At 75.3% G+C, this 55439-nt stretch carries 57 protein-coding genes, 1 tRNA gene and 1 pseudogene (1 of these 59 cut by a window edge); 41 read left to right on the forward strand and 18 right to left on the reverse strand.

All coding sequences use genetic code 11. From position 1 onward, the window contains the following. Both IE170_RS32360 and IE170_RS01600 read right to left on the reverse strand, forming a co-directional pair. Window positions 1–304: pseudogene (locus tag IE170_RS32360) on the reverse strand (histidine kinase); the annotation flags it as partial. A gap of 126 nt (window positions 305–430) precedes the next feature. Further along, window positions 431–868 carry a DnaJ family domain-containing protein gene (locus tag IE170_RS01600; protein WP_189807460.1) on the reverse strand — a complete coding sequence of 146 codons (438 nt, stop codon included), beginning with the start codon at window positions 866–868 and terminating at the stop codon, window positions 431–433. 597 nt (window positions 869–1465) lie between these two features. Here IE170_RS01600 and IE170_RS01605 point away from each other — a divergent pair. Then, on the forward strand, window positions 1466–2803 hold the full coding sequence (locus tag IE170_RS01605; protein WP_189807461.1) for an MFS transporter: 1338 nt from the start codon (window positions 1466–1468) through the stop codon (window positions 2801–2803). A 264-nt stretch (window positions 2804–3067) separates the two neighbouring features. Then, window positions 3068–3562: an ATP-binding protein gene (locus IE170_RS01610; RefSeq protein ID WP_189807462.1), complete on the forward strand. Its 495-nt coding sequence runs from the start codon at window positions 3068–3070 to the stop codon at window positions 3560–3562. A gap of 59 nt (window positions 3563–3621) precedes the next feature. Here IE170_RS01610 and IE170_RS01615 read toward each other — a convergent pair whose 3' ends face one another. After that, on the reverse strand, window positions 3622–4449 hold the full coding sequence (locus tag IE170_RS01615) for a SigB/SigF/SigG family RNA polymerase sigma factor (protein ID WP_189807463.1): 828 nt from the start codon (window positions 4447–4449) through the stop codon (window positions 3622–3624). Between the two features lie 137 nt (window positions 4450–4586). After that, window positions 4587–5633, reverse strand: a complete 1047-nt coding sequence (locus IE170_RS01620; RefSeq protein ID WP_229884548.1) for an AI-2E family transporter — start codon at window positions 5631–5633, stop codon at window positions 4587–4589. Between the two features lie 321 nt (window positions 5634–5954). Here IE170_RS01620 and IE170_RS01625 point away from each other — a divergent pair, with 321 nt between their 5' ends. The 4 genes from IE170_RS01625 to IE170_RS01640 all read left to right on the forward strand — a co-directional run bounded on the left by IE170_RS01625 (window position 5955) and on the right by IE170_RS01640 (window position 9540). Beyond that, complete coding sequence (locus tag IE170_RS01625) at window positions 5955–6539, forward strand: type 1 glutamine amidotransferase domain-containing protein (RefSeq protein WP_189807464.1); 585 nt, start codon at window positions 5955–5957, stop codon at window positions 6537–6539. Continuing rightward, complete coding sequence (locus IE170_RS01630; protein ID WP_189807465.1) at window positions 6520–7614, forward strand: carboxylate-amine ligase; 1095 nt, start codon at window positions 6520–6522, stop codon at window positions 7612–7614. The genes IE170_RS01625 and IE170_RS01630 overlap by 20 nt, the downstream gene beginning before the upstream one ends. A gap of 158 nt (window positions 7615–7772) precedes the next feature. Beyond that, the gene (locus IE170_RS01635) at window positions 7773–8516 is read left to right on the forward strand and encodes a VOC family protein (RefSeq protein WP_189807600.1); all 744 of its coding nucleotides are present in this window, start codon (window positions 7773–7775) and stop codon (window positions 8514–8516) included. 79 nt (window positions 8517–8595) lie between these two features. Next, complete coding sequence (locus tag IE170_RS01640) at window positions 8596–9540, forward strand: tellurite resistance/C4-dicarboxylate transporter family protein (protein ID WP_373298934.1); 945 nt, start codon at window positions 8596–8598, stop codon at window positions 9538–9540. Window positions 9541–9552: 12 nt separating this feature from the next. Here the strand turns inward: IE170_RS01640 and IE170_RS01645 are convergent, their stop codons facing one another. Beyond that, a complete protein-coding gene (locus tag IE170_RS01645; protein ID WP_189807466.1) occupies window positions 9553–10218 on the reverse strand; it encodes a YoaK family protein in 666 nt (221 codons plus the stop codon). A gap of 66 nt (window positions 10219–10284) precedes the next feature. Between IE170_RS01645 and IE170_RS01650 the strand changes: the two genes are divergently transcribed. The 4 genes from IE170_RS01650 (at window position 10285) to IE170_RS01665 (ending at window position 13402) form a co-directional block, all read left to right on the forward strand. After that, on the forward strand, window positions 10285–10719 hold the full coding sequence (locus IE170_RS01650; protein ID WP_189807467.1) for a VOC family protein: 435 nt from the start codon (window positions 10285–10287) through the stop codon (window positions 10717–10719). 109 nt (window positions 10720–10828) lie between these two features. After that, window positions 10829–12043, forward strand: coding sequence for an RNA ligase (locus tag IE170_RS01655; RefSeq protein ID WP_189807468.1), 1215 nt, complete (start codon window positions 10829–10831; stop codon window positions 12041–12043). 3 nt (window positions 12044–12046) lie between these two features. Further along, complete coding sequence (locus IE170_RS01660; protein ID WP_229884549.1) at window positions 12047–12988, forward strand: phosphatase domain-containing protein; 942 nt, start codon at window positions 12047–12049, stop codon at window positions 12986–12988. A gap of 60 nt (window positions 12989–13048) precedes the next feature. Continuing rightward, window positions 13049–13402: an NYN domain-containing protein gene (locus IE170_RS01665; RefSeq protein ID WP_189807469.1), complete on the forward strand. Its 354-nt coding sequence runs from the start codon at window positions 13049–13051 to the stop codon at window positions 13400–13402. Window positions 13403–13409: 7 nt separating this feature from the next. Here IE170_RS01665 and IE170_RS01670 read toward each other — a convergent pair whose 3' ends face one another. Next, complete coding sequence (locus IE170_RS01670) at window positions 13410–14075, reverse strand: SH3 domain-containing protein (protein ID WP_189807470.1); 666 nt, start codon at window positions 14073–14075, stop codon at window positions 13410–13412. A gap of 220 nt (window positions 14076–14295) precedes the next feature. Here IE170_RS01670 and IE170_RS01675 point away from each other — a divergent pair, with 220 nt between their 5' ends. The 5 genes from IE170_RS01675 to IE170_RS01695 all read left to right on the forward strand — a co-directional run bounded on the left by IE170_RS01675 (window position 14296) and on the right by IE170_RS01695 (window position 18269). Further along, window positions 14296–14670: a YbjQ family protein gene (locus IE170_RS01675; RefSeq protein ID WP_189807471.1), complete on the forward strand. Its 375-nt coding sequence runs from the start codon at window positions 14296–14298 to the stop codon at window positions 14668–14670. Window positions 14671–14739: 69 nt separating this feature from the next. Continuing rightward, window positions 14740–16326, forward strand: coding sequence for a glycosyltransferase family 2 protein (locus tag IE170_RS01680; protein ID WP_189807472.1), 1587 nt, complete (start codon window positions 14740–14742; stop codon window positions 16324–16326). A gap of 178 nt (window positions 16327–16504) precedes the next feature. Beyond that, window positions 16505–16984 carry an LAETG motif-containing sortase-dependent surface protein gene (locus IE170_RS01685; protein WP_189807473.1) on the forward strand — a complete coding sequence of 160 codons (480 nt, stop codon included), beginning with the start codon at window positions 16505–16507 and terminating at the stop codon, window positions 16982–16984. Window positions 16985–16992: 8 nt separating this feature from the next. Continuing rightward, on the forward strand, window positions 16993–17694 hold the full coding sequence (locus IE170_RS01690; RefSeq protein WP_229884550.1) for an RNA polymerase sigma factor: 702 nt from the start codon (window positions 16993–16995) through the stop codon (window positions 17692–17694). Then, on the forward strand, window positions 17691–18269 hold the full coding sequence (locus IE170_RS01695; protein ID WP_189807474.1) for a hypothetical protein: 579 nt from the start codon (window positions 17691–17693) through the stop codon (window positions 18267–18269). The genes IE170_RS01690 and IE170_RS01695 overlap by 4 nt, the downstream gene beginning before the upstream one ends. Window positions 18270–18350: 81 nt before the next feature. Here the strand turns inward: IE170_RS01695 and IE170_RS01700 are convergent, their stop codons facing one another. After that, the gene (locus IE170_RS01700) at window positions 18351–19076 is read right to left on the reverse strand and encodes a ribonuclease H family protein (protein WP_189807475.1); all 726 of its coding nucleotides are present in this window, start codon (window positions 19074–19076) and stop codon (window positions 18351–18353) included. A gap of 57 nt (window positions 19077–19133) precedes the next feature. Further along, window positions 19134–19607: a MarR family winged helix-turn-helix transcriptional regulator gene (locus IE170_RS01705; RefSeq protein ID WP_189807476.1), complete on the reverse strand. Its 474-nt coding sequence runs from the start codon at window positions 19605–19607 to the stop codon at window positions 19134–19136. 168 nt (window positions 19608–19775) lie between these two features. Here IE170_RS01705 and IE170_RS01710 point away from each other — a divergent pair, with 168 nt between their 5' ends. The 3 genes from IE170_RS01710 (at window position 19776) to IE170_RS01720 (ending at window position 23298) form a co-directional block, all read left to right on the forward strand. Next, window positions 19776–21005, forward strand: coding sequence for an MFS transporter (locus tag IE170_RS01710; RefSeq protein ID WP_189807477.1), 1230 nt, complete (start codon window positions 19776–19778; stop codon window positions 21003–21005). A gap of 145 nt (window positions 21006–21150) precedes the next feature. Continuing rightward, entirely contained in the window at window positions 21151–21582 is a 432-nt protein-coding gene (locus tag IE170_RS01715; protein ID WP_189807478.1) for a GlcG/HbpS family heme-binding protein, read from the forward strand. Between the two features lie 69 nt (window positions 21583–21651). Further along, complete coding sequence (locus tag IE170_RS01720) at window positions 21652–23298, forward strand: beta-N-acetylhexosaminidase (RefSeq protein ID WP_223855770.1); 1647 nt, start codon at window positions 21652–21654, stop codon at window positions 23296–23298. A gap of 27 nt (window positions 23299–23325) precedes the next feature. Here IE170_RS01720 and IE170_RS01725 read toward each other — a convergent pair whose 3' ends face one another. The 3 genes from IE170_RS01725 to IE170_RS01735 all read right to left on the reverse strand — a co-directional run bounded on the left by IE170_RS01725 (window position 23326) and on the right by IE170_RS01735 (window position 25636). Next, a complete protein-coding gene (locus IE170_RS01725; protein ID WP_189807479.1) occupies window positions 23326–23637 on the reverse strand; it encodes a DUF3040 domain-containing protein in 312 nt (103 codons plus the stop codon). A 143-nt stretch (window positions 23638–23780) separates the two neighbouring features. Then, window positions 23781–24581, reverse strand: coding sequence for an endonuclease I family protein (locus IE170_RS01730; protein ID WP_373298935.1), 801 nt, complete (start codon window positions 24579–24581; stop codon window positions 23781–23783). Window positions 24582–24820: 239 nt separating this feature from the next. Then, a complete protein-coding gene (locus tag IE170_RS01735; protein WP_189807481.1) occupies window positions 24821–25636 on the reverse strand; it encodes a glutamate ABC transporter substrate-binding protein in 816 nt (271 codons plus the stop codon). 355 nt (window positions 25637–25991) lie between these two features. Here IE170_RS01735 and IE170_RS01740 point away from each other — a divergent pair. The 6 genes from IE170_RS01740 to IE170_RS01765 all read left to right on the forward strand — a co-directional run bounded on the left by IE170_RS01740 (window position 25992) and on the right by IE170_RS01765 (window position 32211). After that, window positions 25992–26064, forward strand: a tRNA-Arg gene (locus IE170_RS01740). A gap of 55 nt (window positions 26065–26119) precedes the next feature. Next, on the forward strand, window positions 26120–27259 hold the full coding sequence (locus IE170_RS01745) for a leucine-rich repeat domain-containing protein (protein ID WP_189807482.1): 1140 nt from the start codon (window positions 26120–26122) through the stop codon (window positions 27257–27259). Continuing rightward, complete coding sequence (locus IE170_RS01750; RefSeq protein WP_189807483.1) at window positions 27256–29100, forward strand: ankyrin repeat domain-containing protein; 1845 nt, start codon at window positions 27256–27258, stop codon at window positions 29098–29100. The genes IE170_RS01745 and IE170_RS01750 overlap by 4 nt, the downstream gene beginning before the upstream one ends. After that, window positions 29097–30287 (forward strand): AAA family ATPase, encoded by a 1191-nt coding sequence (locus tag IE170_RS01755; RefSeq protein ID WP_189807484.1) that lies wholly within the window; start codon window positions 29097–29099, stop codon window positions 30285–30287. Before IE170_RS01750 ends, IE170_RS01755 begins: the two co-directional genes overlap by 4 nt. Window positions 30288–30292: 5 nt before the next feature. Further along, window positions 30293–31525, forward strand: coding sequence for a vWA domain-containing protein (locus tag IE170_RS01760; protein ID WP_189807485.1), 1233 nt, complete (start codon window positions 30293–30295; stop codon window positions 31523–31525). A 95-nt stretch (window positions 31526–31620) separates the two neighbouring features. Next, window positions 31621–32211, forward strand: a complete 591-nt coding sequence (locus IE170_RS01765) for a TerD family protein (RefSeq protein WP_189807486.1) — start codon at window positions 31621–31623, stop codon at window positions 32209–32211. Window positions 32212–32371: 160 nt separating this feature from the next. On the opposite strand, the gene IE170_RS01770 is transcribed toward IE170_RS01765, so the two are convergent. After that, window positions 32372–32977 (reverse strand): TetR/AcrR family transcriptional regulator, encoded by a 606-nt coding sequence (locus IE170_RS01770; RefSeq protein WP_189807487.1) that lies wholly within the window; start codon window positions 32975–32977, stop codon window positions 32372–32374. Window positions 32978–33187: 210 nt separating this feature from the next. Between IE170_RS01770 and IE170_RS01775 the strand changes: the two genes are divergently transcribed. The 7 genes from IE170_RS01775 (at window position 33188) to IE170_RS01805 (ending at window position 40198) form a co-directional block, all read left to right on the forward strand. Next, window positions 33188–34012 carry a phosphatase PAP2 family protein gene (locus IE170_RS01775; RefSeq protein WP_189807488.1) on the forward strand — a complete coding sequence of 275 codons (825 nt, stop codon included), beginning with the start codon at window positions 33188–33190 and terminating at the stop codon, window positions 34010–34012. Beyond that, a complete protein-coding gene (locus IE170_RS01780; protein WP_189807489.1) occupies window positions 34009–34920 on the forward strand; it encodes a hypothetical protein in 912 nt (303 codons plus the stop codon). Before IE170_RS01775 ends, IE170_RS01780 begins: the two co-directional genes overlap by 4 nt. A gap of 5 nt (window positions 34921–34925) precedes the next feature. Further along, on the forward strand, window positions 34926–35333 hold the full coding sequence (locus IE170_RS01785) for a hypothetical protein (RefSeq protein WP_189807490.1): 408 nt from the start codon (window positions 34926–34928) through the stop codon (window positions 35331–35333). 61 nt (window positions 35334–35394) lie between these two features. Further along, window positions 35395–35661, forward strand: a complete 267-nt coding sequence (locus tag IE170_RS01790; protein WP_189807491.1) for a GlsB/YeaQ/YmgE family stress response membrane protein — start codon at window positions 35395–35397, stop codon at window positions 35659–35661. A gap of 100 nt (window positions 35662–35761) precedes the next feature. Continuing rightward, on the forward strand, window positions 35762–37423 hold the full coding sequence (locus tag IE170_RS01795; RefSeq protein WP_223855769.1) for a peptide-N4-asparagine amidase: 1662 nt from the start codon (window positions 35762–35764) through the stop codon (window positions 37421–37423). Window positions 37424–37450: 27 nt separating this feature from the next. After that, on the forward strand, window positions 37451–39178 hold the full coding sequence (locus IE170_RS01800; protein ID WP_308428349.1) for a serine/threonine-protein kinase: 1728 nt from the start codon (window positions 37451–37453) through the stop codon (window positions 39176–39178). A 78-nt stretch (window positions 39179–39256) separates the two neighbouring features. After that, entirely contained in the window at window positions 39257–40198 is a 942-nt protein-coding gene (locus IE170_RS01805; protein WP_189807492.1) for a squalene/phytoene synthase family protein, read from the forward strand. Here the strand turns inward: IE170_RS01805 and IE170_RS01810 are convergent. After that, window positions 40182–40922, reverse strand: coding sequence for a LysM peptidoglycan-binding domain-containing protein (locus tag IE170_RS01810; RefSeq protein ID WP_189807493.1), 741 nt, complete (start codon window positions 40920–40922; stop codon window positions 40182–40184). The genes IE170_RS01805 and IE170_RS01810 overlap by 17 nt on opposite strands. A gap of 403 nt (window positions 40923–41325) precedes the next feature. After that, window positions 41326–42291, reverse strand: coding sequence for a dihydrodipicolinate synthase family protein (locus IE170_RS01815; protein WP_189807494.1), 966 nt, complete (start codon window positions 42289–42291; stop codon window positions 41326–41328). Window positions 42292–42362: 71 nt separating this feature from the next. On the opposite strand from IE170_RS01815, the gene IE170_RS01820 reads away from it, so the two are divergent. Further along, a complete protein-coding gene (locus IE170_RS01820; RefSeq protein ID WP_189807495.1) occupies window positions 42363–43346 on the forward strand; it encodes a LysR family transcriptional regulator in 984 nt (327 codons plus the stop codon). A gap of 73 nt (window positions 43347–43419) precedes the next feature. After that, window positions 43420–44505: an S-(hydroxymethyl)mycothiol dehydrogenase gene (locus IE170_RS01825; protein WP_189807496.1), complete on the forward strand. Its 1086-nt coding sequence runs from the start codon at window positions 43420–43422 to the stop codon at window positions 44503–44505. A gap of 81 nt (window positions 44506–44586) precedes the next feature. Here the strand turns inward: IE170_RS01825 and IE170_RS01830 are convergent, their stop codons facing one another. Further along, complete coding sequence (locus tag IE170_RS01830) at window positions 44587–45672, reverse strand: S1C family serine protease (RefSeq protein ID WP_189807497.1); 1086 nt, start codon at window positions 45670–45672, stop codon at window positions 44587–44589. Window positions 45673–45831: 159 nt separating this feature from the next. Here IE170_RS01830 and IE170_RS01835 point away from each other — a divergent pair, with 159 nt between their 5' ends. From IE170_RS01835 to IE170_RS01865, 7 genes are all read left to right on the forward strand, one after another. Further along, window positions 45832–46593, forward strand: a complete 762-nt coding sequence (locus tag IE170_RS01835; protein ID WP_189807498.1) for a PIG-L deacetylase family protein — start codon at window positions 45832–45834, stop codon at window positions 46591–46593. 134 nt (window positions 46594–46727) lie between these two features. After that, window positions 46728–47705, forward strand: coding sequence for an NADPH:quinone oxidoreductase family protein (locus IE170_RS01840; RefSeq protein ID WP_189807499.1), 978 nt, complete (start codon window positions 46728–46730; stop codon window positions 47703–47705). Next, the gene (locus IE170_RS01845) at window positions 47702–48889 is read left to right on the forward strand and encodes an acyl-CoA dehydrogenase family protein (protein WP_189807500.1); all 1188 of its coding nucleotides are present in this window, start codon (window positions 47702–47704) and stop codon (window positions 48887–48889) included. The genes IE170_RS01840 and IE170_RS01845 overlap by 4 nt, the downstream gene beginning before the upstream one ends. Continuing rightward, entirely contained in the window at window positions 48886–50001 is a 1116-nt protein-coding gene (locus tag IE170_RS01850) for an acyl-CoA dehydrogenase family protein (protein WP_189807501.1), read from the forward strand. The genes IE170_RS01845 and IE170_RS01850 overlap by 4 nt, the downstream gene beginning before the upstream one ends. Before the next feature lie 76 nt (window positions 50002–50077). After that, entirely contained in the window at window positions 50078–50617 is a 540-nt protein-coding gene (locus tag IE170_RS01855; RefSeq protein ID WP_189807502.1) for a GNAT family N-acetyltransferase, read from the forward strand. A gap of 60 nt (window positions 50618–50677) precedes the next feature. Beyond that, the gene (locus IE170_RS01860; RefSeq protein WP_189807503.1) at window positions 50678–51043 is read left to right on the forward strand and encodes a tyrosinase family oxidase copper chaperone; all 366 of its coding nucleotides are present in this window, start codon (window positions 50678–50680) and stop codon (window positions 51041–51043) included. A gap of 24 nt (window positions 51044–51067) precedes the next feature. Further along, window positions 51068–51931, forward strand: coding sequence for a tyrosinase family protein (locus IE170_RS01865; protein WP_189807504.1), 864 nt, complete (start codon window positions 51068–51070; stop codon window positions 51929–51931). Between the two features lie 77 nt (window positions 51932–52008). Here the strand turns inward: IE170_RS01865 and IE170_RS01870 are convergent, their stop codons facing one another. Beyond that, window positions 52009–52284 carry a chaplin gene (locus IE170_RS01870; RefSeq protein WP_189807505.1) on the reverse strand — a complete coding sequence of 92 codons (276 nt, stop codon included), beginning with the start codon at window positions 52282–52284 and terminating at the stop codon, window positions 52009–52011. Window positions 52285–52364: 80 nt separating this feature from the next. Beyond that, the gene (locus IE170_RS01875; RefSeq protein WP_189807506.1) at window positions 52365–52742 is read right to left on the reverse strand and encodes a hypothetical protein; all 378 of its coding nucleotides are present in this window, start codon (window positions 52740–52742) and stop codon (window positions 52365–52367) included. 152 nt (window positions 52743–52894) lie between these two features. Between IE170_RS01875 and IE170_RS01880 the strand changes: the two genes are divergently transcribed. Beyond that, complete coding sequence (locus IE170_RS01880; RefSeq protein WP_189807507.1) at window positions 52895–54349, forward strand: carboxylesterase/lipase family protein; 1455 nt, start codon at window positions 52895–52897, stop codon at window positions 54347–54349. Here the strand turns inward: IE170_RS01880 and IE170_RS01885 are convergent. Then, on the reverse strand, window positions 54327–55439 hold the 3' portion of the coding sequence (locus IE170_RS01885; protein ID WP_223855768.1) for an alpha/beta hydrolase. The gene runs 6 nt beyond the window's last position; 1113 of the gene's 1119 nt are visible here — the last part of the coding sequence; its start codon lies off the right edge, out of view; the stop codon is at window positions 54327–54329. The two genes, IE170_RS01880 and IE170_RS01885, sit on opposite strands and share 23 nt — an antisense overlap.

Genomic DNA, 55439 nt, shown 5'->3' on the forward strand with positions numbered 1-55439 from the left:
CCATCACGACGATGAAGTCGACGCCCGCCGCCTTGCGGGTCTCCTCCGTGAGCGGCTGCAGGATCGCCGACGGGTTCGGGGACTGCAGGGCTTCGTGCAGCCCGAGCGAGTGCGCAAAGGTTTCGGCGACGGACACCGACCGGTTGCGGGCCTCGCGCTCGACGTCACTGCGGGACTGCAGCACCAGCGCCAGCACGGCCCCGGCGGCGAGCAGCACCACGATCGCCACCTGGAGGACGAATACCTGTGTGGCGACGCTCCGCGGGCGCTTCCCGCTCAGTGACCGCACCGATGTCCCCGGCACGGGTTGCAAGGCTGGGTCACGAGACCATTTGTAGCACTGTCGCCGGGTGTGGGCCGGGAGCGGCGGACGGGCACGTCGGGCGGTGACGTTTCCACGGCGGCAGCCGGGGGGCGCGCGGCGGTGCGCTCAAAGGGCGTTCGGGCCCGTGTCGGCGCTGTCGCTGCCGCCGCCGCGAGCGGCGCGCCAGGTCGCGACGACCTCGTCGACGTCGAACGGGGCGAGCCGGAGGGGCGGGCCGGGCGGAGGCATCCGCAGGGCAGCGGCGATCTTGTCGTTGACCGCGGTGAGGATCTCCCTGACGCGGCGCTCCGAGCGGGCCTCGCGGACCTCCTCCATCGCGTCCTCCGCCTCCTTGCGCAGGGCGAGGGACGGGGGGAGGGCCGCGAAGCCCTCGCGGTGCACCTTCTGGCGGATCCACCACGTTTCGTCGTACGGGGCGTCCAGGGAGGGCAGCGGTTTGCCGAAGCCTTCCAGGTGGGCGAAATCGCCGCGGGCTGTGGCTTCGCGGATCTGGCGGTCCACCCATGACTCGAAGTCGACGCCCGGGGGCTTGCGCTCGGTCATGGTTCCTCCTGCGAGGGGTGTATGGGGCCCTGCGGGGCGTACGGGGTCCAGGGTAGCGCCGGTGGGTTGCCCCGGGTTGCCGGGTTGCCGGGCCGCGGGGTTTGACGCTGTCGCGGGCTGCCGGGCCGTCGGGGTGGCGTGTGTGTGCCGCTGCGCGGGGCCGTTCCCCTCCCCGCCCCTTCCCGAAACCGGGCTCCGCCCGGGCCCGTTGCGGGGGCTCCGCCCCCGTACCCCCGCGCCTCAAACGCCGGCGGGGCTGGATCGGCGCCTCAGGCGCCGACGGGCTGGGTTCGTCAGGCGCCAGCGGGGCTGGGTTGGTGTTTCAGGCACCGGCAGGGCTGGACTGGCGTCTCAAACGCTGGCGGGGCTGGATGGGCGCCTCAGGCGCCGACAGGGCTGGACTGGCGTTCTCAAGCGTCGGCGGGGCGGAATGGGCTCCTCAAGTGTCGGCTGGATTTCCGGCCCGTCCGGAGGTTGCGCTTCGGGGCCCTGGGGGCCTCAGCCCGAAAGTATCTTGACGTCGAGATTAATGCGCGGCAGGCTGTCGCGAAGTATCTCGATGTCGAGATAGTTTTTTTGGGGGAGCGGAGGCTTGGCATGCAGGGTCGGGGGCGTTCGGGTGGGTTGATGGCGCAGGTGCGGCGGCCGCCCGGGGGGCGCGACGCGCGGATCATGCTGCTTGCGCAGCTGCTCGACCGGGTCGGGACCGGGGTGTGGGCCGCCTCGTCCGTTCTCTACTTCACGTTCGTCATCGGGCTCGACGCGGGGCGGCTGGGGCTCATGGTCGGGGCGGGCGCCGTGGCAGGGATCGCCGGGTCGCCGCTCGCCGGGCACCTCGCCGACCGGTTCGCCGTCCGCCCCATGCTCATCGCCTGTCACGTCGTGCGGCTGCTCGCGCTGTGTGCGTTGCTCGCGACCACCCGGTACGAGGTCCTGCTGCTGCTCGTCGCCCTCACCCAGCTGGGCGACCGTGCGGCCAAGACCCTGGAGATGCTCTTCGCCACCCGCGTCGCCGGCGAGCGGCGCGGCACCTACCTGGCGCTGTCGCGCAGCGCCGCCAACGCCGGATACGCCATCGGTGCCGGCATCGCCGCCCTCGGGCTGGCCGTGGGCACCCGCGGCGCGTACGAGGTGCTCATCCTCGGCAACGCCCTGTCCTTCCTCGTCGCGGCGCTGCTCGTCGGGCGCACGCGCGAGCCCCGCGGGCACGGGCGTCTCGTCGCCCCGGCGGGGGAGGAGGCTCCCCCGGCCGGTGCGGCCGCGGACCGGGTCGGCGGAAGTCCGTGGCGGGACAGGGGCTACCTGCGGTTCGTGGTGTTGGACATTCCCATGAACCTCGACGACTCCCTCCTCAACGTCGGGCTGCCGCTGTGGCTGATCCACCACACCGACGCGCCTCACGCGCTCGTGCCGGCCGTCCTCGCGGTCAACACCGTCCTCACCGTGCTGCTCCAGCTGGCCGTCTCCGCCCGGGTCCACCAGCCGGAGCAGGCCGCGCGGGCCGCCGGCTGGTACGGGCTCGCCGTGCTCGGCGCCTGCGTCCTGCTCGCCCTCACGCCGGCCCGCGGTGCCTGGGCCGCCTCGGCGGCCCTCATGGCGGCGGCCGTGCTCGTCACCGCCGCCGAGCTGGTGCGCTCGGTGACCTCGTGGGAGCTCGCAGTATCCCTCGCGCCCCGGGAGGCGCGCGCCTCGTACCTGGGCGTCGCGGGGATCTCCCCGTCGGTCCAGAAGGCCGTCGGCCCGCTGCTGCTGACCGGGGCGGTCATGGCCGCGGGGCCCGCCGGCTGGCTCGGGCTGGGGGCCGCCGTCGCCGGCCTGTCCCTCGTACAGCGGCGTGCGGCCCTGCGGCGCCTGGCCGCCCTGTGCCCCCGGCCGGCCGCAGGAGGCGCGGACGGGGTGGCGAGGGAAGGGGGCGGCCCGGTCCGGGCCGGATGAGTCCCGGCGCGGAGCCGCGTCGGGGGTCACAATGGCGTCGGGACGCGCAGGTCGGCGCGGTGGCAGCCCCGCGCGGGGTGTTCAGGCGGGTTCGGACGGGGAGCCCCGGATGTCGTTGACCCGGTGAATTTTCTCCCCCGGGCCGGGTATGCGGGCTTGGGCAGCCCCGAGGGCAGGCAGGAGACAGAGCACGATGGTGCGGCGGTTCTCGTTCGATGCGACCGCGGCGGATGCGGTAGCCGCCGGCGCGGCAGGGGAGGGCCCATGAGCGAGGACGTCCGCAGGCTGTCCCTCGGCGCAGGCACCGCGGGAATCGTCGCCCGGTGCCGCGACTTCACCCGGCAGGCGCTCGCCGACTGGCACTGGCTGATCCCGCCCGCCGCCCCCGTGACGGCTCCGGGCGCCGCAGGGCACCACCTGAACGGCGTAAGTCCCGCAGCGGCCCCGGACGACTGGGTGGCGGCCGTCGAGGACGTGCTGCTCATGGTGTCCGAGCTGGTCGGCAACGCCTGCCTGCACGCGGGCGGCCCCCAGGACTTCGTCCTGCGCCACTCGGACGGCCTGCTGCGCGTGGAGGTCGGCGACGGGAGCCCCGAGCACCCCCGCCGCCGATCGAACACCAACCCCGCGCTCCCCGGCGGCCACGGCCTGCTGGTCGTCGACCGCCTGGCCCGCAGCTGGGGCTGGGAGGCCTACCCCGACGGACGCGTCGGAAAGACCGTGTGGGCCGAGGTGGCGGCCCCCTCGCCCCCGGCGTGACGAGCCGCACCGTGACGAGCCGCGCCACGGGGCCCGGGTGGTCCGCCGGCACAGTCCGGTTACGAGTCCTCTTCCAGGAGCCCGGCCCGCAGCTTGGCCAGGGTGCGGCTCAGCAGCCGCGAGACGTGCATCTGCGACAGGCCCAGCCGCTCGCCGATCTCCGACTGGGTCAGCTCGTCCCCGAAGCGCAGCGACAGCAGCGTCCGCTCGCGCGGGGGCAGCGTCTCAAGGATCGGCTTGAGCGACTCCAGGCACTCGATCCGGTCGTACGCGGCCTCGTCCTCGCCGATCGCGGCCCGGTGTCCGACGTGGGCACGGCGCTCGCCCTCCTCACGCTCCGGCACGTCCAGGGAGCGCGCCGAGTAGGCGTGCGAGGCCTTCAGGCCCTCCGCGAACTCCTCTTCCGAAACGTGCAGGTGCTCGGCGATCTCCGCGTCCGTGGGCTCGCGGCCCAGCTCCTGCTCCAGCGCGTCGTGCGCCTTCGCGGTGTCGATCCGCAGCTCCTGGAGCCGGCGGGGCACCCGGACGGCCCAGCTCGTGTCGCGGAAGAACCGCTTCATCTCGCCGGTGATCGTGGGCAGCGCGAACGTCGTGAACTCGACCCCGCGCTCCGGGTCGAACCGGTTGATCGCCTTGATCAGGCCGATCGTGCCGACCTGGACGATGTCCTCCATCGGCTCGCTGCGCCCGCGGAAGCGGCGGGCGGCGTACTTCACCAGGCTCAGGTTGAGTTCGACGAGCGTGTTGCGCACGTACGAATACGCGGCGCTCCCCTCGTCGAGCGCCCGCAGCCTGCGGAACAGGGTCTCCGACAGGGTACGGGCCTCGCCGGTACTGACGCCCAGCGTGTCCTGCGGGATGCCTTCGGTGACCTCGGTGCTGTGCATTCTCGCTCCTCCGACGGGCGGTCGCGCCGCAACGGGCGATGCGGGTAGGCCGTCTCGTGAGCTGTCCCGGGATATATACCCCGAGCACACCGGCCCGAAGCGGAATGCACTCTCGCAAACCACCCACCGCGCACCGGTCAGCGTCCCGCGGAAGGCGAGCGCAGCGCCTGGCGGGCGGCCCAGACGACCGACACCAGGGGCACCGCCACCACGGCCCCCACGACGCCCGCCGCGATGGCCCCCGCTACCACCGAGACGGCCACGACCAGCGGGTGCAGCCGCACCGCCCAGCTCATCAGCAGCGGATGCAGCACATGCCCCTCCAGTTGCCCGATGACCACGATCAGCACCACCACCAGCCCCGCAACCAGCGGACCCTTCGAGGCCAGTGCCACGACCACGGCCACGGCGAGGGCGAGTGGGGAGCCGATCAGCGGTACGAACGCGGCGGCGAACTCCAGCAGCGCGAGCGGAACCGCCAGCGGTACGCCGAGCGCGTACAGCGCGACGCCCACCAGCACCGCGTTCGTCGCGGCCACCAGCACGATCCCGTGCGTGTACCCGGTGAAGGTGCGCCACGCCGCCCGGCCCGCGACCGCCACGCGCTCGGCGGCGCGCGGCGGGAACTGCTCGCACAGCCAGCGCCAGTGGCGGTCGCCGGAGGCGATGAAGAAGATCGCGCAGAACAGGCCGAGCGCTGCGACGGCCAGCACCTGCACCAGCCGCCCGGCGCCGCTCAGCGCCGTGGCGAGCAGCGCCTCGCGGTGGCCGGAGAGGTACGCGCCGATCCGCTCCCGCAAGCCGGTCAGCGCCTCGGGGTCCAGGTTCAGCGGAGGCCGCTGGAGGTACGGCAGCAGCCGGTCCACGCCGTCGCGGAACTCGGCGACCAGGGAGGACCACCCCGCGGCGACGGTCTCGCCGACGAACGCGAGCACGCCCAGCAGGACCGCCGCACTTCCGACGAGCGCGCAGGCCACGGCCGCGGGGCGCGGCATCCACCGGTTCAGCCGGTCGGCGGCGGGCCGCAGCAGGGCGGTTCCGACCAGCCCGAGGAACACGGCCACCGCAACCTCGTGGAACCTGCCCAGCACCGTGAACGCGGCGTAGACCGCCGCGCCCACCACCAGCAGCCGCCAGGCGTACTCCGACGCGGTGCGCAGCGCGGGCGACACGCGCGGCGGCACGCCCTTCCCGCCGGTCCGTCGTGCGTCCGGCCGGCGCGCACCCGCCCGGACGCGCGTCCGCGTCCCGGATCGCCTCTCCACCTGAGCGCACCCCCTCTGCCCACGGCCGCCGGGGCCGCCTGCCCTACGAGGTCCCACGCCGGGCCGTGCCCCCCACGCGCCCGCGGCCGGATTCGCCCGAACGAAGCCCCGACCTGCCGGAAGGTTCAATTCCGGATGCTGCCGTTCCTGCCATGCTTGAGACAGGTGCGCCAGGGCAGACGCACGGCGCCCGCCGAGGAGGCACAGGCCTCCCGGGCACGGACCGAAGGAGTGAGCCTGGTGCGCATCGCGTTTCTGACCGCGCCCGAAGGGGTCGAGGAGATCGAACTCACCCAGCCCTGGAAGGCGGTGCTCGAGGCCGGGTGGATCCCGCGGCTGGTCTCGACGGAGCCGGGGGACGTGCGCGCGTACCGGCACCTCGACAAGGCGGGCCGCCACAGCGTCGACGACGTCGTCGGCGAGGCCGAAGGCGGCGACGGCGACAGCAGCCCGGCCGCCCTCGCCGCCGGCTTCGACGCCCTCGTCCTGCCCGGCGGCGTCGCCAATCCGGACGCCCTCCGCATGCACGGGGGAGCCGTCGAGTTCGTCCGCCACTTCGTCGACGCCGGCAAGCCCGTCGCCGCGATCTGCCACGCCCCCTGGACGCTCGTGGAGGCGGGCGCCGTGAGCGGGCGTATCCTGACCTCCTGGCCGAGTCTGGCCACCGACATCCGCAACGCGGGCGGCACCTGGGTGGACGAGGAGGTCCACGTCTGCCGGGCGGCGCCCTCCCCCCTGGTCACCAGCCGCAAGCCGGCCGACCTGGACGCCTTCTGTGCCGCGCTCGTCGAGGAGTTCGGGGGACATGGCAACCGTCGGGGTTGAGGAAGAGTACGTCCTGCTCGATCCGCTCACGCGCCTTCCCGTGGCGCGGGCCGAGGACGTCCGCGTCGGAGCGGGCCTCGCGTCGATGGTCGACGAGGGCGAGGTGCAGCACGAGCTGCTCCAGGCGCAGGTCGAGGTCGCCACCCCCGTGTGCAGCGACCTGGAAGAGGTGGGCGGCCACCTGCTGCGGCTGCGGCATGCGGTGGGTTCCGCGGCCGAGGAGCTCGGCTGCCGGCTCGCCACCTCCGCCACCGCGCCGCTGCGCGACGGCGTACCGCCCGCCATCACCCAGGAGGCGCGCTACCTCAAGATGCGCGAGGAGGCCCGGCGCCTGGTCGACGAGCAGCTGATCAACGGCATGCACGTCCACGTCGGCGTCCCCGACCGGGAGACCGGGCTCGCCGTCATCAACCGGCTGCGGGGCTGGCTGCCCACGCTGCTGGCCATGTCGGCGAACTCCCCCATCTGGGACGGCCGCGACACGGGCTTCGCCAGCTGGCGCACCCTCGTCTTCGGCCGCTGGCCGGTGGCGGGGCCGCCGCCCTACTTCCCCACCCTCGCCGACTACGAGCAGCGCGTCGACGCACTCCAGGAAGCCGGCGTCATCGCCGACCGGGGACAGCTGTACTGGCACGCCAGGCTGTCCGAGCGCTACCCCACCGTGGAGGTGAGGTGCCTGGACGTGCAGATCGACGCGGTCGACGCGGTCCTCCTCGCCGGCATCGTCCGGGCCCTGGTCACCACCGCGATCGCGGAGGAGAAGGCCGGTGCCCCGCAGCCCCAGTGCGCGCAGGAGCTGCTCCAGGCGTCCATGTGGCACGCCGCCCGGCACGGCCTCGGCGGCACCCTGATGGACCCGGACGGGCGGCGGCACAGCGCCGGCGACGTCCTGTGCATGATGCTGCAGCACATCACCCCCGCCCTGGAGGACGCCGGCGACCTGCGCGAGGTCAGCGGCCTGCTGCACCGGCTGCTCCAGCAGGGCACCCCGGCGGACCGCCAGCGCCGGGCCCTCGCCGAAGGCGGCATGCCGGCGCTGCTCGACCTCATCACCGCCCACGGCCCCGCCGCCTGAGGCGCCGGTCGGAGCCCGGGCGCCCGTACGGCCGCCCGGGCCCGGCCCGAGGTGCGGGCCACCGGCCCCGAGGTGAGGATGAGCGGGACAAGGACGGAGCGTGAACCGTGGAGATTTCTACGAGGGAGGTCTTCGGCGCCCCGTGCTGGGTGAGCCTCATGGCCCGCGACCTCCAGCAGGCGCAGGAGTTCTACGGCACCGTGCTCGGCTGGAAGTTCCGGACCGCCCGCCTCGGCGACACGTTCACCGTCGCCGAGGCGGACGGGGTGCCGGTCGCCGGGATCGGGGCGATGGGCGGCGACGTCGTCGTCGCCCCCGCCTGGACGCCCTACTTCGCCGTCGAGGACGCCGACGTGGCCACGGACCGCATCCGCGAGCGCAGCGGCACCATCGCGGTGGGACCGGTGTCCTTCGCCAACGGCGGCCGCGGCGCGCTGGCCGCCGACCGGGAGGGCGCAGTCTTCGGCATCTGGCAGGGCGGGGTCCGCGCCGACTGGCGCGTGGGCCGGGGCCCCGCCCCCGCCTGGCTGGAACTCCGCACCCGCGACGCCTTCGAGGCGGCCATGTTCTACGGCGAGGTCCTGGAATGGGCCACGGGCCGCGCCGGCTGCTGCGAGGTCGCCTACGAGGACGACCAGGTCGTCCTGCGCCAGACGGGCGAGCCCGTCGCCCGCCTCAACGGCGGCATCACCGACGCGACGGCCCACGTCCCGGAGTCCCGGCCCCGCTGGCACGTCTACTTCCGGGTCCGCGACCTGGACGAGGCCATCGACTCCGTCGGCGCCGCCGGCGGCACCACCCTCTCCACGATCGTCTCCGGCCCCGACGCACGGTGGGTCACCGTCCGCGACCCCGAAGGGGCGATGCTGACCCTCACCGCCGCGCGGGCCCCGGAGGGCTGACATCAGCGGCGCGGGCGGGACGCGCTCGCGCCGGGGGCGGCCGTGGCCGGCCGAGCTGCCTCCGGCGGCCGGCGCCGCCGTGCTGGCCCCGGCCGTCATCTCCGCGGGCCTGGCACTCCTCGGCCGCGAACCGCTCTCCCTCGCCTTCTTCGCCGTCGCCGCCGCCCTGTACCTGGTCCTCGCGTACGACTTCGCGGTCCGGCTCGTCCGCGACCGCGGCCGGTTCCGCGCCGAGGCCTACACCCCCGCCGCGCTGACGGCCGTGGCCGCCACCACCGTGCTCGGCTGCCGGCTCTCGCTCATGGGGCGGCAGGCCGCCGCGGCCGCACTCCTCGCGCTCGCGGCGCTGCTGTGGCCCGGCCTGCTCCTCGCCGTCGAACGGCACTGGAAGCGCCGCATGCCGGGCGGCGCCTTCCTCGTCTGCGTCGCCACGCAGGGCCTCGCCGTGCTGTCGGCGATGCTCGCGGACGCCTGGCGCCTCGACTGGCTCGCATGGACGGCACTGGCCGCCTTCTGCCTCGGACTGCTCCTCTACGCGCAGGCCCTCGCCCGCTTCGACCTGCGCGAGGTGTTCCGCGGGGCCGGGGACCACTGGGTCGCCGGCGGGGCGCTCGCCATCTCCGCCCTCGCGGGCTCGCGGCTGACCGCGTCCCCCGCCTGGACCGGCGGCCCCCACGCCGCCCTGCGCTGGACCACGCTCGTCCTCCTCGCCCTGTCGCTCGCCTGGTACGCGGTCCTCCTCGGCGCCGAGCTCCGCGCGTGGCGGCCGCGGTACGACATCCGTCGCTGGGCCACCGTGTTCCCGCTCGGCATGACCGCCGCCGCCTGCCTCTCGGCGGCCGGCGCGACCGGCGTGGCCGGGCTCCGGCCCCTCGGCGCGGTGCTGCTGTGGATCGCCGTCGCGGCCTGGCTGCTGACCTGTGCCGCCCTCGCCGCCACCGGCCTCCGCCGCCGGCCGGCCGGCCCCGCCTCGGGACGCCCCGCCTCCGGACGTCCGGGACCCGACCGGCCGGCCCGGCACTGACACCCCACCGCCCTACCGGCCGGCGCGCCCCGCCCCCGCCGGCCGGGCCGCGAGGAAGCCCCCCGCCGCGACACACAGCAGCACACCGACGGCTGCCGCCAGCGCCGGCCCCGGACCCCTGTGCAGCGTCGCAGCCGCCCCGGCCAGCGCCCCGCCGAACAGCACCGCCACCGATCCCAGCCGCCGCAGCGACCCGCGCCCCCACGGATCGGCGGCCAGCCCGGCCAGGGCCCTGGTGACGACCGTGGTCGGCAGGTCGGGCACGGCCGCCCGGTGCACCACGGCGTTCTGCACGCCCATCGCCAGCCCCAGCAGCACCACGGGCACCGCCCGTGGCCCGTCCGCCGCCCACACCGCCAGGGCGGCGGCCACCAGCAGCGCCTGCACCGACACCAGAGGCCCGAAGACGCGTAGGGCGGGCCGGCCCCGGCGGAGCGCCCCGCCGGCCACGGCCCCGCCCGCGAAGGCGCCGAGCGCCAGCAGCGACGCCACCGCCGACAACCCGTCCGCACCCGCCAGGGCGAACGCCAGGAACGCCGTGTTGCCGGTCATGTTGGCGACGAACACCCGCTCCAGGCCCAGGAAGACGGCCGCGTCGACCAGCCCGCTCACGAACGTCAGCCCGAGCAGCAGCGGCGGCGGCACGACGGGCTCCGCCGGCCGGCCGTCCCCGTCCATGCGCCACCCCTTCCCGCCCGCGCGTTCGGACGACGGATTGTCAGCGCCCGTCAGTAGGGTCCCTGCATGACCTACACGTTCCAGGTGACCATCGACAGCAACGACCCGCACGTGCTCGCCGACTGGTGGGCCGACGCCCTCGGCTGGGAGGTCGAGCCGACCGACGAGGCGTTCATCCGCCGCATGGTGGAGGCCGGGCAGGCGAGCGAGGACGACACCACCACGCACCGCGGCGCCCTGGTCTGGAAGGCCGGCGCCGCGATCCGCCACCCGGAGGGAGCGGACCGGGCGCCCCGCGTGCTGTTCCAGCTCGTCCCGGAGCCCAAGACCGTGAAGAACCGCGTCCACCTCGACATCCGCACCGGCCCCGACGACCCGCAGGCCGTCGTCGAGAGGCTGATCGCCAAGGGCGCCGTGCGCCTGCACGAGGGCCGCCAGGGCCCCTTCACCTGGACCACCCTCGCCGACCCCCAGGGCAACGAACTCTGCGTCACCGGATAGCGTGCACGGGGTCGCCGCCGGCTGCGGCGACCCCTCCACCAGCACAAATTCGGTACCGGGCGGTCCCTCCCGCACCCGAGAATGAGGCATCTCGAAACGGGAGGAACCCATGGGCCACACGCAGGCCTACCTGACCCTGCACGACCTGCTGCCGCAGCAGGACCTGGCGGCCGCCGTCGAATCCGGCCTCGTCAGCCGCAAGCGGCACCCCGAACTGCCGCTGTCCATCTACACCTACACCCGGACGGCCCAGTACGAGCAGGCCTGGAACGACGTGACCGTGCGCTGCCGGGGACTCGTCGCCGACGACGCCACCGGCGCCGTCGTCGCCCTGCCGCTGCCGAAGTTCTTCAACGTCGGCGAGCACGAGGCCGGCAGGCCGTACGCCCCGGCCCTGCCGGACGAGCCGTTCGAGGTGTACGAGAAGGTGGACGGCAGCCTGGCGGTGGTCTTCCACTACGCGGGCGCCTGGCGGGTCGCCTCCAAGGGGTCCTTCATCAGCGAGCAGGCCCGATGGGCGCAGCGCCGCCTCGACGGCCGCGACACCTCCGGCCTGGTGCCCGGGGTGACGTACCTCGCGGAGATCCTGTACCCGCAGAACCGTATCGTCGTCGACTACGGCGACCGCCGCGACCTCGTCCTCCTCGCCGCGTACGGCGCCGACGGCACCGAGGTGCCGCTCGCCGAGGCCGCCGGCCACTGGGAGGGCGTGGGATCCGTCGTCCGCCTGTGGCCCGCCATGCCGCTCGACGAACTGGTGGCGCTCACCGGCGCGAGCCGGATGCCCGGCGGCGACACCGCCACCGGCACCGACGCGGAGGGCTTCGTCCTGCGGTTCGCCTCGGGGGTGCGCGCCAAGGCAAAGCTGTCCGAGTACGTACGCCTGCACAAGGTCCTCACCGGGGTCACCGAGCGGGACATCTGGCGTGCCCACGGCGTGCAGCGGTTCGCCGGCCTGCCCGCCAAGCAGCTCACCCAGACGCTGGGGCTCACCGCGGCCGACTTCGAAGCCCACGGCGGCAAGCCGCTCGACGCGCTGCTGGAGCACGTGCCGGACGAGTTCGACGCATGGGTGCGGGGCGTCATCGACCGCCTCGAAGAGGAGGCCGCGCGCCGCGAGAGGGCCGTCGACGAGGCGTTCCGCGAGCTGGCCCACCTCGCCTCCGACCGGGGCGCGTTCGCGCGCGCCGCGAAGGCGCTGCCGGACGGCGGGATCCGCGCGGCCCTGTTCCTGCGTCTGGACGACCGTCCGACCGGACTCCTCATATGGCGGCAGATCCGGCCGCAGGCGTCCGACCCGTTCAAGCACGACGAGGAGAACTGACCAGTGTCCGCACGACCCGACGAGCCCGGCCGCCCCGTGGTCCACGTCATGACGGGGCTCCCCGCCTCCGGTAAGACGACGGCGGCCCGCGCCCTCCAGGCCGAGGCCGCAGGGCGGATGCGCCGCGTCAACCTCGACGACCTGCGCGCCATGCTCGACCTGCCCGACCCGGAGCGGGGGCGCTCGTACCGCCACGAGCAGACGGTGCTGGCCGTCCAGGACGCGGCGGTCCGCGCCGCCGTCGACGACGGCTTCGACGTCGTCGTCGACAACACCCACCTGACGTCCCGGGTACCGAAGCGGCTCAAGGCGGCGGTCGCGGGCCGCGCCGAGTTCGTGGTGCACGACTTCACGCACGTGCCCGTCGAGGAGTGCCTGCGCCGTGACGCCGGGCGGGAGCGGCCCGTCGGCGAGGAGGTCATCCGCGGCCTCGCCCTGAAGCTGGCCAGCGGCCGCAAGGGCGGCTGGCGGCTGACCGCGGAGTGGCTGAACGACGAGCCGGCCGTCACCCCGTACACGGCCGATCCGGCACTGCCGCCCGCGGTGATGTGCGACATCGACGGCACGCTCGCCCTCACCGGCGACCGCAGCCCGTACGACTTCACGCGCTGTGAGGTGGACCTGCTCAACGAGCCGGTGCGCTACGCGCTGGAGGCGTTCCGGCGCGGGGAGGGCGACACGATCGTGCTGCTGTCCGGCCGGGGTGAGGAGCACCGCCCGCAGACGGAGGCGTGGCTCGCGACGCACGGGGTGCCGTACGACGAGCTGTGGATGCGGCCGCGCGGTGACACGCGGCGCGACGACGTCGTGAAGGCCGAGCTGTTCGACGCCCACGTCCGGCACCGGTACGCGGTGCGCGTGTCGCTGGACGACCGCGACCGCGTCGTGGCGCTGTGGCGGCGGATGGGCCTGCCCACCTGGCAGGTCAACTACGGCGACTTCTAGGCCGGCTCCCGGCCGTCGGCAGTCGGCCGTGCGGGCGGCTCGCGAGGCCATACTGGGACCGTGAGCGTGCTGATCGTGGACGGGGCCAATGTCGTCGGATCCGTGCCGGACGGCTGGTGGCGCGACAGGAGGGGCGCGGCCGAGCGGCTGCGCGACCTCCTGGCGCGCCGCGCGCCCTCCGCGGACGAGGAGGTCATCCTCGTCGTGGAGGGCGCGGCCAAGGGCGTCGAGTCGGTGCCCGGGGTACGGGTGGACGCGGCGCCCGGGAGCGGCGACGACCGGATCGTGGAGCTGGCCGCCGCGTACGCGGGGCGCGACTGCATCGTCGTCACGTCGGACCGGGAGCTGCGCGCCCGGGTCCGGGCGTACGGGGCGCAGTGCGTGGGGCCGCGCGCCGTACGCCCGGGGAGCTGACCGGCGGTCAGTTGCCGCACCACTCCACGCGGTCGAGGTTCTTGACGTAGCGGGCCGCGACCCAGGCCTTCTTGTGGTCGCCGGCGGCCTTGGCGGCCTTGCCGTCCCGGGTGCGGTCGCCGGGCCGGGTGGCGCGCTCGTCGGCGTCCTCGTCGTCCGCCTCGTCGTTGTCCGCCTCCTCGTCTTCGGCGTCCTCGTCCGCTTCGCCCGAGTCCTCGTCGCCGGTGTCCTCGTCGTCCTGGTCCTCGCGGTCCTGGTCTTCCTCGTCCTCGTCGCGGTCGTCGGACTCGTCGCGCTCGTCGCGGTCCTCGTCCTCGCGGCCGTTGCCGTGCTCGTCGTCGTCCTCGAGGTGCAGGCGGTACCAGAGGTCGTTGCCGTCGACCTTCTCGCCGCGGGCCTTGCACTCGATCGCGACCCTGTGGTCGGCCTTGACGTGGCCGACGACGTCCGAGTGCGTGGACGGCTTGCTGCGGACCTTCAGCGAGCCGCGGGCCACGACCTTGCCGACAACGTAGTGCTTGTCGTGCTCCTTGCCGGACTTGTCGCCCTTCGGCTCCAGGAGGACGACCTGACGGGCCGGCTCGTCGGCGGCGACGGCGGCGCCCGCGCCGGAGAAGCCGAGCACCAGGCTTCCGGCGGCGAGAGCGAGGACGGCCCTGGTGGGCTTCTGCATGTGCGGGCTCCTCATGCGAAGACGTCCACCCGGTCGCGAACGCGTCGCCGGCCGGGGGCGGCGACCGGACGGTCGCCAGGGACGACTATGGCGGCGGCAGAACGCGCCGCCCCGGTGGCTCACCGGCTTTTAGCCCGAAATGCTCAATAGGGGAAGAACGCCCCCACAGCGGGGCCTACCGGGGATGCGGGGGAGGGGCGGGCCGTCCACAGTGGTGGGCATGGGCATCAACGACTACACCGGCGGCCCCGGCGCCGACCAGACCGGCGTGCTGGTCGTCACGACCAACGACGTCCCCGGCTACCGTGTCGAGCGCGTGATCGGCGAGGTGTTCGGCCTCACCGTCCGCTCCCGCCACCTCGGCAGCCAGATCGGCGCAGGACTGAAGTCCATGATCGGCGGCGAGCTGAGGGGCCTGACGAAGACGCTGGTCGAGACCCGCAACCAGGCGATGGAGCGGCTCATCGAGGCCGCCAAGGCCCGCGGCGGGAACGCCGTGCTGATGATGCGCTTCGACGTCACCGAGGCCGCCGACGTGGGCACCGAGGTCTGCGCGTACGGCACGGCCGTGGTCCTCGTGCCCGCCGGCGCGTAGGCGGTCCATTCCCCTCCCGGTCCCGGACCCGCCCCGCGGACGGCGGGGCGGCGAACCTATGCTCGGGGCATGTACCGCCAGTCCGTGCCCGACGTAACCGTGATCATCGCCGTCTACAACGCGATGCCGTACCTGAGCGAATGCCTCGAATCGGTCATGGGTCAGACGATCGGAGCCGAACGCCTGGAGGTCATCGCCGTCGACGACGGCTCCACGGACGGCAGCGGCGCCGAACTCGACCGCTACGCCGCCCGCCACCCGCAGTTCCGGGCGGTGCACCAGCCCAACTCCGGCGGCCCCGGCGGCCCCCGCAACCGGGCCCTCGACCTCGCCCGCGGCCGGTACGTCTTCTTCGCCGACGCCGACGACTACCTCGGGCCGGAAGCCCTGCAGCGCCTGGTCGACATGGCCGAGGCCCAGGGCAGCGACGTCGTCCTCGCCAAACAGGTGGGCCTGGGCAGGACCGTCTCCGACAAGGCCCACCGGCACGCCGCCGAGGCGGACCTGTACACCTCCGAGGTCTACCGCTCCCTGCACTCGGCCAAGCTGATGCGCCGGCGGGTCATCGAGAACGAGCGCCTGCGCTACCCCGAGGACCTCTGGTACGGCGAGGACCAGATCTTCGTCACCTCCGTCTTCCTGGCCGCCGCCCGCATATCCGTCGTCGGCGACTACGACTGCTACTACCTGCGCCGCCGCGACGACGGGCAGAACCTGACCTCCCGGACGCGCACCGCCCACGAGACCGTCGCGCACATCGAGCGCGTCATGGCGCTCGTCGCCGACCGGGTCACCGACCCGGTCGGGCGCCGCCGGATGCTCGGCCGCCACTTCCGCAGCCTGCTGCGCACCGCCCTGGCGCCGGCCGCCGCGGCACGCCGCGACGACCCGGCGTACACGCGGGAGGTCTACGTACGGGCGCGGGCGCTGGTCGAGGCGTACTGGACCCCGGACATGGGCGGCGAACTCGCGCGGATCGACTGGATCCGGCTGTACGCGTTCGTGTGCAGCCCGCTGCCCGTCTTCGAGCAGCTCATGGACCACGACCCGGCCGAGGAGCCGCCGCCCCGCGACCTCGTCGAGAACGGCCGGGTGTACCGCTGCCTCCCCCTCTTCCGCGACCCCGCGGCCGGGCTGCCCGACGTGCTCTACGACGTCACCGACCAGGTCAAGGCGCAGCACGAGCTGTCCTCGCTGGCCTGGCAGGGGCGCCGCCTCAGGATCGCCGGCCACGCCGGCATCCCGTCGCTCGGCGCTGCCGGCACGGAGACCGAAATCATCCTGCGGGAGCGGGAGACCGGCCGCGAGTTCACCGTCCCCGCGGAGCCCCGGCCGGTGCCCGAGGCCGCCGAGGAGGCGCCGCAGCGCGACGGTGCCGGGTTCCTCGCCGAGGTGGACCTGGCCCGCATCGCCGCCGGCGAGCCGATCCCGCCGGGCACCTGGGACTGCTTCCTCAACGTCCGCGCCGCCGGGGTCACCCGCACCGTCCGGCTGGGCCGCCGGCACGCTCCCGACCTGGACCGGACGGCCCGCCGGGCCAAGGTCGTGGCCCGCGACCCGGGCGGGGCGACCGAGCTCGCGGCAGCGCCCTTCTACACGGCGTACGGGAACCTGAGCTTCGAGGTGGTCCGCCGGATACCGCTGCCCACGGGATGAGTCCGCGCCGGGCGGCCGCAGCCGCCCGCTGCCGGCCTGCCTGCCCGGCCGCCCGCCGACTCCGTGGCCGCTTCCGAAAACTTTTCCGGATGCGGCGGCAACCTCCGGCGGGGTCGCGCGTCGTGCGGGGGTGAAGGGGCGTCATCCCGCCCTCGACGACCGACCGTGGAGAACCACCGTGAGCCATGCCAAGCACCCTTCCGCGCCCGTCCGCCGGGCGGCCGCCGCCGCCGTTGCCGCTGCCGCGGCCGCCGGTGCGGCCCTCGCCCTCGCCGGGCCCGCCTCCGCGGCGCCCGCGGCGTCGGCGACGCCGTCGCCCGCGCCCACTACGGCGGCCCCCGCGCCGGAGAGCGCCACCCCGAGCCCGGCCCCCAGCGCCACTCCGAGTCGGCCGTCCACCTCCGGCCCCCGGCCCAGCGCCTCGGTCAGCCACCCGCCGACCGCCGAGCCCAGCGCCGCCCCGAGTGCCGCGCCCGGTACGCCCGACGGGGCCGACGGGGGCGAGGGCGGGCCCGCCGCGGCGCCGTCGCCGGCCGGCAGCCAGCTCGCCGAGACCGGATCCTCGACGGCCACGGCAGCCGTCGGTGCGGGGGCGGCCGTCCTGCTCGCCGCCGGGGGCGGCACCCTCTACGCCCTGCGGCGCCGGGCAAACGGCTGAGGACGCCCGTGCTCCACCTCGCACCGCCCGCACCGCTCGCACGCCCCGCCGTCCCCGGCCTCCGCCGGGCATGGCGGGGCCTGCGGGCGCTGCTGATGCTCCGCGAACCGTCCCCGCCCCAGGCCGCCGCCCGGCTTGGCACGGCCCCGTACGCGCCCGCGCCCGGCCGGGGGTACGGGCCCGCAGGCGTCGACGGGGAGCCGGGGCCGGGCGACAACGCGCCCCGGCCCACGGTGTCCGAGCTCTACCACGCGCACCGGCTGGGCATGGTCCGCCTGGCCGTGCTGCTCGTCGACGACCTGGCCACCGCCGAGGACGTCGTCCAGGACGCCTTCACCGCCCTGTACCGCCGCCACGGCGAGGACATCGCCGAGGTCGACAACGCCCTGGGCTACCTGCGCACCGCCGTCGTCAACACCTCCCGGTCCGTGCTGCGCCGCCGGCGCACCGCCCGTGCATGGACACCGCCGGCCCCGGCGGACGTACCGTCCGCGGAGGAGCACGTCGTCCTCGACGAAGCCCACCGGGAGGTCCTCGCCGCGCTCGCCCGGCTCACCCCGCGGCGCCGGCAGGTCCTCGTCCTGCGCTACTGGGCGGAGCTGAGCGAGGCGGAGATCGCCGCGACCCTCGGCATCAGCCGGGGCGCCGTGAAGTCGAACGCGAGCCGCGCCCTGGACGCGCTGGAACGGATCCTGGAGGGTCGGACATGACGTACGGCGAACGCCCGGCCGAACGCCCGGCCGAACGCCCGGCCGAACGCCCGGCCGAACGCCCGGTCGAGCGGAGGCTGCGCCGGGCGCTCGGAGCCCGGGCGGCGTCGGTCACCGTACGGGACCTGCGCCCCGCTGACCCGCCGGGTCCGCCTGTGGGCCGCGGGGCCGATGTGCGGCTGTGGCTGTCGCAGCACCGGGGGCGGTTCGCCCTGCCGGCGGCGGCCGGGCTGGCGGCGGCCGCCGCTGCCGCGGCCTACCTGCTGTCCGGGCAGGGGCCGGGGCCGGTGAGGCCGCAGCCGCCCGCCGTGCCGCCCGCGTTCATGACGCCCGGGCCGGTGACCGGCACGCCCGGCCCCGATGCGTCGTCGGCGGTGCCGTCCCCGGAGCCGTCCTCGCCCGGCGCGACCCGGGCCACACCGGCCCCCGGCCCCTCGCCGACGCCACAGGGGCAGCGGCCGCCCGCCTCCCCCTCGGCGTCCGCTTCGAGGCCCGCGCCGCCGGTGTCCTCGCCGGCGCCGCAGGGGACCGTGGAGGCATCCCCGTCGGCGCGGCCGAGCCGCAGCGGCGGGTGAGCCTCCGGGAGCCGCGCGGCCGACTTCGGCCGCCGGCTCCCCGCCGCGGGGCCGGGCGGCCGCCGGGTGCGGGGCGGTCGGCTACGGGGCGGCCGGGTCCGGGGAGGCGGCTCCGGCGCAGGCCAGGTGGCCCCAGCGGGCGCCGACCTTGGCGATCGCCTCCCCGGAGGCGTACGGCTTGCCGCACGGGCAGCTGCCGGGGAACTTCGCCTTGACCGAGGCGCGTCCGCCGCGCCCGGAGGACTTCCCGCCCGGGGAGGACGCCCGCTTGGCCGGCGCCGCGGAGGGGCGCCGGGCAGGGGCGCTGCGCGCAGGGTCGGGCACGGGGATCCCGGCGGCGCCGAGCGCGGTCCCGGCGGCTTCCTGCGTGGTGGCGGCGTCGCTGGCGGCCTGGTCGGCGATGGCGTTCAGGCGGTCGCCGTCCGTGCGGTGGGCGGGCACGTAGCGGAACTCCACGTCCCGCCCGGTGAGGAGCGCGTCGATGCGCTCGACGAGCTCGCGGTTGGCGACCGGCTTGCCGGCGGCGGTCTTCCAGCCGTTGCGCTTCCAGCCGGGCAGCCACTGGGTCACGGCCTTCATGGCGTACTGGGAGTCCATCCGCACCTCGACGGCCGCCCCCGGTTCGAGGGCCTCCAACAGCCTTGCCAGGGCGGTGAGTTCCCCCACGTTGTTGGTGGCCCGGCCCAGCGGGCCGGCCTCCCAGCGCTCCGGGCTGCCCGCCGCGTCGGCGATGACCCACGCCCAGCCGGCCGGTCCCGGGTTGCCCTTCGCCGCTCCGTCGCAGGCGGCAATGATCCGATCAGACATCCCTCGATCATGCCGTACGGCGGGCACTGCCCGCGCCGCGCGGCGGTCGGTGGGCGCTCAGGCCCGGGGCGCCGCGGATCCCGGCCGTATGTTCTCCACGGCGTCGACGAGGGGGGCGAGCTCCGGGTTGCGGGCGGCCTCGTCGAGCGCCTCGCGCAGCGCGGCGTCGTTGGTCGGGCGGGCGGCCGCGAGCAGCTCCAGGCCGGTCTCGCTCACATCGGTGTAGATGCCGCGCCGGTCGGTGTCGCAGAGGTAGCGGCTGAGCAGGCCGCGGTCCTCCAGGCGGCTGACGAGGCGGGTGGTGGCGCTCTGGCTCAGGACCACCGAGTCGGCGACCTGGTTCATGCGCAGGTGCCCGCCGGGGCCGTCGTGCTGCCGGCTGAGGACGTCGAGGAGGGAGTACTCGCGGACGCTCAGGCCGTGGTGCGCCTGGAGCGCGCGCTCGATGTGCGCCTCTATGCGGCTGTGCAGCAGGGACAGGGCGCACCAGCCCTGGGAGAGGGCGGTGAGCGCGCCGTCGGTGGCCGTCATGGGGCTCCTCCTTCCGGGCCGGGTGCCCGCGTGACTCCAGGATAGGACACGGACGCAATATCCCGCGCTTGCAAATATCCCGCGTCTGCAATTAATGTGGACGCAAGTAAGCGGCGGCTGCAAGGGTCGCGGCGGTACCTCTGTCTCCTCCCTGAAGGGCACTCCCCCATGCCTCTCGCACTTCTGGCCCTCGCCATCGGGGCCTTCGGGATCGGCACCACCGAATTCGTGATCATGGGCCTGTTGCCCGAGGTCGCGGCCGACTACGGCGTCTCGATCCCGACCGCCGGCTTCCTCGTCACCGGTTACGCGCTCGGCGTCGTCCTCGGCGCCCCCGTCATGACCGTCCTGGGCACCCGTATACCGCGCAAGCGGATGCTGATGCTGCTGATGGGGCTGTTCATCGCGGGGAACCTGCTCTCCGCGCTGGCACCCGCCTTCGGCGTCATGCTCGCCGGGCGCGTCGTCGCCTCGCTGGCGCACGGGGCCTTCTTCGGCATCGGCGCGGTCGTGGCCGCCGAGCTCGTCGCCCCCGAGAAGAAGGCCGGGGCCATCGCGATGATGTTCACCGGCCTGACCGTCGCCAACGTCGTGGGCGTTCCCCTGGGCACCCTCGTCGGCCAGACCCTCGGCTGGCGCACCACGTTCCTGATCGTCGCCGCCCTCGGCGTCGCCGGCCTCCTCGGGATAGCCCGGCTCGTCCCCGAGCTGCCCCGCCCCGAAGGCGTCCGCGTCCGGCACGAGCTGGCCGCCTTCAAGAACGTGCAGGTGCTGCTGGCGATGGCGATGACCGTCCTGGGATTCGGCGGCGTCTTCGCCGCGATCACCTACATCACGCCGATGATGACCGAGACGGCCGGCTTCGCCGACTCCTCAGTCACCTGGATCCTCGTCCTGTTCGGCCTCGGCATGGTCGCCGGCAACCTCGTGGGCGGCCGGTTCGCCGACCGGGCGCTGATGCCCATGCTGTACGGATCCCTCGCCGCGCTCGCCCTCGTCCTGGCCCTGTTCACGGTCACTGCCCACCACAAGGCGGCGGCCGCCGCCACAGTCGTCCTCATCGGCGCCCTCGGCTTCGCCAGCGTGCCGCCGCTCCAGAAGCGGGTCCTCGACCAGGCCGCCGGCGCCCCCACGCTCGCCTCCGCCGTCAACATCGGCGCCTTCAACCTCGGCAACGCCCTGGCCGCGTGGCTCGGCGGGCTCGTCATAGCCGCCGGCCTCGGCTGGACCGCCCCGAACTGGGTCGGCGCCGCCCTCGCAGCGTCCGCCCTGGCGCTCGCCGCCCTCTCGGGCCTGCTGGAGCGGCGCGCCGCCCCCCGACCGGGACGCGTCACCGCCGCCTCCTTCCCCGCGGCGACCGCGAACACCGCCGAGGTGCCCGCTGCCGCAGGCCGCTGACCCCCGCCGCCGCGTCCGACCCCGCACCACCCGAACCACCGCCCCGGCCCCCGCAGGCCGGACCGGTCCCACCTCCACCCGAACCACCGCCCCGGCCGCCACACGCCGGGTCGGCCCCACCCCGACCACCACCAGGAGACACCTCATGTCCGCCACCACCGCTCCCGCCGCCGCTCCGCTGACCACCGGGGACGCCGAGCTGCTCCTCTCCGTCGCGCGGAGCGCCGCCGAGGCGGCCGGCGCCGCCGTCAGCATCACCGTCCTCGACGCCGGCGGCCACCTGCTGGCCTTCCGCCGCGACGACCGGGCCGTGCTGATCTCCGGCGAGACCAGCACCCGCAAGGCCTACACCGCGCTGCAGCTGAACGCCCCGACCGCCGACCTCGTCGACGCGGTCCGCCCCGACGGCCCCTTCCACACGCTGCCCACCGCCCTCGACCGGCCGCTGCTGTTCATAGCGGGCGGGCTGCCCGTCCACCGCGAAGGCCGTCTCGTCGGCGCCGTCGGCGTCGGCGGGGCCGCCCCCGAGGAGGACCACGGCTTCGCCGCCGCGGCCGTCACCGCACTGGCCGCCTGACGGCACTGCGCCCCCGGGTCGCGCTCCCGCTTCCCCCGTGCCACGTTGGTACGGGGGAAGCGGGGACACATGATGCGGCACTGCAACCACGCCAGGAGACGCCACGCGACCGCGACGGCCACGGCCGCTGCGCTCCTCGCCCTCGCCCTCCCCGGCTGCACGGCCGCCCCCGACGACGCCCGCGCTCCCACCCCCGCCGGGACGGCCGGCGGCACCGGCTCGGCGGTCGTGCCCGCGGCGTCGGAGCCGTCCGCCGCGGCCGCCCCCGCCCCCACGCCGTCGTACGCGCTGTCCTCCGCCCCGCAGACCGTGCCGGCCGTCCGCGAGCACGTGCCCGCCCGCGGGCCCGGATGGCGGCCCGCCGCCGATGCGCGGGTCGTCGTACCGGCGGCCGACCGTGCGGCCCTCGCGGATGAGGGCAGGCTGCTCGCCGGTGAACTGCGCATGCAGTTCACCGACAGTGCCGCGGCGCGCAGCGGCGACGTCGAACTGGCCCTCGGGGCGGCGCCGGGCTCCGGGGCGCCGGAGTCGTACACGATGACCGTCCGGGACGGTCGGGTACGGATCACCGGGCCCGACGAGGCCGGCGTCTTCTACGGCACCCGGACACTCAAACAGGAGGTGGCACGGACCGGTTCGGCGCCCGAGGGCACCGTGCGGGACGGCCCGGCCCACGCGCAGCGGGGCCTGAACCTCGACATCGCCCGGAAGAACTTCACCGCCGGGTGGATCGAGGACCGGTTGCGGCAGATGGCCGACCTCAAGCTCAACCAGCTCGGCCTGCACTTCTCCGACGACCAGGCGTTCCGGATCGAGTCGGACACCCACCCGGAGATCGTCTCCACCCCGCACCTCACCAAGGCGGAGGTGCGGCGCATCACGGCACTCGCCGCCCGGCTGCACATCGCCGTCGTCCCCGAGATCGACTCGCCCGGGCACTTGGGAGCCGTGCTGCGCGCCTACCCGGACCTCCAGCTGCGCGACGCCCAGGGCAAGGCGGTCAAGGGGGCGGTCGACATCTCGAACCCGGCCGCGGCCCGGCTCGTCGACGAGCTGCTGCGCGAGTACCTGCCGCTGTTCCCCGGCACCGCCTGGCACCTGGGCGCCGACGAGTACCAGGCGCTCGTCTACCGCGACCCGCAGGCGTCCTTCCCGCAGCTGGCCCGCGCCGCCCGGGAGCGGTTCGGGCCGTCCGCGAAGGTCCAGGACCTGGCGACGGGCTGGCTCAACGACCGGGCGGCCGTCGTCCGCTCCGCGGGCCGGGTGCCGAAGGCCTGGAACGACGGCTTCTTCGCCGGCGGCGTCGCGAAGCCCGCCGCCGACATCCAGGCCGAGTACTGGACGGGGCGCGAGATCGGGGCGCGTCCGCCGCTGCCCTACCTGGAAGAGGGCCGCAAGGTCGTCAACCTCAACGACGAGTACCTGTACTACGTCCTCGGCGAGCCGAACGACTTCGCCTACCCGACGGGGCAGCGCATCTACGAGGAGTGGACGCCGCTGGTGCTGCGGGGCAGCACCCCCGTCCCGGCCCGCTACGCGCCGCAGATCCTGGGCGCGCGCTTCGCGGTCTGGTGCGACCTCGCCGGGGCGCAGACCCAGGAGCAGGTGGCCGCCGGGATCCGGCTCCCGCTGGCGGCGCTTGCGCAGAAGGTGTGGGACGCCCGTCCGCCGCAACAGGACTGGGCTTCGTTCAAGGCTCTCGCGGACCGGCTCTGAGGGCCGGCCCCGAGGAGTTCCCGGAGGTCAGCCGGTGCGGCTGCCGGCACGCTCGCGGCGCTGCCATCGGTACCGGGCCACCTGCGCGAGCAGCGGCAGCGCCATGGCGACGGTCAGGGTCCAGGCTGCGGCGAAGGCCCAGATCAGCGGCGGTGACACCGTCACCGCGGCCGCGATCAGCAGGCCCAGCGTGACGACTCCGAGTGCGCCCGCGGCCATGGCCTGGTGGCGCGGTCGCGCGAAGCGCATGATCCGGTCCAGGGACCGGTCGGCCTTGAGGTGCGCCTCGATCGAGGAGAGCGCGCGCCGTTCGCGGTCGGAGAGTCCTGCTCCGTCCATCACGTACCTCCAGGGTCTGCCGCCGCCGGGTGCGGACCGCAGCCGCTGACCTGCCGTTACCCGCCCGAGCGCGGGTCAATCCCCGCGGCCGGGGCCCGGCCCGCCGGGGCGGGGCGGCCGTGCCGCGGGGACCGGCCTGCCGGTCACCAGATGGAGTCGACCCACTCCGGGTGGTCGATGAACGGGTTCCGGTTGTGCTGGTAGACGTCGAAGATCACCTGGTTCCGGCGGCGCTCGAAGGCGTCCGGCGGGTCGATCCGGTTCCACTCCTTCAGCACGGAGATCCGGCCCATGGCCGGGGCGCTGCCGTTGCCGACCCGGTCGTTGACCTCCAGGTCGGCGAAGCCGTCGCCGCCGTCGTAGCGGACGGCCATGTAGAGGAGCATGCGGGCCACGTCGCCCTTGACGGCGTCGCGGGGCTCGAAGGAGTCGGCGTCGGTGAGGCTGCCGGGGGCCTCGGGGACCGGGCTGCCGCCCTCGTCGAAGTCCTTGTTGCCGCGGATGTTGTTGACGGTGACGTCCTCCGGGCGCAGGTGGTGCAGGTCGGTGCCCGGACCGGTGGTGGTGCCGAAGTCGCCGTGGCTCTTGGCCCAGACGTGCTCGCGGTTCCAGTCGTCGGAGTCGCCGCCGTAGGACGACTTGGACTGCGAGCGGCCGGAGTACACCAGGATCACGTTGTTCGGGTTGGCGGGGTCCTGGTCGGTCGCCTTCAGCGCGTTCCACACGCTGCTGTAGCCGATCTTCGACTGGTTCTTCACGATGTCGTGGAGGGCGGTCTTCAGGGCGGCGCCGGTCTTGCCCTCGGCGGGGGCGTAGTAGGCGTCGTACGCGGCCACGGAGGCGGCCGTGTCCGCCTGCCGGATCGTTCCGGCCGACGCCGCGGCCGGTATGCCGATCAGCGTGGCGGCGGCGAGACCGACCGCCCAGGCGGAATGACGGGACATCTTCATGGTGTGGGGGACCTCTTCACGTGCACCGCTCCCGCCAAGGCGGTTGGCGGGACGTCAGGTGGCAGAGCGAGGTCATATTGTCATGCGCCGGACAACTCATGGCCACGGGCGGGGAGCTGGGACTTTAACGCTCCGCCAAAACGCCCCGCGGCTCCGGTCCGGGCGGACCCGCCGCGGCCCGCCCGCCACCGTCACCCCGCCGGCCCGATCCGCACGGGCCGGCGGGCGGGGCGTCAGCTGCCCGTCGTGATCGGGGGCGCCGGCTCGTTCTTGTAGTTGGCCGGGCCGAAGTTCTTCTTCACGGCCGCGTCCCAGGACCCGTCCTGCACCATCTTCTTCAGGGCGGCGTTGATCTTGGCCTGGAGGTCCTTGCTGCCCTTCTTGATGCCGATGCCGTAGCTCTCGTTGCTGAGGTTCAGACCCACCAGCTTGAACTTGCCGGCGTTCTCCTTCTTGGCCGCGTAGCCGGCCAGGATGGAGTTGTCCGTGGTCATCGCGGCGACACGGCCCTCTTCGAGGGCGACGATGCACTCCGAGTAGCTCTGCAGCTCCAGCAGGCTGGCCTTGGGCGCCAGGGTCTGCTTGATGTTCTGCGCCGACGTGGAGCCCGTGACCGAGCAGAGCTCCTTGTTGTTCAGGTCCTCGGCCTTGGTGATCGAATTCTCGCCGGCGCGGACGAGCAGGTCCTGGTGGGCGATGAAGTACGGGCCGGCGAAGTCGACCTGCTCCTTGCGCTTGTCGCTGATCGAGTACGACGCGGCGACGAACTTGACCTCGTTGTACTGGAGCAGCAGTTCGCGATCGGAGCTGTCGACCTTCTTGAACGAGATCTGTTCCGGCTTGTAGCCGAGTTCCTTGCCGATGTAGGTGGCGACGTCCACGTCGAATCCGGAGAACGTGCCGCCCGGCTCGCGGTAGCCCACGCCCGGCTGGTCGAACTTGATGCCGACCGAGAGGGTCCCCTGGGGGCCTTCGTCGCCGCCGCAACCGGTGGCGGTCAGGGCGAGGCCGATCACTGCGGCGGCCGCACCGGCCTTGGGAACCCTCATGTTGTGCACTCTTTCCTCAGGACGCGGAGGGCGCGGAGCGGGATCACCGGACCGCGCGGAGACCGCGGGGACGTACTGGGCGTCAAGACGCGTGTACCAGGAAGCTAGGAACGCCTTCGGCGCGGTGTCACGGCAATTGAGCGAAACTTGAGGTAACGATCCGGCTCGGCCGGAGTTTGTGTGGCGAATACGCCTACAGGCGGGATGGTGGGGATATGTCTGATTTTGGATTCGGGCGTCAGGTGACGCCAATTAGCCCTTAAGCGGCTGATGGTTCAGGTCTGCCGAATTCGGGCATTGCGGCGTTCAAACTGGTGATCGAGAACGGTCTGGCTGCCGCTATGATCTGCGCAGCAAGGCCGTAGCGCAGAGGTCGTCGCGCCCAAGCATCGAGCTGGAGGACGTCGGTTCGAATCCGACCGGTCTTGCGCCCTACCTGTTGTGGCGGACGCCGGGCACCGGCGAGAAACCGGTGGAGTGGTGATGACACGGTCCATACCCGTACGGTGCCCCGCGATCGAGCACCCCGACCTGCCGCTCGCCGACCCCGCCCGCCTCGACCCGCTGCTCGCGCGGCTCGCCGCCGCCGAACCCGTCGCGGCCGACGAGGCCTTCGCCCTCGGCACCCTGCGCGCCGACGGCCGCGTCGACCTCTGCAAGCAGGGCCTCGGACCCGCCGGCGGAGCTCGGGTCGCCGCGGCCGCAGCGCGCTCGCCGCACGCCCGCCACCTGCTGCTCGGCACCAACTCCCTCGGCGACGAAGGAGCCCGCAGCCTTGCCGCGGCCCTCGCCGCCGGACACGGACTGCACACCCTCTACCTCGGCTGCAACCGCATCGGCCCCGACGGCGCCGACGCCCTCGCGGACGCACTCGCCGACGACACCACCGCCAAAGCCCTCTGGCTCAAGCGGAACCCGCTCCACCAGGACGGCGCCCGGACCCTCGCGGCCCTGCTGCGCCGCAACCGCACCCTGCGCACCCTCGACCTCGTCAACACCGGCATCGGCAGCGAGGGCGTACGCCTCCTCCTCGACGCCCTGCGCACCCGCGAGACCCCGCTGGAGCGGCTCTTCCTCGGCGGCAACGGCCTCACCGCCGACGACGCGCCACTGCTCGCCGCCCTCATCCGGGAAGCCGGCGTCCGCGAGCTGTACCTGCCCGCCAACCACCTCGGGGACGCCGGCGCCGCCGTCCTCGCCGCCGCCGCGGCCGCCGACCCCGACCGCCCCGTCCGCCTCGGACTCGGCGGCAACGGCATCGGCCCGGCCGGAGCCAGGGCCCTCGCCGACGCCCTCGGCGGCATCGAAGCCCTGGACCTCGGACGCGCCCGCTCCGAGCGCAGCCTCGGCGCACCCGGCAACGCCACCGGCGACGACGGCGCGTACGCCCTCGCCTCCGCGCTCCCCGGCAGCCCGCTGCGCCGCCTGGAGCTGCGGCACACCGGCCTCACCGGCCGCGGGGCGAAGGGCCTCCTCGCCGCGGTCCACGACGGCTCCCCGCTGGAGTACGTCGGCCTCGGCCCCGGCCTGCCCCGCCGGGTGAAGCGGTCCCTCACCGCCCGGCTGCGCCCCGCCCGGCCCGCCCACCCCGACCTCGGCGCGATCACGAGCGTGTACCGGTGAACGCCGGCCCGCGCCGCCCCGCCACCGACCCCCGGCTCCCCGGCGGCCTCCGCCACGAGGACGGCCCGGTCTGGCAGCGCATCCGCCGCCACGCCGTCCCCGCACGGATGATCGAGGACGCCACCGCCCGCCGCCTCGCCGGCGACTGGCGCGCCGCCTGCGCGGCCGCCGCCGTCGACGTCCGCTTCGACCTGTCCGAGGTCGCCGCCCGCCACGGGGCCGCCGTCGCCGAGGCGGCGGAGGACGACCTGCTCCACCTCGCCCCCGACCTCGTGCGCTGGCACCTGCCCCGCCTCCTCGGCGGACGCACCACCCTCACCCCGAACGTCCGCGTCCTGCTCGCCCGCTACGGCGGCGGGCCAGGCGCCCCGGTCCTCTCCGCCACCACCGGACCGATGGCTGACGGCCCGCAGCGGCTGCGGCTGCACTGCGCGCCCCTCCACCCGGCGGACGCCAACCGGAGCACGCACCACACGGCGCCCTCCTACCGGCACGAGAACTGGATCGCGGCCCGCCCCCTCTGGGACGCCCGGCAGGCCGCCGGACTGCGCGACCGCCTCACCGGCGGCGCCGGCCGGCTGCCGTTCCTCCACCCCGACGGCACCCCGCTCGACCCGGCCGCCTTCCCGGCCGCCGACCCCGGCGCGGGCGACCCGGCCGCACACGCCGAGTGGACCGCCCTCCTGCACGCCCGCGGGGACGCACCCGCCGCGTACGCGGCCGCAGGCCTCGAACGCGACACCGCGCCGTCGGAGACGGGCCCCCAGCAGGGCCGCGTCGACCCTGATGCCGTCCTCGCCGCCGGCGGCGTCGACCTGACCCGCCTGGAGCAGGAGGTGCGCCGGCTCGCCGACGCCGGCGAGGGCGGGCGGTTCACCGTGCCGACGGGCTGGTACGGCCTCCTCGTGCTCCGGCTGTCCGGGGACCGCGGGCTGCGCGTCTCCGGCGAGCGCCGCCAGTGGCACGCCTCCGCCGCCTCCGGACCCCGCCTGCCCGCGTTCGCGTACGAGCGGCTCCCCGACCTCGAACTCGTCCGCACGGGCCGCATCACCCCGCGCGAGCTCCACCCCCTGGTCGCCTCCTCGCTGTTCCCGGACGCCGGCCCCGCCGACGGCCCGCCCGGGCCCGCCGAGCCCCGGCCCGTCCGCGTACGCTGCCGCACCTCATGGCACGAGGTGCACTCCCGCGGCGGCACCCTGGACCTCCTCCACCACAGCGCCGAGGAGCAGCGGCGCGAGAGCGCCATGCGGGCCTTCGGCGGCGCCGTCACCGGCTGCTTCGCCGTCCAGCACGCCTGGACCGCGCCCGACGGCGTACGGCTGCCGCGCGCCCTGCGCGAGGAGCGGCGCGAGCTGTTCCTGCGCGTCCAGCACGGCGACACCGCGGGGGTCACGGCCCTGCTCGACGCGGGCACGGACCCGCGCGTCCGCGACGGCCGCGGCTGCACGCTGCTGCACCTGCTGCCGCAGCTGGACCACTCCGCGCTGCTGCCGAGGCTCCTCGGCGCGGGCCTGTCCCCGGAGGTCCGGGACGGGCTCGGCCGAACCCCGCTGGTCACCGCCGTCACCAACGGCGGCTCCGCCGACCTGGTGCGGGCGCTCGTCGCGGCCGGCAGCCGGATCGACGCCACCGACGAGGCCGACCTGTCGCTCGCCCAGATCATCCGCCGCTTCCGGCGCACCGACCTCGGCTTCCTGCGCAGCCGCGTCGAGGAGGAGTTCCCCGGCATCGGCGCCGACTGGTTCGACGACTGGATCGAGGAGCAGGAGGAGTACGCGGAAACGGACGACGACGCGGACGCCGGCCCCGACGCCGGTGCGGAAGAGGACGACAGCGCATGAGCAACGGTCAGCCGAGCGCCCTGGCGGCCGCCGACGCCCTCGGCGCGCGCCTGCGCGCCACCCGCACCGAGCCGGCGGCCAACCCGCAACTGGAGGCGCTGGCCCTCGCCGTGGCGGCCAACCAGCCCGTCCTGCTGTGGGGCGAGCCGGGCATCGGCAAGTCCGCCGGGATGCAGCAGCTCGCCGACGCGCTCGGCACCGGCCTGGAGACCGTCATCGCCAGCGTCCACGAGCCGTCCGACTTCGCCGGACTGCCGATCGTCGGCGACGACCCGGCCACCACCGGCGTGCCCATGGCCCCGCCGGACTGGGCCGTCCGCCTCGCCCGCACCGGACACGGCCTGCTGTTCCTCGACGAGCTGTCCTCCGCCCCGCCCGCCGTGCAGGCCGCCCTGCTGCGCGTCGTCCTGGAGCGGCGCGTCGGCAGCCTCCTCCTCCCGGAGGGCGTGCGGATCGTCGCCGCGGCCAACCCGCCCGCCAGCGCGGCCGACGGCTGGCACCTCAGCCCGCCGCTGGCCAACCGGTTCGTCCACCTCGACTGGGCGCACGACCCGCGCACCGTCGCCCGCGGCATGGCCGGCACCTGGCCGGAGACGGGCCTGCCCGCCGTCGACCCGGCCCGCATCCCCGGCGCGGTCGCCCGCGCCCGCGGCGTCGTCTCCGGCTTCCTGACGGCCCGGCCCGGGCTCGTCCACCACATGCCGAACGAGGCCGAGGCGCGCGGCCGCGCCTGGCCGTCCCCCCGGACCTGGGAGATGGCGCTGCGGCTGCTCGCCACCGGCTACGCGGCCGGCAGCAGCCGGGAAGCCCTCGCCGCAGCCCTGGCCGGCGCCGTCGGCGAGGGCGCCGGGCTGGAACTGCTGGCCTACCTGGAGAACCTCGACCTGCCCGACCCGGAGCGGGTGCTGGCCGATCCGGACGCCTTCGCCCTGCCCGACCGCGGCGACCGCCAACTGGCCTTCCTCATCGCCGTGGTCGCCGCGGTGCAGGCCGAGCCGACCCGGCCGCGCTGGGAGGCCGGCTGGGCGGTGCTGGCCAAGGCCGTGGACGCGGGCGTGCCGGACGTCGCGGCCCGGGCCGCCGCCGACCTCGCCGCGATGCGCGACCCGGACTGGCCGGTGCCCTCCGGCATCGACGCCTTCGTCGAACTGCTGCGGCTGTCCGGCGCGCTGCCCGGCGGCGGCTGACCCCCGTGGACACCCCTGCCGGGCCGCCGCGCCCCGCCGCCGGATCCGGGCCGGAGCCGGCCCGCCTGGACCGGGCGAAGCTGCTGGCCGCCCGTTACCGGGCCGCCGAGGCCCGGCCGTACCTGGCGTCGGCGCTGTACGCGCTGGCCGTCGTACCGAGCCCCGCCGTGCCCACGATGGGCGTGGACCGGCACTGGCGTGCGTACGTCTCCCCCCGCTTCGTGGACGGCACCCCGGTCGCGGAGCTCGCCGGGGTGTGGGTCCACGAGGTGGCCCACCTGCTGCGCGACCACCACGGCCGGGCGGCCCGGCTGCCGGCCGCCGACCAGCGCGACCACGTACGCGTCAACATCGCGCAGGACTGCGAGATCAACGACGACCTCCTCGCCGACGGGCTGCCGCTGCCCGAAGGGCGGATGGAGCCCCGCCTGTTCGGCCTGCCGACCGGCGGCCTGTTCGAGGGCTACCTGCCGGGCATCCCGCCCACCCCGCGCAACAGGCTCGACTGCGGGTCGGGCGCCCACGGTGTGCCGATGCCCTGGGAGACGGGCGGCGAGGGGCCCGGCGGCGTCGGCCGCATGGAGGCGGAGGCACTGCGCCGGCAGACCGCCCAGGCCATGCGTGCGCACCGGCGCAGCCGCGGGCACCTCCCCGCCGGCTGGCAGCGCTGGGCCGACGAGCTGCTGGAGCCGGCCGTCGACTGGCGCAAGGCGCTGTCCGGGGCGGTGCGGGAGGCGGCCGCCTGGGCGGGCGGCGCCGTCGACTACACCTACCGCCGGCCCTCGCGGCGCACGCCCGCGCTCGGCGGCCGCGTCGTGCTGCCGAGCCTGCGCAGACCGCTGCCGCGGGTCGCCGTCGTCATCGACACCTCCGGCTCCATGGGGGAGGCCGAACTGGCCGCCGCGCTGGCCGAGGTGACGGGCGTGCTGCGCGAGGTGGGGGTGCGCGGCAACAGGGTCGCGGTCCTGGCGTGCGACGCGGACGTGCACACCGTGACCCGGGTGACCCGGGCGGAGCAGGTGGTCCTGGAGGGCGGAGGCGGCACGGACATGGCCGTCGGCATCCGCGCCGCGCTGGCGCTGCCGGACCGGCCGGACATCGTGGTCGTGCTCACCGACGGGTACACGCCCTGGCCGCCGGAGCCGGTGTCCTGCCGGGTGGTCGCCGCACTGGTGGGGGAGACCCCGCCGGATCCGCCGGGCTGGGTCGAGACCGTACGCGTCCTGCCCGGGGCGTGAGGCCCGGCGCCGGCCGAAGGCAGTGGCGCGCGCGGTAGCCGGGGCTGGCCGAGAACATGTGCCGGCGGCAGGTCCGCACGGCTCCGCATGACAGCATGGCCGGGCAAACCCGTGAAGCAGAGGGGGAGTTCGTGAGCAGCTCGTCGATCGGCGTACGCAAGGGCCTGGCCAGGGTGGAGGTCGCCCTCCGGTGGGATCCGAGCCCGGCGGGGTCGCCCGCGCACGACCTGGACATAGTGGCCGCCGTGTACGGCGCCGCCGACCCGTACGGCGAGCCCGCGCAGCTGGTCCACTTCGGAAGCCGCTCCCCGGACGGCACGATCACCCTGACCCGCGACAGCCGCACCGGGCAGGGCTTCGGCTACGACGAGGTGATGACGCTCGAACTGGACCGGATGCGGCCGGAATCGGTCCGGGTCGTCGTCGGCGTGGTGATCCAGGACACCGGCTCGGGCGACGGCCGCCGGACCACGTTCGGGGCGATCGGCGGCACCGGCGTCCGCATCCGGGAGGGCCACCTCGACCTCGCCGAGGACGACTTCGCGGGAGTGCCGGACGCGACCGCGGCGACGGTGGCCCGGTTCACCCGGGACGGCGCGAACGCCTGGGTCCTGGACGCCGCCGTCCGCGGGTCCGACGCGGAGCCGGAGGAGTTCGTCCGCACCATGGGCGCCGGCCGCCCCTGAGGGCCGCCCCGTACGGACGGGACGGAATCCGCGCGGGCCGGGCGGCGGCCACCCCGGACGGGGGTGGTCGCCGCCCGGTCCGGGTGGCGCGCTGCCGCCGTCCCCACGAGGCAGCGCGGGCGGGCCGCCGTCCGGTCATCGGTGACGGCGCCCCGCCGGTTCAGGGGGCCGGCGCCAGGCCCAGTGCGGGCAGCACGGCCGCGTCGACGAACCGCTCCAGGTAGGCGGCGTCCGCGTAGCGCCCCTCCAGCACCGGCCGGATCCGCAGGACGCCCATCAGCTGCGCCGGGAGGAACTCCAGGGCCGGATGCCCGGCGGCGATCTCGCCGCGGTCCACGGCCCGCTGGACCATCGCGCCGAACGCCGTCAGCTCGGGCTCTACCAGCGCCTCCCGCAGGGCCGCCTGGAGCTCCTCGTCGCTCAGCACCGCCAGCCCCAGGGCCTGGGTGAGGCGCGTGTCGCGGCCGGAGGTGCCCGCCGCGATGCGCGCGGCCTCCCGCAGGTCCCCGGCCAGGGTGCCGGTGTCGACCGCCGCGAGGGTTCCCCGCCGGTGCGCGCGCAGGGCCGCCGCGACCAGTTGCGGCTTGGTCCTCCACTGGCGGTAGAGCGTCGACTTGCCGCAGCACGCCCGGGCCGCGACCCCCTCCATCGTCAGCGCCTCGTACCCGTGGGCGCGCAGCTCGTCCAGCACGGCGGCGTACAGCTCCTGGGCCCGCTCCGGGCTGATCTTGGAGCGGCGCGCGGCGGCGGCCTGCGTCGACGTCATGGGGCGGCGCTCCTCGGGGATCGCACGGCGGGAGGTTTCCGATGCCGCAAGCATACGCCGGACGCCGGCGTATCGGTACACGTGCGTATCGATACGCCCATGTATCGATACACTGGCGTCTCGCTGAACGGTGGCCGATACCGACCGCCCTCCACCCCCGCACCAACCCCGCACGGTCGGCGCCCGAGTACAGGAAGGGAGACCGGGGGAATGACCTCCCACGACACACCCGACGGGCGGCACACCGGCCCGGAACCCGGGGACAGGCCCCGGCTCGTACGCGAGCTGCTCCTCGTCGCCGGCCTGTTCGCCGCCTACAAGGCGGGCCGCACGCTCTCCACGGGGCGCACCGGCGAGGCCTTCGCCAACGCCGACCGCATATGGGACCTGGAGCGTGCCCTGCACCTGCCGGGGGAGGGGCTCGTCCAGCGGCTGCTCCTGCCCGGACCCGGCCTCGGCGAGCTGCCCGTCCACGCCGCGAACACCTACTACGCGGCCGTGCACTTCCCCGCCACCATCGCCTTCCTGGCCTGGCTCTACCTGCGCAGGCCCGGCCACTACCGGTGGGCCCGGCGCGTCCTCACCGTCCTGACCGGCGCCGCCCTCGTCCTCCACCTGGCCTTCCCGCTGGCCCCGCCCCGGATGCTGGACGCCGCGCACCTCACCGACACGGGCCTGGCATACGGCCCGTCCGTCTACGGGGCCGCGCCCTCCGCCGACACCCTCGCCAACCAGTTCGCCGCGATGCCCTCCCTCCACTTCGGCTGGGCGCTCGCGCTGGCGGTCGGCATGGCCGCCGCGACCCGGTCCCGGTGGCGGTTGCTCTGGCTGCTGCACCCCCTCGCCACGCTCCTCGTGATCGTCGGCACCGCCAACCACTACTGGCTCGACTCGGCCGTCGCCGCCGCCCTGCTCGGCGCCGCTCTCGCCGTCGTCCCGCGGCCCCCTGCCGCCGGCCGCCCGCCCGGGCCCGTACGGGAGCTGCCGCGGGCGCGGCCGCGGCCCGCCGCCGAGCCCGTCGGGGCGGGCCGGTGAACGCCACCGCCGTCGCCGTCGCCCTCTGCCTGGCCTCCTCCGCCGCCTACGCGGCGGCCGCCGTCGCCCAGGAGCGCCTCGCCCGCGCGGGCGAGGTCCGCAGCACCCGCGCCCTCCTGTGCAGCGGGCCCTGGTGGTCCTCCGCCGGGCTGAACGCCGCCGCCGCGCTGCTGCACGCCGCCGCCCTGCGCTACGGGCCGCTGACCCTCGTGCAGCCGCTCGGCGCGCTCACCCTCGTCGCCGCCGTCCCGCTCGGGGCGCGCCGCGCCGGGCGCCGGGTCGCCGCAGCCGAATGGCGCGGCACCCTTGCCACCGTCGCGGGCCTCGGCCTGCTGCTCCTGCCCGCCTCCGGGCCCGCGCCGCACGACACCCTCACGCTCGCGGAGGCCCTCGCCCTGTCCGGCGCGACCGCCGCCGCCATCGGCGTCCTGACCGCGCGCCGGGACGTCCGCTCGGGGCTGCGGCACGCCACCGCCTCCGGGCTGGCCTCCGCCGCCGCCTCCGCGCTGACGCAGACCGTGGCCGTCGCCGCCGCCGGGCGCGGCGGGTCCCCGGCCGCCGGAGCGGTCGCCGCCGTCACCGGCCTCGTCGCCGTGTTCGCCGTGGGCGGGATGCTGCTGTCGCAGCGCGCCTACCGCGGGGGCCTCGGCGCCCCGCTCGCCGTCGTCAACCTGGCCAACCCCCTGGCAGCGGCGGCCATCGGCGCCGTCCTGCTCGGGGAGCGCCTCCAGGGCGGGGCCGCGGGGCTGCTGCTCGCCGCCGCCGGCGCCGCGGCCGCGGCGCGCGGGGTGCTGCTGCTGACGCGCTCGGCATCCGGCCCGCAGTGCGGCGGACGCGCCAACGGGCACGGCAGGGACGGCGGTTCACAGCCGACCGCCGGTGCGGCGGTCTCCGGTGTGGCAGCATGACGGGCATGGCCGACCGCTCGATCCTCTCGCTCTGGTCCAGGAACTCCGTCCTCTCCATCGGCTCCGCGGGCTCCGTCCTCTCCGTCGGCTCCGTCGGCAGCGTCCTGTCGATCGGCTCCGCCGGCAGCGTGCTCTCCGCCGGATCGGCCGGCTCCGCCCTGTCGGTCGCCTCCGCCGCCTCCTGGCTGAGCACCGGTTCCGTTCTGAGCGCCCAATCCCGCCGATCGGTGCTCTCCCACCGCTCCGGCCGCCCGGGGGCCGCTCCCGGATCGCGCCGCGCGCCGGCGCCCGCCCGTCCGGCGCGCGGCAGCCTGGCCGCCGGTGCGGCCCTCGCCCTGCTCGGCGCCGCCGCGGTCGCGGTGGCAGCAGGGGCCCGCCGGGGAGAACCGCTGCGGCCGGCGCCGCGTCCCTGAAGGCAGGGGCGCGGCGCCACCGCCGCGCGGCACCACGTACGACGGAGCGGAGTGAACGGGCATGGGGATCGTCGGCTGGATCGTCCTGGGGCTGCTCGCCGGAGCCATCGCCAAGCTGCTGCTGCCCGGCCGCGACCCGGGAGGACTGATCGGCACGACTCTCATCGGCATCGCCGGCGCGTTCACCGGAGGCTGGCTCTCCGCCCGCCTCCTCGACAAGCCGATCGCGGGCGAGTTCTACGACCCGGCCACCTGGGGCGCCGCCATCGCCGGCTCCCTCGTCCTGCTCATCGCCTACCGCATCCTCTTCGGCCACTCCCGCAGCTGACCAGCGACGCCCCGCCGCCCCCCATGCAGGGGCGGGATTCGGCCATGCACGGGGCGGCCGCCCTGGCGCGGGCCTCCCGGCGGGGTTTCACTGCGGGCCCATGACACGACACAGGATGCCGGCCCTGCTCGGCGCGCTCGCCCTCGCGGCGGCCACCCTGGCGGCCGCACAGCCCGCGGCCGCGACAGGCCCCGCACCGGCCCCGCCCGCTGAAGCGGCGCCCGCAGCCACGGCCGGCTACGTCCCGCCCGAGTTCGGCACCGACTGGCACGACCCCCTCACCGCCGACCCGCCGGTCCTCCGCCCGCCGACCCGGTCCTGCGAACTGACCGTCGCCGAGGCCCGGTTCCGCGACTTCACCCCCTACCGGGGCCACTACACCCCGCCCGCCGGCTGCGGCACCGGCCCCTGGGCCAAGGTCGTCCTGCGCCTCGAAGGCAAGGTCAAGGGCCGCCAGTACGACCGCCTCGGCCACCTCTCCCTCGGCGGCGTCGAGATCCTCCGCACCTCCACCCCCGAGCCCTCGCCCGACGGCATCACCTGGAGCGTCGAGAAGGACGTCACCCGCTACCGCGACACCCTCAGCCGGCCCCAGCCCGTCGAGATGCTCATCGGGAACGTCGTCAACGAGACGTACACCGGCGTCATCGACGTCAAGGCCACCCTCGTCTTCCACACCGCCGAGCGGCACCACCCGGCCCCCGACACCCCCGACCGCGTCGTCCCGCTGACGGCCCCCGCCGTCACCACGCCCCGCAACACCGAGCGCCTCCTCGCCGAGGTGTACGCGACCGGCTCCGGCGGCGGCTGCGAGGAGTACTGGTACATGGCGGTCCCCGACGCCGCCCCCTACTCCTGCAAGGCCGCGGACGGCCCCCACCGCGAGGTCCGCATCTCCGTCGACGGCCGCCTCGCCGGCATCGCCGCCCCCTTCCCGCACGTGTGGACCGGCGGCTGGTCCAACCCCTTCCTCTGGTACGTGACACCCGCCCCGCGCGCCTTCGACGTCAAGCCCGTCGTCTACGACCTCACCCCCTTCGCCGCCCTCCTCAACGACGGCCGCGAGCACCGCATCGAGGTGTCCGTGGCGGGCCTCCCCGCCGGCCGGCCCGGCTGGAGCACCCCGACCAACCTGCTGATCTGGCAGGACGAGGGCCGGGACGTCGTCACCGGATCCCTCACCCGGCACGAGGAGGAGCAGCCCTCCGGATCCAGCCGCTGGACCCCCGCCGCCGCCGGCGAACCGCACCGCCTCGACACCCGCGGCAGCCACCGCCTCACCACCGAAGGCCGCCTGGACACCTCCCACGGCCGCGTCACCACCACCGTCACCCGCGCCGTCGGCCTCACCTCCGTGCACCGCTGGACCGACGGAGAGGACCGGGACGCCCTGTCCGCCGTCTGGACCGACGAGGAGAGCACCACCCGCGGCCGAACCACCACCCGCACCGCACGCACCTACACCATGGACGGCGAGACCGCCCTCGGCGCCGGCGACCGGCTCCGCACCGCCATCACCGTCTCCGACCGCGCCGACACCGCCGTCCTGCGCGGCGGCCGGACCGTCGACCGCAGCCGGCTCGACCACCGGTACACCGGCGACGCCTCCTACACCGCCAACGTGCCGCGCGAGGAGCGCCACGCCGTCGGCACCACCACCGAGCGCTACCGCCTGTACGGGGCGCAAGCGCCCGGCGGGTGCTACGACCGCACGGTCTCCACCGCGCAGGGCACGGTGACGGAGGACCGGCGGCGCTGCTGACGGAGGCTGCCCCTACGATGAGCCGCCATGGACATGAGTGAGGCCGGCAGACAGCTGGTCGACGGCCGATTCGAACTGTTGGCGCCACTGGGCGCCGGTGGCATGGGCACGGTGTGGCGCGCCCGCGACATCGCACTGCACCGCGACGTCGCCCTCAAGGAGGTGCGCCCGCCGGACCCGGCGACGGCCGCGGCCCAGCCCGGCCTCACCGTCCAGCTGCGGGAGCGCGCGGTGCGCGAGGCCCGGGCCCTGGCCCGCCTCGCGCACCCCAACGTGGTGACGATCCACCACATCGTCGAGCCCGCCGGCGGCGAGGACGGGCACCCGTGGATCGTGATGGAGCTCGTCAAGGGCGGCTCCCTGCACGACCGGCTGGAGTCCGGGCCCCTGCCCGTCGCGGACGCCGTCCGGATCGGCCTCGACGTCCTGTCGGCGCTGCGCGCCGCCCACGCCGAGGGCGTCCTCCACCGGGACGTGAAACCGGCCAACGTGCTGCTGCGGGCCGACGGCTCGGCGGTGCTCACCGACTTCGGCATCGCCGCCCTGCACGGCTCCACGGCGCTGACCTCCACCGGCGTGCTCATCGGCTCCCCCGAGTACATCGCCCCGGAGCGGGCCCGCGGCGAGGAGGGCCTGCCCGCCTCCGACCTGTGGTCCCTCGGCATGCTGCTGTACACGGCATCGGAGGGCACGCACCCGCTGCGCCGCCCCACCAGCCTCGCCACCGTCGTCGCCGTGTTGGAGGACCCCATTCCGGCCCCGGTGCGCTCCGGCCCGCTGGGCCCCGTACTGGAGCGGCTGCTCGTACGGGACCTGGCCGCGCGGCCCGACGCCGCCGAACTCGAACGGCTCCTGCGGGAGGCGCAGGCCGCCCTCGCCGGGGCCGCACCGAGCGCCGTCCCGCACGCCACGCCCGGGCAGTACGGGCCGCCGGGCACCCAGCTCGCCGCCCCGCACCCCGCCACGCCGCCGCAGGGCCTGCCGCAGCAGCCCGCCAAGGTGCCCGCAGGGCCGTACGCCCCGCCGCCGTTCACCCCGGCGGGCGGATCCCCCTACGCCGCGACCGCGGCCGTCCCCACGGGCGGCCGGACCCCGCGCCGCCGCCCCGCCCTCCTCGGCGGGCTCCTCGCGGTGGTCCTGGCCGGCGGCGGGGCCGTCGCCCTCGTCAACGCGCTGTCCGGCGGCGACACCGGCGGCAGCGGCGCGGGCAAGGGCGGAGCCTCCGCCCCGGCCGCCACGGCCGGCGCCACGGGTCCCGCGCCCAGGCAGTCGGCCGGGTCGGGTGCGCCCGCCAAGGAGGCCGCCGCGCCCCGGGGCAGCCTGCTCACCCCCGCCAACGTCCGCACCGCGATCGAGGCGTTCAAGCAGCAGACCGGCACCACCACCTTCGCGGAGATGACCGTCTACGGGGAGTACGTGCTCGCGTCCATCCCCACCGCCCCGGGCGCGAAGACGTACGACCGCTGGCAGTACCGCGACGGCCAGGCCAAGAAGAGCGGCCCCGGCGGCACCCTGAGGCCCGACAAGCCGCCGATCGACATGGCCGGCGTCAACTGGGACGCCCTGCCCGGCCTGCTGGCCAAGGCCGAGCAGGAGCTGGGCGTCGACAAGCCGACCTCCCGCTACGTCATCATCGAGCCCTGGCTCTTCGACGGGACCCCCTCGATGCGCCCCTACCTCAGCGACGAGTACGGGCAGGGCGGCTACGTGCACGCCGACACCCAGGGCAACGTGAAGAAGGTCTACAAGAGCTGACATCGTGTACCCGTACCCGTACCCGTACGCGCACGGCACGCGCGTACGGCACGCACGGTTCAGAGGAGCACCCACCCCATGCCCACCTGGCGCACCGCCCTGACGGCGGCCGGCATCCGCGACCCCCGGCTGCGCGCCGACTTCACGTACGCCGCACGCCGGGTCCTGCGCCGGGAGCCCGCCCCGTACCTGACGCTGCGCCTGCTCGCCGCACCGGAGCTGGTGCCGTGGATGACCGCGGGGGTCGCCTTCATGAACCTCGTCGACGACACCGCCGAGACGGGCACCCCGCAGCAGCGGGCGGACGGGCTGGCGGCGCTCGCCGAGCGGGTGGCGGAGGCACTGAGGACCGGCGGCGGCCCGGACCCGCTGCTGCGGGCCTACGCGCACGCCGTCGCCGCCCGCGGGCTGCCCGAGCGCTGGGTGTCCCGCTTCCTGGAGGGCGCCGCCGGCGCCGAAGCCCGCTTCGACGGCTTCGACACCGAGGAGGACTTCCAGGCCTACCTCGACGCCTACGCCTGGCCGGGGCTGCTCGCCTTCACCGGGCTCCAGTACCCCGGCGGCCCCGACAGGGAGCAGGCCGCCGGGTGGCGGCGGTTCGTCGATGCCGCCCAGCGCGTCGACTTCCTCGCCGACCTCGCCGGGGACCTGGCCGAGGGCCGCCTCTGCCTGCCGCGGGCCGCCCTCGCCGAGCACTCCGTGACCCGCGAGGACCTCGAACAGGCCCGCGACACCCCGGCCGTACGGGCCCTGCTGGCCGCGCAGGCACGCCGGGCACGGACCGCCCTGGAGGCCGCGGACGGCATCATCGGCCTGGCGGAGCCGGGACTGCGGCCGGTCGTCGCGGCCATGACGGAGCTGATGGGGCACCAGCTGGCGGCCGTGGAGCGGGCCGGCGCGGGTGCTCTGCGCCGCGACGTCGGCTACGGGGTGGCCGCCCCGGTACGGACCCTGCTGCGGGCCCGGGCCGGGGCCCGCCGCGGGGCCCCGGCCGCATCGGCTGCTAGTACGGGCCGTTGACGTTGTCGATGGAGCCGTAGCGGGCGGCCGCGTAGTTGCAGGCGGCGGTGATGTTCGCGACCGGGTCGTAGGAGTCGGTCGAGGTGCCGGGCACGTGGTAGGCGCGGAACGTCGGGTCGATGACCTGGAGCAGGCCCTTCGACGGAATGCCGTTGCGGGCGTTGATGTCCCAGTTGTTGATGGCCCGCGGGTTGCCCGAGGACTCGCGCATGACGTTGCGGTGGATGCCCTGGTAGGTGCCCGGGATTCCGTGCTTGGCCATCACGGCGAGCGACTCGCGGATCCAGCCGTCGAGGTTGTTCGGGTACGAGGCGGCCGGCTTGGCCGCAGCGGCCTTCGCGGCCGCCGCCTTGGCGGCCGTGCCGAGGGCCAGCTTCAGGCCGGGGCGGATCACCTCGGGATTGCTGCCGATGGCGCTCCGGTTCGCCTCGTAGAGGGCCTTCCATCCGCCGGCCACCGAATGCTGCGCGGCGATCTTCGAAAGGGTGTCGCCGACGGTCACGGAATACGTCGCGGGGGCTGCCGCCTTTTCCGCCGCCGGCTTGGCGGCGGGCAGTGCCGCCGCGGCCGCGGCGGGCACCGCGGCCGGCTGGGCGACGACCGCGCCGGCGGTGGTCGCGCTGATCAGCGGGATGGCGAGGGCCGCGCCGCCGGTGCCGGCGACGGCCAGCTTGCGGACGGCGGGGCGCTGCTTCGGGCGGCGGTGCTTACCCGTTCCGGGCATGGCGGAATTCCTCACGTGCGGGTGCGGGGGGAGCCCTGGCGGATGCCGGAATCGGTAGCTGCCCGCCGGGAACGACGTGAAGGTAGGCGAGTCCGCCGGGCCGGAACAAGGCTCCGCATCACGCACGTGATCCCTTGGCCGTTTTCGGTGCGGTAAACGACCTTGGAGGGGATCTCCGGGAATGCCGGATTTCCTTTCGGGGAAAAGGGAATCGCGCGTCCGCGAGAAATGATGTTGCAAAGTCCGGAGTGACTGACATCACGGTTTGCGAGGGGGGCGGAGCAAAACGGGCAAAGTGTGGTTTCGATGGCCTGATGAGGGCATCCGTCCTGTTCTTTGCCAACCGCCCACGGCGGGCGCAATCCGGCGCGCCCGCCTCGATTCCGCGCCCCCTGCGGGACCTTCAGAGGGCGGCGAGCCGGTCCAGCGCCTCCGCGACCGACCGCCGGCCCGCCGGCAGCAGCGGAAGGCGCACGTCCGGCGTGGGGATCCGCCCCTGCGCATGGAGCACACCCTTCACCACCGCCGGATTCGGCTCCCGGAAGAGCGCCGCCGCCAGCGCGGCCAGGCGGTGGCCCAGCTCCCGGGCCCGTACCGCGTCCCCCTCCCGCCAGGCGGCAGCCAGCTCCGCGTACCGCGCCGTCGCCAGGTGCGCGGATGCGAGGATCCCGCCGGCCGCGCCGAGCGCGAGCATCGGGGAGGTGAACGCGTCGTCGCCGGCGAGCACCGCGAATCCGTCCGGCAGGTCCCCCAGGAGCGCCACGGTCTCCTGGTCGATCCCGCCGTTCGCGTACTTCACCCCGGCGACCCCCGGCAGCGCCCCGAGCGCCCGCAGCGCCTCCGCGTCCAGCTGCTGCCCCGTGCGGTAGGGGATGTGGTAGACGACCAGCGGCACCGGGCTCGCCGCTGCCAGCCTGGTGAAGTGGGCGAGCACGCCCGCCGCACCGGGCCGTACGAACGACGGCACCGCCACCAGCGCCGCCCGCGCCTCCGGCCACCGCGCCAGCAGGCCCAGGTCCTCCTCCGCGGCGCGCGTGCCGCCCGCGCCCGCGCCGACGGTCAGCACCGCGCCCCGCTCCCGGCACACCCGGGCGCAGACACCGGTGACCAAGTCGCGCTCCCCCGCGTCCAGCGAGGCCGCCTCGGCCGTGGTGCCCAGGGCCACGATCCCGGAGGCGCCCTCGTCGAGCACCTGGTGGGCGAGCGCCTCCAGCGCGTCGGCCGCGACGCCGCCGCCGTTCGAGAAGGGGGTGATGAGCGGGACGTGGATCCCCTGCAAGGAGAGGTCCCCGGCCTGTGCGTCGGCCCGGGACCCCCGGCAGCTCTGGAAGTCCTGCGGAGCCTGTGAGTTCTGTGCGTTGTGCGCCATGCAGACGAGCTTCGCCCGCACCCACCCGCAGATCCAGTTCGCATTCCTTACCCGAACCGTAAGCTGGTCCGATGCTCGACGTACGACGCCTGCGCCTGCTGCGCGAACTCGCCCGCCGCGGAACCATCGCGGCCGTCGCCGAGGCCCTCTCCTTCAGCCCCTCGGCCGTCTCCCAGCAACTGGGCGTCCTCGAACGCGAGGCCGGCCTGCCACTGCTCGAACGCACCGGCCGCACCGTCCGCCTCACACCGGCCGGCCAGAACCTCGTCCGGCACGCCGAAGCCGTCCTCGAGCGGCTGGAGGAAGCAGCCGCCGACCTGGCGGAGGCGCGCAGCGGCCTCGCGGGAGCCCTGCGCATCGGCGCCTTCCCGACGGCGACCCGGGCCATCGTCCCCGCCGCCCTCACCGCCCTGGCCCGGCGCCACCCGCGCCTGGAGGCGATGGTGACCGAGACGGACCCGGCGGCCGTCGCGCACGCCCTGCGCGCCGGCGACCTCGACGTCGCCCTCGTCCACGAGTACGACTTCGTCCCCGCGCCCCGCGAGCCCGGGATCGCCACCGAGCCCCTCTACCGGGAGGCGATGTACCTGGCCGCGCCCGCCGCCGGACGGGAGCCGCCCCCGGACGCCCGGCCGCGGGAAGCGGAGGAGCCCGCCGCGGCCGACGGCCCCGGCCCGGCGGAGCAGCGCGCCGCGCTGCGGGCCCACGCCGACGCCCCCTGGATCACCGCCACCCCCGGCACCCTCTGCCACACCATGGCCGTACGGGCCTGCGAGGCCGCCGGGTTCACCCCGCGCGTGCGCCACCTGGTGGACGAGTTCCCCACCGTCCTCGCACTCGTCGCCGCCGGGCAGGGGGTGGCCGTCGTACCCGGGCTCGGCCTGCACGGGCACGCGGACCCGGCCGTCGCCCTCACCCGGCTGCGCATGGAGCGCCGTACGAAGCTGGCGTTCCGCAGCGGATCCGCCGGCCACCCGGCCGTGGCCGCCTTCGGGGAGGCGCTCCGCGCCGCGCTGCCGCCGGAACCGGCCACGGGGGCGGACGGCGGCCCGTGATGCAACTCCCCTCCGGGCTCCGGCCCGTGTACGTTCGGTGATCCAGACGGATCCGAGCAGAGCGGGGTATGACGTGACGCATCGCGTACGAGGGATCATCGCGCGGAGCAAGGGCGCACCGGTGGAGTCGGCGACGATCCTCGTACCGGACCCGGGGCCGGGCGAGGCCCTGGTCAAGGTCCAGGCGTGCGGGGTGTGCCACACCGACCTGCACTACCGCGAGGGCGGCATCAACGACGAGTTCCCCTTCCTCCTCGGCCACGAGGCGGCGGGCGTGGTCGAGGCGGTCGGCCCCGACGTCACCTCGGTCGCCCCCGGGGACTTCGTCGTCCTCAACTGGCGTGCCGTGTGCGGCACCTGCCGGGCCTGCCGGCGCGGCCGCCCCTGGTACTGCTTCGCCACGCACAACGCGGCCCAGCCCATGACGCTGGAGGACGGCACCCCGCTGTCCCCGGCGCTCGGCATCGGCGCCTTCGCCGAGAAGACGTTGGTCGCCGCGGGCCAGTGCACCAAGGTCGACCCGGCGGCCTCGCCGGCCGCCGCCGGGCTGCTGGGCTGCGGGGTGATGGCCGGCCTCGGGGCGGCCCTGAACACCGGCGGCGTCGGCCGCGGCGACTCGGTGGCCGTCATCGGCTGCGGGGGAGTGGGCAGCGCGGCCGTGGCCGGGGCCCGGCTCGCGGGAGCGGGCCGGATCATCGCCGTGGACCTGGACGACCGCAAGCTCGAACTGGCCCGCGGGCTGGGCGCCACGCACACCGTAAACGGGCGTACCGAGGACGTTGTCAAGGCCGTGCAGGAACTGACCGGCGGCCACGGCGCGGACGTCGTCATCGACGCCGTCGGCCGCCCCGAGACCTACCGGCAGGCCTTCTACGCCCGCGACCTCGCCGGCACCGTGGTCCTCGTCGGCGTGCCGACCCCCGAGATGCAACTGGAGCTGCCCCTGCTGGACGTCTTCGGCCGCGGCGGCGCCCTCAAGTCCTCCTGGTACGGGGACTGCCTGCCCGAACGGGACTTCCCCGTCCTGATCGACCTGTACCTGCAGGGCCGGCTCGACCTGGACGCGTTCGTCTCGGAGACCATCCCGCTCGACGGGGTCGAGGACGCCTTCGCCCGGATGGAGCGCGGCGAAGTCCTGCGGTCCGTCGTCGAGTTCTGACGCCGGTCGGGGGGCCGGGGCCGCGAACCGGGAACGGTCGGCGGCCCCATCCCTTCACCACTCTGCCGACGGCCGGGATCCTCACTGGCCTGTGGTCGTGGACGCCTTGTCCAGGGTGAGGTCGGTCGCCCACTCCGCGCCGAACTTCATTTCCTTGCCGTCGGCGTTGATGGAGTACACCCCCTGGACCGGGAGCACCTCGCCCGGGGAGGCGGACTGGAGGATGTCGCAGATCCCGCCGACGGATTCCACCTTGGTGTCCTTGACAGCGGTCACCACGTCCCCCAGGCCCAGTTTCGCCTTCGCCGCGGGTGTGTTGCTCCGGGCGTTGACCACGAAGACCCCGGTCACCCCGGAGTCGACGAGCTGTTTCTGTGCCTTCTCCGCCGCGGCCGGGTCGACGCCGTACTGCTCCAGGTACGTCGGCAGGCCGGGGTCGTCAAGACCCGCCAGGATCCACCCCGGGTCGTTCTTCCTGACCCCCTCGGCGAGGCCGTCCAGCAGCGGCCGGGCGTGGTCGCCGCTGATGGAGAAGAACTGGCCCTGCACGTCCCCGCCGCTGCCGAGCGTGTTGATCCCGACGACTTGACCCTGCCCGTTGAGCAGCGGACCGCCGGAGTTGCCGGCGTTGACGGCGGCCGAGTGCTGGATGAGGGCCGGATAGCGCGGCAGGGACGTCGACGGCTCCGCGTCCGCCACCTCCGGGTTCTGGACCGAGCCGGCCGTGTACACGGCCTTCTGGCCCACGCCGCCGATCGACGCCGGATAGCCGAGGACGGTGACGGTGTCTGCGGTCTGCACGTCCTTGCTCTTCCCGAACTCCAGCGCCTTCAGATCGGGTGGCACGGAGGTGAGCTGCAGGACGGCGAGGTCCTCGCAGGGGTCGATGCCGACGAGCCGGGCCGGCTGCGTACTCTCGCCGACCACGACCTTCAGGGACGCCTGCCCCTCCACCACGTGGGCGTTGGTGGCGACGAGCCCCTTCTCGGCGTCGTAGACGAAGCCGCTGCCGCTGCCCACCTCGCCCGCCACGAGCACCGTGGCCGGGGCCGCCTTCTCGTAGATCTCCCGCGGATCCATGTCGTCCGCGTACGCCGGCGGCAAGGCCGCCGTTCCCAGGGCCAGCACCGCGGCGGCCAGCACGGGGCCGCTGCACCGCACCTTCATGAGCCCGCCACCTTTCCGCAGGAGGGGTCCCTCTTTCAGGCTAGCTCCGCCCCGCGGGGGTGTCCTGCGCTGGCCGGGGGCGCGTGCCCGGCGCCGCACCTGACGTCAGTCCGCCCCGACTCCGTTTCCCCGCCGGGCCGTTCGCATAGGGTGCGCAGCATGGACACGCAGACCGGACAGCCCGCACCGCTGGAGCCCATGCCCACCGACTGGACGCGCGCCCTCGCGGTCGTCGCCCACCCGGACGACCTGGAGTACGGCGGCGCCGCGGCCGTCGCCGACTGGACGGACGGCGGCCGCGAGGTCGCCTACCTGCTGGCCTCGCGCGGCGAGGCGGGCATCGACACCCTCGCGCCCGCGGAGTGCGCCCCGCTGCGCGAGGCGGAGCAGCGGGCGAGCGCGGCGGTGGTCGGCGTCTCCACCGTCGAGTTCCTCGACTACCGCGACGGCGTCATCGAGTACGGCCTGGACCTGCGCCGGGACATCGCCGCCGCCATCCGCCGCCACCGACCCGAACTGCTGATCACGCTCAACCACCGCGACACCTGGGGAGGCCAGGGCGGCGGCGGCTTCTGGAACACCCCCGACCACAAGGCGGTGGGCCGCGCCACCCTGGACGCCGCCGCCGACGCCGGCAACCGGTGGATCTTCCCCGAGCTCATCGAGCAGGGCCTGGAGCCTTGGAACGGGGTGCGCTGGATCGCCGTGGCCGGATCCCCGCAGGCGACCCACGCCGCCGACGCCACGGCCGGCATGGAGCGGTCCATCGCCTCGCTGATGGAGCACAAGGCGTACATCGAGGCCCTCACCGACCAGGACCCGGAGGAGTACTGCCGAGGGTTCCTCACCGGCTTCGCCGAGCAGGCCGCGGCCCGCTTCGGCGGCCGCCCGGCCGTCACGTTCGAGCTCTTCTCCCGCTGACCCTCCCGGTCCGGGGCGTCGCCGCGCCCGCCCGGGGCGGCGCCCCGGGTGGGAACGCATGGTTCCCAGAGTGCCAAGCAACCGCTTAGTATGCCGCGGGACGCGTTCTCCCCGACGGCGGCTGGAGGCCCCGGATGCAGGCATGGCGAGTGCACACCACCGGCGAACCCCGCGAGGCCATGCGCCTCGAGGACGTCCCGGAACCGGTGCCCGGTGAGGGGGAGGTGCGGCTGCGCGTCCTCGCGGCCGCCGTCAACTTCCCCGACGCCCTGCTCGTACGGGGCCAGTACCAGATCCGCCCCCCGCTGCCCTTCACCCCCGGCGTCGAGGTCTGCGCGGAGACCGAGGACGGCCGCCGCGTCATCGCCAACCCCGCCCTCCCGCACGGCGGCCTGGCCGAGTACGCCACCGCCCCCGCCGCGGCCCTGCTGCCCGCCCCGGACAGCCTCGACGACGCCGAGGCCGCCGCCCTCCACATCGGCTACCAGACCGGCTGGTTCGGCCTCCACCGCCGGGCCCGCCTCCAGGCCGGCGAGACGCTGCTCGTCCACGCCGCCGCCGGAGGCGTCGGCAGCGCCGCCGTCCAACTCGGCAGGGCCGCCGGCGCCACCGTCATCGGCGTCGTCGGCGGCAAGGCCAAGGCGCGCACCGCCGAGGAACTCGGCTGCGACCTGGTGGTCGACCGCACCGCCGAGGACGTCGCGGCCCGGGTCAAGGAATTCACCGGAGGCCGCGGCGCCGACGTCGTCTACGACCCGGTCGGCGGGGACGCCTACACCGCCTCCACCAAGTGCATCGCCTTCGAGGGCCGGATCGTCGTCGTCGGCTTCGCCGGCGGCACCGTCCCCACCCCCGCCCTGAACCACGTCCTCGTCAAGAACTACTCCGTCCTGGGCCTGCACTGGGGCCTCTACGCCCTCCGGGACCCGGCGGCCGTCCGCGACTGCCACGCCGAACTCACCCGCCTCGCCGCCACCGGAGCCGTCAAACCCCTGGTCAGCGAACGCCTCCCGCTCGCGGCCGCCGCCGACGCGGTCCAGCGCGTCGCCGACGGCACGACCACCGGCCGGCTCGTCGTCCTCCCCGCCCGGGACGGGGGCACCCGGCCGTGACCACCGCCGACGCCCTGCGCGCCCGGGTCCGCGACCTGCTCGCCGCGCACCCGCCCGCCACCACCGGCCGCACCGCCTTCCTGCAGGCCCGCTTCGACGCCGGACTCGCCTGGGTCCACTACCCCGAGGGCCTCGGCGGGCTGGGCGCGCCCCGCTCCCTCCAGGCCGCCGTCGACGCCGAACTCGCCGCCGCAGGAGCCCCGGACAACGACCCGCGCCGCATCGGGATCGGCCTCGGCATGGCCGCGCCGACGATCCTCGCGCACGGCACTGGGGAGCAGAAGCAGCGCTTCCTGCGCCCCCTGTGGACCGGCGAGGAGGTCTGGTGCCAGCTGTTCAGCGAACCGGGCGCCGGCTCCGACCTCGCCGCCCTCGGCACCCGCGCCGTCCTCGACGAGGCCGCCGGCGAGTGGGTCGTCGACGGGCAGAAGGTGTGGACGTCCAGCGCCCACGCGGCCCGCTGGGGCATCCTCCTCGCCCGCACCGACCCCGGCCTGCCCAAGCACCGGGGCATCAGCTTCTTCGTGTGCGACATGCACGCCCCCGGCGTCGAGGTCCGGCCGCTGCGCCAGATCACCGGTGAAGCCGAGTTCAACGAGGTGTTCCTCACCGGCGTCCGCATCCCCGACGCCCACCGGATCGGCGCCGCGGGCCGGGGCTGGGAGGTCGCCCGGACCACCCTGATGAACGAGAGGGTCTCGATCGGCGGCATGCGCATCCCCCGGGAGGGCGGCATGATCGGCCGCCTGGCCGCGGCCTGGCGCGAGCGGCCCGCCCTGCGCACCCACGCCCACCACCAGCGCCTCCTCGGCCTGTGGGTCGAGGCGGAAGTCGCCCGACTGGCCGCCGAGCGGCTGCGGCAGCAGCTCGCCGCCGGACAGCCCGGGCCCGAGGGCTCCGGGATGAAGCTGACCTTCGCCCGCCTCAACCAGGAGATCAGCGGCCTGGAGGTGGAGTTCCTCGGCGAGGACGGCCTGTACTACGGGGACTGGGAGATGACCCGCCCCGACACCGTCGACTTCACCGGCCGCGACGCCGGCTACCGCTACCTGCGCGCCAAGGGCAACAGCATCGAGGGCGGCACCAGCGAGATCCTGCTGAACATCGTCGCCGAACGCGTCCTCGGCCTGCCCGCCGAACCGCGCGACGACAAGGACGTCCCCTGGAAGGACCTGGCCCGATGACCGCTCCCGGTGCCGCCCTCGACCTGCGGTACTCCGACACCGAGGAGGAGCTGCGCTCCGCCGTGCGCTCCCTCCTCGCCGCCCGCTGCACCCCCGCCGGTGTCCTCGCCCGCGCCGAGGGCGGCCGCCCCCACGACCCCGCCCTCTGGGACACCCTCGCCGCCGGGATCGGCACGGCCGGCCTGATCGTCCCGGAGGAGCTCGGCGGCCAGGGCGCCGGCCCCCGCGAGGCCGCCGTCGTCCTGGAGGAGCTCGGACGGGCCGTCGCCCCCGCCCCCTACCTGGCGCACGCCGTGCTCTCCGCCGTCATCCTCCTCGGCTGCGACCCGGCCGCGGCGGCCCCGCACCTGGCGGAACTGGCCGCAGGCCGCCGCGTGTACGTGCCCGCCCTGCCGCTGACGCAGGCCCCCGGGGCGCCGCTCCCGCCGCCGGTCCGCGACACCGGGGGCGGGGCCCTCGCCGGGCGCGCCACCTCGATCGCGGACGCGGTCGCCGCCGACGTGCTGCTGGTCCTCGCGGACACCGGCCTGTACGCCGTCGAGGCCTCCGAGGTGCGGCTCGCGCCCCGGACCCCGCTCGACCTGACCCGCCCCCTCGCCGACGCGGTCTTCGACGGGGCCGCCGCCACCCGCCTCGCCGACCCCGAAACCGCCCGCGCCGCCGTGCAGAAGGCCCTGCTGTGCGGGGCGGGCCTGCTCGCCTCCGAGCAGGTCGGGCTCGCCGAGTGGTGCCTCGACCGGACGGTGGCGTACCTGCGGACGCGCCACCAGTTCAACCGGCCCGTCGGCTCCTTCCAGGCCGTCAAGCACCGGCTGGCCCGGCTGTGGCTCGACACCGCGGCGGCCCGCGCCGCCGCCCGGGCCGCCGCGGACGCGCTGGCGGCGGACGCGCCCGACGCACCGCTCACCGTCGCCGTGGCGCAGGCGTACTGCTCGGGCGTCGCCGTGCGGGCCGCCGAGGAGTGCGTACAACTGCACGGCGGCATCGGCATGACGTGGGAGCACCCGGCGCACCTCTACCTCAAACGCGCCAAGGCCGACTCGCTGGCCCTCGGCACGGCGGGCCACCACCACACCACCGTCGCCGCCCTCGCCGACCTGCCCGCCCCCTGACCGGGGCGGCCGCCCGGCCCGGGCCCGGGACCGCCCCGCCCCCCGGCCCGTGCGGCCGGGTTCCTATCCTCGGGCCATGACCGCACTCGTCTCACCCGTCACCGCCGCCCAGTTGGCTGCCCACCGCGACGAACTGGCCGACCTGCTCGTCGCGGTGGTCCGCGAAGGCTCCTCCCTCGGCTTCCTCGCCGACCTCGACCAGGCCGCCGCAGCCGCCTGGTGGGAGACCCTCCTGCCCTCCCTCCGCGACGGCACCCTCGCCCTGTGGGTGTCCCGCCCCGCGGAGGGCGCACCGGTCGACGGCACCGTCGCCTGGGCCCGCGAGACCAAACCGAACGGCCGCCACCGCGCCGAACTGCGCAAGCTGATGGTCCACCCCGCCGCCCGCGGCCGCGGCACCGCCCGGGCCCTGCTCGCCGAGGCCGAGTGCGCCGCCGCCCGGGCCGGCGTCAGGCTGCTCTTCCTCGACACGGAGACGGGCAGCGGCGCCGAGCGCCTCTACCGGGCCGCAGGCTGGACCGAGGCCGGGACCATCCCCGACTACGCCGCCGACCCCGCCGGCCGCCTCCACCCGACGACCCTCTACTACAAGCACCCGTCCCTCCGGCCCAGGTGACCTCCCCCGCCGCGCGGCGTTAGACCCCGTAGCCCCACCACCGAGCGAGGGAGAGAACGCATGCACGCCGCATCCGCCGGCGCACCACCGACCCGTCGCGCGGTCCTGCGCGCCGCCTTCACCGCGGCGGTCCTCGCCGGGACCGCCGCGGCCCTGGCGCCCGTCCTGCGCGCCCGCCGCCCCCGGCAGACCGTCAGCCCCGCCCCGCTGGCCGAGGAGACCTACCGCGGCCGGCACATCGAGGTCTCCGCGGCCGGGGTCCGCATCGACGGCCGCCCCCTGCACGTGATGCGCCGCGCCGACGGCAGCTATCTGAGCGGGATCAACCACTTCGAGTCGTACGGGACCCCCCTGGAGCTCGCGCGCGCCGCCGTAGACGAGCTCGGCACGACGCAACTCGCCCTCGCCGCCCCTCACCACGGCTGACGCACGGAAGGCGAGGAGCCCGCGTTGTACACCCGGCAGAACCAGCGGAACCTGACCAGCAGCCAGAAGCGGCGGTTCACCGCCGCCGTGCTGGAGCTCAAGCGGACCGGCGCGTACGACGAGCTGGTGCGCATGCACGACAAGTACTTCGTGCCCGACCGCGGCAGCAAGCTCCGCGTCGGCCACATGTCCCCTTCCTTCTTCCCCTGGCACCGGCGCTACCTGCTGGAGTTCGAGGGGCTCCTGCGGGGCGTCGACCCGGGGGTGAGCATCCCGTACTGGGACTGGACCACGGACAACAGCCCCGCCTCCTCCCTGTGGGCGGAGGACTTCCTCGGCGGCACCGGCCGCGAGGGCGACCGCCAGGTCATGACCGGCCCGTACGCGCACCGGTCGGGGAACTGGGAGATCACGGTCGGCTTCACCGAGGCCCGCTTCCTCACCCGCAACCTGGGCCGGCCGCAGAACCCGATCACCCTGCCCACCCGGGCGGAACTCCAATGGGCCCTGGACGACCCGGTGTACGACACCGCGCCCTGGAACTCCACGGCCCGCGACGGCGGGTTCCGCAACAAGCTGGAGGGCTGGGCCGCTCCCAAGTCCGAGCGCTGGCGCAACCACAACAAGGTGCACCAGTGGATCGGCGGGCACATGACGGGCGGCACCGCCCCCAACGACCCGGCGTTCTGGCTCCACCACGCCTTCGTCGACCTGCTCTGGGACCGCTGGCAGCGGCAGCACCCGCGCTCCGGCTACCTGCCCGCCGCGCCGCTGCAGCCGGGCGACCTCCAGCGGGGCCGGGTGATCTCCCGGGATGAGCCCATGCCCCCCTGGAACGTCACACCGCGCGACATGCTGGACCACAGGAACCTCTACCGCTACGAGTGACCGCCCCGGATACGCGAGGAGGCCCCCGCCGCACGGCGGGGGCCTCCTGCGGCCGGATCACCCGGCCTGACGGCCGGTCAGTGGCCGTAGCCCTCGGTGTGCTGCTCGCCACCGGACGCGTTGACGCAGGTGTTGCCGAACGCCGGGTTCAGCAGGGCGATGACGTTCACCGTGTTTCCGCACACGTTGATCGGGACGTGCACCGGAACCTGGACGAGGTTGCCGGACAGGACACCGGGGGAGCCGACCGCCGCACCGTGCGCTCCGGCATCGGCGACGGCCAGACCGGCACCGGCGGCCAGGGCGCTACCGGCGGCAGCGGTGACGGCGACTGCCTTCGCGATACGCGACATCAAGATCTCCTCGTGAGGTGTGGGCGCCGCAGTGGGCTGCGGCATTCGACATGGCGTACAACGCGGCCGGGGCCGCCTGGTCACGGCCGCTGGGCCGACGCGGTGACATCGAAGCGGACGGAGTCGAAATACGGCGTGATCCGGCCCCCCGCTCCGGGCCGCAGGACCTCGACCGGCGTGCCCGCACAGCCCGGCCGGGAGTAGAGGTACGCGGTACCCGAGGTGTTGTTGGTGACGCCGCGGGCCCCGCCGCCCCGGGCCTCCACACAGCCCTCGGGAGCGGTCAGGCCGTGGACCCGGTCGTCCCGGCCGACGTACTGGAAGTCCGGCTGCCCGGCGGCGGCCAGGGCCGGGCCCGCGGCGGCGAGCAGCAGCAGGGGGGCCGGGGCGCAGGCCCGGACGAGGGAGCGGGCGGGGCGGACGGTGACCGGCCCGCGCGGGAAGGGCATGAATGGCATGCCGGTCCAACCCGGCCCGGCCCCGGCCGGGTCACGCCTTGTCACCCGTTGCACGCGTGTGCGACCGTGCCCCGGAGGGCGCACGGCCGACGCCCGGACGCGCAACGGCCGGTCCGGGACCGCGCCCGCGCCGGTACGAGGAGAGGGACGCCATGAGCACTGCGGGCGCCACCACCCGCCCCCGGGCCGCCACCGCCTGGGGCGCCGTCGAAGGCCGCCCGGGGCCCGGCGGCACCGCCGCCTTCCTCGGCATCCCCTACGCCGCGCCGCCCGTCGGACCCCTGCGGTTCGCCGCGCCCCGGCCGCCGCGGCCCTGGGAGGGCGTCCGCGATGCCGGCGCGTACGGGCCGACCGCTCCGAAGGCCCCTTACTCGCCGACCTTCGCCGCGCTCCTCGCCGATCCGGTCGTCCCCGGCGACGACTGCCTCAACCTCAACGTCTGGACGCCCTCCCCGGACCCCGGGGCGAAGCTTCCGGTCATGGTGTGGCTCCACGGCGGGGCCCTGACCCGCGGCTCCTCCGCCGTCCCCGTCTACGACGGCACGGCCTTCGCCCGCGACGGCGTCGTCCTCGTCTCCGCGAACTACCGGCTGGGCGTCCTCGGCTACGGGCTGTTCCCCGACGCCCCCGCCAACCGCGGCCTCCTCGACCAGATCGCCGCCCTCGCCTGGGTCGCGCAGAACATCGAGGCCTTCGGCGGCGACCCGGCCCGCGTCACCGTCTTCGGCCAGTCCGCCGGCGCCATCAGCACCGGCGCCCTGCTCGCCGCGCCCCCGGCCGCCGGACTGTTCGCGCAGGCCGCCCTGCAGAGCGGCGCCCCCGAGGTCCTTCCTCGCGAGCGCGTCCGGGCCCACGTGCGGCGCATGGCCGCCCTGCTCAAGGTGCCCGCGACGGCCGCCGCCTTCGCCGCCGTACCCCTGCCCCGGCTGCTCGCCGCGCAGGAGGCAGCCTCCCGCCGCTCCGGTCCGCTCGCCGGCGGCCCCGCCCTCGGCCTCGTCGCCGACCCGGCCACGCTGCCCGAGGACCCCCTGCCCGCCGCGGCCCGCTCCGGCGTCCCCCTCCTGCTCGGCTGGACCAGCGACGAGTACCGGCTGTGGCTGGCGCCCACCGGCGCCGTGCGGCTGCTGGACCGCCTGGGCCCGCTCGCCGTCGCGCTGGCCCGGGCCCGCAGCGGCAAGGACCGCGACGCCCTGCGCACGCTGCGCACCGCCCTGCCCGGCGCGAGCCCCGCCGCCTACGCCGGCCAGCTGCTGACCGACCACCGGCTCCGGGACCCGCTGCGCCGGCTCGCCGGGGCGCCCCGGCCGGCCCCGTCGTACGTGTACGAGTTCGCCTGGCCGTCCCAGATCCCCGGGCTCGGCGCCTGCCACGCCCTCGAACTGGGCTTCGTCTTCGACACCCTCGCCGTGCCGGAGGCGTCCTGGCTGGCCGGACCCGGCGCCCCGCAGGAGCTCGCCGACCGGATGCACGCCGCCTGGGTGCGCTTCGCCCGCACCGGCGACCCGGGCTGGCCCGCCTGGGACGGCGGCGGCCCGCCGATGGTGTTCGGCGGGCCGCGGCGGGAGCGGGAGGGGGAGCCGGCGCCTATTCCACCGGCCCTTCCATGACCTTGCTGATGAACTGGATCGGGCCCTCGCCCATGCTCGGGACGTAGGTCTTCGCGTTGTGCTTCCCGCCCGGGATCACCCGCATGCTGGTGTGGACGGGGCCCTTGCCGTAGGTGGCGATCCACTTCTCGACGTCCGGCAGCGTCTTCTTGTTGTTCTCGCTGTCGCCCACCTGGAAGGCCAGGTAGACGTCCGGGCCCTTCTTGTCGATCAGGCCCTTGGCCAGCGCGCCGGGGTCGTTCGCGGCCTTCTCCTTGTCGTGTCCCTTCCACAGCGGGGAGTCGGGCACCACGTCCGGGCCGGAGCAGATCGCGGCCTTGAACTTGTCCGGGTGCTTCAGCACGGCCTTCAGGCTCGCGAAGCCGCCCGTGGAGGAGCCCATGAACGCCCAGCCGTCACGGGACTTGACCGTTCGGAAATTCGCCTTCATCAGGTCCGGGACGTCCTCGGTGAGCCACGTGCCCATCTTGGGCTGGCCGGGGATGTCCGAGCCGTCCCAGTAGATGCCCTTGTCGTCCCCGGCGGGGTTGAGCACCGGCATGGCCAGCAGGAACGGCTTGCTCTTGCCCTCGGCGTACCACTTGGCGATGCTCGTCTGGAGGCCGAGGTCGGTGCCCATCCAGTAGTTGTTCGGGTAGCCGGCGCCGCCGGGGAGGGCGATCAGCACGGGGAAGCCGCTCTTGGCGTACTTCGGGTCGTCGTACTCCTTGGGCGCCCACACCCAGACCTTGCCCTTGAAGCCCGACTTCTTGCCCTCCAGGGTGGTCACGGCGACGTGCGTGCCGTCGGGCAGGGTCATCGAGTTCTTGAAGTCGGCCGCCGGGCCGGTCGGCATCAGGGCCTTCGAGCCGGCGTTCTGCGCGGCGCCCGCCTGGCCGCCGCCCTTGGCGGGGGCGCCGAAGGAGACGCTCTTCCCCTTGTCGGTGAAGGGGGGTATCTCGAAGTGGTACATCGCGCCGGAGGCTATGCCGGCGAGGGCGAGGACGGCGGCACCGACGGCGAGCCACCGCCGGCCGCGGCGCGGCCGCCGGCCGGATTCCGGTTCCGGTGCGGGGTCCGCGTACTGCGGGTACTGGCCGTCGGGTGAGTA

This window comes from Streptomyces toxytricini (assembly GCF_014649915.1).
Classification (GTDB): domain Bacteria; phylum Actinomycetota; class Actinomycetes; order Streptomycetales; family Streptomycetaceae; genus Streptomyces; species Streptomyces toxytricini.

Coding starts and splice junctions, on each gene's coding strand:
- IE170_RS01615 (WP_189807463.1), bottom strand. CDS start 4,449: ATGCACAGCACCGAGGTCACCGAAGGCATCCCGCAGGACACGCTGGGC.
- IE170_RS01695 (WP_189807474.1), top strand. CDS start 17,691: ATGACGTACGGCGAACGCCCGGCCGAACGCCCGGCCGAACGCCCGGCC.
- IE170_RS01610 (WP_189807462.1), top strand. CDS start 3,068: ATGAGCGAGGACGTCCGCAGGCTGTCCCTCGGCGCAGGCACCGCGGGA.
- IE170_RS01855 (WP_189807502.1), top strand. CDS start 50,078: ATGACCGCACTCGTCTCACCCGTCACCGCCGCCCAGTTGGCTGCCCAC.
- IE170_RS01880 (WP_189807507.1), top strand. CDS start 52,895: ATGAGCACTGCGGGCGCCACCACCCGCCCCCGGGCCGCCACCGCCTGG.
- IE170_RS01675 (WP_189807471.1), top strand. CDS start 14,296: ATGGGCATCAACGACTACACCGGCGGCCCCGGCGCCGACCAGACCGGC.
- IE170_RS01815 (WP_189807494.1), bottom strand. CDS start 42,291: ATGGCGCACAACGCACAGAACTCACAGGCTCCGCAGGACTTCCAGAGC.
- IE170_RS01755 (WP_189807484.1), top strand. CDS start 29,097: ATGAGCAACGGTCAGCCGAGCGCCCTGGCGGCCGCCGACGCCCTCGGC.
- IE170_RS01770 (WP_189807487.1), bottom strand. CDS start 32,977: ATGACGTCGACGCAGGCCGCCGCCGCGCGCCGCTCCAAGATCAGCCCG.
- IE170_RS01635 (WP_189807600.1), top strand. CDS start 7,773: ATGGCCCGCGACCTCCAGCAGGCGCAGGAGTTCTACGGCACCGTGCTC.
- IE170_RS01875 (WP_189807506.1), bottom strand. CDS start 52,742: ATGCCATTCATGCCCTTCCCGCGCGGGCCGGTCACCGTCCGCCCCGCC.
- IE170_RS01710 (WP_189807477.1), top strand. CDS start 19,776: ATGCCTCTCGCACTTCTGGCCCTCGCCATCGGGGCCTTCGGGATCGGC.
- IE170_RS01820 (WP_189807495.1), top strand. CDS start 42,363: ATGCTCGACGTACGACGCCTGCGCCTGCTGCGCGAACTCGCCCGCCGC.
- IE170_RS01600 (WP_189807460.1), bottom strand. CDS start 868: ATGACCGAGCGCAAGCCCCCGGGCGTCGACTTCGAGTCATGGGTGGAC.
- IE170_RS01655 (WP_189807468.1), top strand. CDS start 10,829: ATGGGCCACACGCAGGCCTACCTGACCCTGCACGACCTGCTGCCGCAG.
- IE170_RS01775 (WP_189807488.1), top strand. CDS start 33,188: ATGACCTCCCACGACACACCCGACGGGCGGCACACCGGCCCGGAACCC.
- IE170_RS01830 (WP_189807497.1), bottom strand. CDS start 45,672: ATGAAGGTGCGGTGCAGCGGCCCCGTGCTGGCCGCCGCGGTGCTGGCC.
- IE170_RS01715 (WP_189807478.1), top strand. CDS start 21,151: ATGTCCGCCACCACCGCTCCCGCCGCCGCTCCGCTGACCACCGGGGAC.
- IE170_RS01730 (WP_373298935.1), bottom strand. CDS start 24,581: ATGTCCCGTCATTCCGCCTGGGCGGTCGGTCTCGCCGCCGCCACGCTG.
- IE170_RS01795 (WP_223855769.1), top strand. CDS start 35,762: ATGACACGACACAGGATGCCGGCCCTGCTCGGCGCGCTCGCCCTCGCG.
- IE170_RS01835 (WP_189807498.1), top strand. CDS start 45,832: ATGGACACGCAGACCGGACAGCCCGCACCGCTGGAGCCCATGCCCACC.
- IE170_RS01680 (WP_189807472.1), top strand. CDS start 14,740: ATGTACCGCCAGTCCGTGCCCGACGTAACCGTGATCATCGCCGTCTAC.
- IE170_RS01630 (WP_189807465.1), top strand. CDS start 6,520: ATGGCAACCGTCGGGGTTGAGGAAGAGTACGTCCTGCTCGATCCGCTC.
- IE170_RS01870 (WP_189807505.1), bottom strand. CDS start 52,284: ATGTCGCGTATCGCGAAGGCAGTCGCCGTCACCGCTGCCGCCGGTAGC.
- IE170_RS01765 (WP_189807486.1), top strand. CDS start 31,621: ATGGCCGGGCAAACCCGTGAAGCAGAGGGGGAGTTCGTGAGCAGCTCG.
- IE170_RS01670 (WP_189807470.1), bottom strand. CDS start 14,075: ATGCAGAAGCCCACCAGGGCCGTCCTCGCTCTCGCCGCCGGAAGCCTG.
- IE170_RS01850 (WP_189807501.1), top strand. CDS start 48,886: ATGACCGCTCCCGGTGCCGCCCTCGACCTGCGGTACTCCGACACCGAG.
- IE170_RS01805 (WP_189807492.1), top strand. CDS start 39,257: ATGCCCACCTGGCGCACCGCCCTGACGGCGGCCGGCATCCGCGACCCC.
- IE170_RS01790 (WP_189807491.1), top strand. CDS start 35,395: ATGGGGATCGTCGGCTGGATCGTCCTGGGGCTGCTCGCCGGAGCCATC.
- IE170_RS01650 (WP_189807467.1), top strand. CDS start 10,285: ATGACCTACACGTTCCAGGTGACCATCGACAGCAACGACCCGCACGTG.
- IE170_RS01605 (WP_189807461.1), top strand. CDS start 1,466: ATGCAGGGTCGGGGGCGTTCGGGTGGGTTGATGGCGCAGGTGCGGCGG.
- IE170_RS01785 (WP_189807490.1), top strand. CDS start 34,926: ATGGCCGACCGCTCGATCCTCTCGCTCTGGTCCAGGAACTCCGTCCTC.
- IE170_RS01705 (WP_189807476.1), bottom strand. CDS start 19,607: ATGACGGCCACCGACGGCGCGCTCACCGCCCTCTCCCAGGGCTGGTGC.
- IE170_RS01860 (WP_189807503.1), top strand. CDS start 50,678: ATGCACGCCGCATCCGCCGGCGCACCACCGACCCGTCGCGCGGTCCTG.
- IE170_RS01800 (WP_308428349.1), top strand. CDS start 37,451: ATGGACATGAGTGAGGCCGGCAGACAGCTGGTCGACGGCCGATTCGAA.
- IE170_RS01645 (WP_189807466.1), bottom strand. CDS start 10,218: ATGGACGGGGACGGCCGGCCGGCGGAGCCCGTCGTGCCGCCGCCGCTG.
- IE170_RS01840 (WP_189807499.1), top strand. CDS start 46,728: ATGCAGGCATGGCGAGTGCACACCACCGGCGAACCCCGCGAGGCCATG.
- IE170_RS01745 (WP_189807482.1), top strand. CDS start 26,120: ATGACACGGTCCATACCCGTACGGTGCCCCGCGATCGAGCACCCCGAC.
- IE170_RS01735 (WP_189807481.1), bottom strand. CDS start 25,636: ATGAGGGTTCCCAAGGCCGGTGCGGCCGCCGCAGTGATCGGCCTCGCC.
- IE170_RS01810 (WP_189807493.1), bottom strand. CDS start 40,922: ATGCCCGGAACGGGTAAGCACCGCCGCCCGAAGCAGCGCCCCGCCGTC.
- IE170_RS01700 (WP_189807475.1), bottom strand. CDS start 19,076: ATGTCTGATCGGATCATTGCCGCCTGCGACGGAGCGGCGAAGGGCAAC.
- IE170_RS01725 (WP_189807479.1), bottom strand. CDS start 23,637: ATGGACGGAGCAGGACTCTCCGACCGCGAACGGCGCGCGCTCTCCTCG.
- IE170_RS01720 (WP_223855770.1), top strand. CDS start 21,652: ATGATGCGGCACTGCAACCACGCCAGGAGACGCCACGCGACCGCGACG.